The sequence below is a fragment of the Bacillus sp. BS98 genome, assembly GCF_008432245.1.
Lineage (GTDB): Bacteria > Bacillota > Bacilli > Bacillales > Bacillaceae_G > Bacillus_A > Bacillus_A toyonensis.
In genome coordinates this window covers 5,091,213-5,148,883 of sequence record NZ_CP043830.1, presented here as the reverse complement: position 1 = coordinate 5,148,883, position 57,671 = coordinate 5,091,213, and the positions used below count along the sequence as shown (strand labels likewise).

Here is a 57,671-nt window from a genome sequence, read left to right as displayed (position 1 = left end):
TTTAGCGTTAATGATCTTCTTACTTGGTTTAATTCCAGTAGCTGGGGTTATTATTTCGTTATTCCCGCTTTGTATGATTGCTTACAATATCGGCGGTATTATGTACGTTGTTTATATTTTAATTATCGTAACAGTTATTCATGCACTTGAAAGTTACGTATTGAATCCGAAGTTTATGTCCCAAAAAACAAATTTACCGATTTTCTATACGTTTATGGTATTAATATTCTCAGAGCACTTTTTAGGTGTGTGGGGACTTATTATCGGTATTCCGATCTTCATTTTCTTATTAGATGTTTTAGATGTAACGAGTGATGAAATGGAGAGGGATATTGAAAAAAATAGAGTGAAGTAAAGAAAAAGCATCGATATTCGATGCTTTTTCTTTTATAACATTATGTTTCTTATGCCATACTGTAAGAAGAATATAGAATAGGGGTGAAATAATGGCTGTAAATGAAAAGATAGAATTGGCTACATTTGCTGGCGGGTGCTTCTGGTGCATGGTTTCGCCATTTGAAGAGATGGAAGGTATTATAAAGGTTGTTTCTGGCTATACAGGTGGTCATAAAGAAGATCCAACCTATAAAGAAGTTTGTTCAGAAACGACGGGACATTATGAAGCGGTACAAATTACATTTGATGCAAATAAAATGCCGTATGAAGAGTTGCTTCAAATATATTGGAGACAAATTGATCCAACTGACGTCGGCGGACAATTCCATGACCGTGGACAGTCTTATGAAACAGTGATTTTTTATCATAATGAAGAACAACAGAAAAAGGCAGAGGCTTCAAAAGAAGAACTTGCGAAGAGTGAGCGATTTTCAAAGCCAATTGCGACAAAAATATTGCCAGCTGCTACATTTTATCCAGCTGAAGAATATCATCAAGGATATCATAAGAAAAATACATTCCGCTATGAGTTATATCGTAAAGGATCGGGACGAGATGCTTTTATTAAGCAACATTGGCCAAAGGATAATGCTCATTTAAAAGAAAAACTCAATGAGATGCAGTTTTATGTAACACAGGAAAACGGTACAGAACCACCATTTCGAAATGAGTATTGGAACCATAAAGAAGAAGGTCTTTATGTAGATATCGTTTCAGGCGAGCCATTGTTTACTTCTATAGATAAATTTGATAGTGGATGTGGCTGGCCGAGCTTTACGAAACCGGTGATGTCAGCTAGTGTGAAAGAAAAAATGGATGTTAGTCATAATATGACGCGCACGGAAGTGAGAAGTAAGGAAGGAGATTCACATCTTGGGCATGTATTTCCAGACGGCCCAGGACCAAATGGCCTTCGTTATTGTATAAATTCAGCAGCTCTTCGATTTATCCCAAAACGGGAGTTAGAGAAAGAAGGATATGGGGATTGCCTAATCTTGTTTGGAGATAAAAAATAACCTCGCTAATTGCGAGGTTATTTTTTTATTATTTTACTTTTTTCTTTTTAAACTTGCTTAATACTTCATAAACGATTGGAACGATAAGAAGTGTTAATAACGTTGAACTTGTTAATCCACCAATTACTGTTACACCAAGTCCTTTAGAAATTAAGCCGCTGCCTTCGAATCCTAATGCAAGCGGGATAAGAGCCCCGATTGTTGCAATTGCAGTCATTAAAATTGGACGAAGGCGTGTAGCACCAGCTTCTAGTAATGCTTCACGTGTGGATAAACCTTCATTTTCTTTATGAATAACACGGTCAATAAGCACGATGGCGTTTGTTACAACGATACCGATTAACATAAGCGCACCAATCATTGCAGATACACTTAACGTTTCACCAGAGATTAGTAAGGCAACGAGTGCACCAATGATTGTGAATGGTAGCGAGAATAAGATCGCAAATGGTGCAAGGGCACCACCAAATGTAACGACAAGAACGAAGTATACAATGGCAATCGCAGCTAACATCGCTAAGCCAAGTTGTTTGAATGATTCTTGAATATCCTTTGTAACGCCTCCCATAGAAACGTCTACACCAGAAGGAAGATCCATTTTATCTACTTCTTTTTGAACTGCAGCAGATGCTTTTGAAACGTCATCCGATGTTAATTTCGCACTAACTTCTGCATAAACGCGACCATCACGATGTTTTACTGTGTTAGAAGTTTCACCTTCTTTTACAGTCATCACATCTTTAACAGCAATTTCATTGCCAAGTGGTGTTGTAATTTTTCGATTTGTTAAATCATCGATTGTATCATAATTTTGTTTTTCAGCTTCTACATATACATTTACATCTTTACCGTCTTTTTTAATTGTTGTTAAAACAGGGCGATCATGTTGATTAGAAAGACCCATTCCAATTTGAGCGGCCGTTAGACCCATTTTACTTAGCTTTTCTTGATCTGCTACTAAAGTGTACTCTGCATATGTTTTTGCAATACTAGAGTCTATGTCTTTTAAATCTTTGTTTTTCTTCATGATATTTTGAAGATCTTTTACGACAGGCTTAATGTCTTCCGAGCTATCTCCGTAAACGTATAGTTTAATTTCATTACTACCGCCACTTGCTCCGAAATCTTGGTTTTTCCATTCGCCTTTTCCAGACATCTTTTGTAAATCTTTCACGACTTGTTCTTTTTCTTTTTCAAAGTTTTTCGTATCGTTATCATATTGAACGAAGAACATTGCTTGATTTGATTGACCAGGACTCATTGGGTTTTCGCCACCTAATGAGAATTGAATTGTTTTGACGTCTTTATTATTTTGGAAGTGCTTCTCAGCTTTCGTTGCAATTTTTTCAACGTCTTCTAATGTTTGACCTGGCTCTGGATTGTATGTTGTAATAATCATTTTTTCTTCTTCAGAAGGTAAGAAGCTTACACCGATAATCGGCACAAGTGCGAGACTACCAACTAATAGAAGGACAGCGATACTTGATGTAATGATTTTATGATTTAAAGCCCATGCAAGTATGCGTTTATAACCGTTTGCTAATTTACTTGGTTTCTCTTCATGATGTACTTCTTTTTCTCTCATGCTCTCTTTTTTAAATAAAGAATGAGCTAGCATTGGTACGATTGTAACTGCTACTAGTAACGATGCTAATAAAGCGAAGACGATAGTTAAGGCGAATGGTAAGAACATTTCACCAATCATACCTTTTACAAGTCCAAGAGGTAAGAATACAGCAATGGTTACAATAGTAGAAGACATAATTGGGACAAACATTTCCTTCGTAGCTTCACGAATTAAATCTTTTCCGCGTAGTTTCTCTTCTGATAACGACATTCTTCGGTAAATATTTTCAATAACAACAATTGAGTCATCGACAACGCGTCCGATAGCGACTGTCATTGCTCCAAGCGTCATAATGTTAAGCGTAATATCCATTTGCTTTATAACTAAAACAGCAATTAATAAAGAAAGTGGTATAGAAACGACAGAGATTAATGTTGTTCGGATATTTCGTAGGAACAACATAATAATAACAATCGCAAAGATAGCCCCGAAAATTGCTTTGCTAAGCATTGTTTCAACCGATTTCTCAATCGGTGCACCTTGGTCGAATGTTGAGATGATTTCTAAGTCTTTATATTTTTTCTCAAGGTCTTTTACTTTATCTTTCACTGCATTTACAACATCAACCGTATTTGCATCAGCAGCCTTCACAATTTGAATTCCAATGGCTTCTTTTCCATTCGTTCGAGAAATAGATTCTGCTTTCCCAACTTCTTTAATGTCAGCAATTTCGTCTAATGTAACTGTTGGAATTCCATTCATAGCGGCTGGATTCATTTGCGGCGTTTGTGCACCGGCTCCAGCATTTTGATTACCTTGAGCGCTAGGTGCTGAAGGTACAGCTGGGATTTTTAGCTCTTTTAATGCTTTAATTGTTGTAATATTTCCATCTACAATAACTGATTTTTCCGTGTCTTTAAATGTATATAAGCCAAGTGGTAAAGATACATCCGATCCTTTAATCACATTTTTTACAGTATCTTCACTTAAACCTAATTCTTTCATCTTATCTTTCTTGAAAACAAGTTGTACTTCATCTACTTGTTGACCTGAAATTTGAACAGATGCAACACCATCAAGTCCTTTTAATCCTGGAACAACATTTTTTTCTACATTTTCTGTTAACGTAGCTAAAGATTCATTTTTACTTGCTACACTTAACGAAATAACAGGAAAAGCATTAAAGTTTACTCGTGAAACTTTCGGATCTTTTACGCCTTCAGGAAGTTTTACATTCGTGAGAGCTTCTTTAATTTCTGTTTCGGCCTTTTCCATATTTTTATCAAAATCATACTCTACTTGAATAGAAGATGCGTTTTGAAAAGATGATGAACTAACAACGTTTACACCGCTTAAATTTTGCAATTGCTCTTCCATCGGTTTTGAAACTTTGTCAGCTACTTCTTCTGGTGTAGCACCAGGATAAACCGTAGTTACTGTTACAACAGGTGTTGTAATATCAGGAATTGTTTCCAGTTTCATATTAAGCCCAGAATATATCCCTGCAATGGTAACAATAATGGTTAGTAGCCAAACTGCGAACTTATTTTTTAATGAGAAATTGATGATTTTGTTCATGTTTGCGCTCCCTTTATATTGTATTGACCAACTGGTCAGTCTAATACATAATATAACTGACTGGTTGGTCAGTAGTCAATGAAAAGAGATGGTATAATAAAATCAAATTCGAGTTTATAATATGATGCGAGATTAAACGTAGGAGAGAAGATATGAAAGAAAAAGAGCGCTTAATTATAGAGATGGCTATGAAGTTATTTGCGACTAAGGGTGTAAATGCGACATCAGTGCAGGAAATTGTGACAGCTTGTGGTATATCTAAGGGAGCTTTTTATTTATACTTTAAATCGAAAGATGAGCTTTTATTAGCAACACTTCGATATTATTATGACAAGATTCAAAATAAAATGATGGATATTGAAAAAGAATCACTATTACCCCGTGAAAAATTTGAAAAACAATTGTGCTGTCAGTTTAATGATATACAAAAGCATAAGGAATTTATTATTATGCATGCGAGGGAAAATGCTATTCCATTTAATAAAGAAGTAGAAGAATTTATGATGAGGATGAAATTGGAATCTCATGCATTTTATCGAAATAGTTTGTTGTCTATTTATGGTGACAAGGTTATGCCGTATTTATTAGATTTAGTAATTATGGTAGAAGGGATCTGCCGTGGATATTTAGAATTAATTATTTTACAAGCGCCAGAAATTGATTTGTCCTATGTATCGGCTTTTATTTTAAAAAGGGTGGATCATTTAGTAGATGGACTTATAGAATCTTCGGAAGAACCTGTTTTACATGAAGAAAGACTTGGAGAGTTTCTTTGTAAATCAGAGCTTATTAAAGAACAAGTTAAGGAGCATTTTTTAAAAGAAATAATTATTTTTAAGCGTACATTAGCTGATCAATTAGAAGATGATGAATTACTTATTACGCTAGATGTTTTAGAGGCAGAAATGAGATTGCCAAATCCAAGGGTCCCAGTCATTCAAGGGATGTTGTCTAATTTAGATGTATACCCAAATTTAAAAGAGTTCCGTTTGAGACTTATGGGGTATTACAATATAAAAAGGTAACAATGATAGTTTTCATTGTTACCTTTTTTATTATGCATTCACTTTTTCTTTTTTCTGTGCAGCCTCTTCTTGTTCAATATTGATCGTTTCTTTCACGATATAAATCGGACGGTTTTTACTTTCGTCATAAATACGAGCAATATACTGACCGACGATTCCAAGACCAAGTAACTGAATACCGCTAAAGAATGTAATAGCAACCATAATGGATGCCCAACCTGTTTGAGTACCATCGCCGATGATTTTCACAGTAATTGTATAAAGCAAGACAATTATAGAAATGAGAACTGATAATAAGCCTAAAGACATAACAATTCGTAACGGTTTTGTCGAAAAGGCAATGATACCGTCTGATGCAAATTTAATCATTTTCTTTAATGGATATTTTGTTTCGCCAGCAAAACGCTCGTCACGTTCATATTCAACATACGTTTGGCGGAAGCCAACCCAAGACATCATACCGCGAATAAAGCGATTTCGTTCTGTCATTTGATTGAACACATCAGCAACTTTGCGATCGATGATTCGGAAATCACCTGTATCTTTTGGGATATCGATATCAGACATATAGTTTAAGAATTTATAGAAATATTTAGCAGTTAAAAGTTTAAACCAAGTTTCACCTTTACGTTGTTTACGTTTTGCATAAACAACTTCATATCCTTCTTCCCATTTGGCAATAAGCTCAGGAATAACTTCTGGTGGATCTTGTAAATCTGCATCTATAATTACAATAGCGTCACCTTTTGCAGCAGCAATACCCGCTGTAACAGCTACTTGGTGTCCGAAGTTACGTGCAAAATTAACAATTTTTGTACGGTAATCATTTGCTGCAATCTCAGATAAAATGTCCATTGTACGATCCGTACTGCCATCGTTTACAAAGACAAATTCATAATTAATATTATTTTGAAGCATAACGGACTTTAAACGATTATAACATTCCTGTGCTACTTCTTCCTCGAAGTACATAGGAACTACAACCGAAATTAATTTTTCCATGTTGTATCCTCCGTAGTTTTAATAAGTTGCTTAAGTTTAATTGGTAGCCTGTTCAGTTTGGTTGAATGTCCAAATTTTATTAAGGATAAAATTTATAACCATTCCAACACCAATTGCGAAGATTTGTGCAATAAATGCATTAAAGGTAAGTTTATCTACTAATATAAACAAACATAATGTATTAAAAGCCAATACAATTAAATTTACAGTTAGAAACTTAAAGAACATTGACGTGCTTTTATTATTAGGTTTAAACACCCAATTTTTATTCCAATAATAGCTATTGGCAACACCAATTAAATAGGCAATGGTATTCGCAACAAGATAGTTCATCCCGAGCTTTACTAATATCCCAAAACTAATAATTGTAATGAGTGTATTAAAGATTCCTACTAAACCAAACTTTAAGAGTTTTTCCATCATAGTATCCTCATTTTTATAGAATATATAAATAAAATAGGTGAACAGCGTTATTGTTTATATTTCACAATTACCAATTATAACATAGTTTGTATTAAGGTGTTATATGTTTTAAATGGATGTTATTTTGAAATTATAGAATAGTTTTTCTAATAATTAAGGAATTGTTATTTATAATTTGAATACTGCGTAATATAAAATCAAATATGGAAATTATGATTATATTAAGGTATAGTAGCAGGTAGTGTAATTCAAATATATTTTTTGAATGTGCGTCATTAATCAAAGAGTATAGAATGGATAGGAATAGACACTATAAAATTATATTTTGGGAAAATATAATTTTTTTTTTTATAAATAGTTTAAGGAGTGAGTTTTGGTGGAAAGGTTTTCAACAGGGTTATCAACTTTTTCTACGCGTGCTGTATATGGCATTTATAGTTTTTTCGTTGCTATATTAATTTTCGATTATTTCTCAAATACTGGAAAATATAATTATGTAATGATACTAGTCGGATTTTTATTTTTATGTACGATCGGAAACTTTATACTTAGAAAGGGATCGCTATATCTTGAAAGAGTAAACGAGAAAATATGTCTTTCGGCATTGTTAATTCTTTGTGTAATAGTTAAATCGGCATGGATTCTTACCTACAAGATTCATCCAATTGGTGATTATGCAACCTTTTTCTATACTGCAGAGGCGTTAGGACAAGATTTTGTTATTAGCAGTAGATATGTAGCGTTATTTCCACATATTTTTGGTTATGCTTCATTCTTAAGTATTTTTCTAAAAATATTCGGGTCAAGCTATATGATTCCACCTATTATTAATGTTGTTTTAACTACAATATCAATGGGATTAATATATTTTATAGCTAGAAAAATTGGTGGAGTGAGAACAGCTATAACAGCGAGTGTTTTATGGATTCTCTTGCCATCGCAAACAATTTATAATATGTTTGCAATTTCAGAACCGTTTTATTGTACAATATTGTTATTAACTTGGGCAATTATGTTAGTTATTCATGAGAAATTCCAAAATATAACTATTAAAAAGATTGTTGTGTACTCAATTCTATTAGCTGTATTACTTGCTTTAATGAATATGGTAAGGCCAATTGCAGCAGTACCAATTATAGCTTTAGCAATATGGATGTTTATTATAGATACAAAACATATCGGTAATAAAAAGATGCTTATTAACAAGATAACATATGTAGGTGTTATCGTTATTACATACTTAATGCTCTCTTCGGCAATAAATCATTATATAACATTACGTTTAGGTGAAGATATAGCATCAGTACCAGGGTACAATATTCATGTAGGATTTAATAAGGCGGCTTCAGGATCATGGAACCAAGCCGATTCAGACCTACTATTTTATTACAGTGATAAACCAGGATGGAGCGCAGACGATGCTCAAAAACAAATGCTCGAAGAAGCTAAAAAGAGGATAAAAAACGATAATATAGATTTCGGGAAACTATTTTATGATAAATTTATTATCTTTTTGGGTAACGATAGTCAAGCTGTCTCATATGCAGGGCCAGGACTAGATCATGAAGTACGATATAATATAATAACGAATGTTTTTTATTACTTTTTACTAGCTACTTCATTGTTCGGAGCATTATTAGCTATAAAAAACAAAAATAAATCTTCACTTTTCATTATTTGTTTATATACAATTGGGCTAACAATGGCACAAATGATAGTAGAAGTGGCACCGAGATATCATTATTCAGCTACAATACCTATGATACTTCTAGCTGCTTTTGGTATTAATTATATATACAACAAAAAAGAGATATAGATATAGTAAAAGGATAAATAAAAAAAGCAATTGTTTCAAAAGGGAGCATATGAAACCTTTTGGAAGCAATTGCTTTTTTATTTTTAAAATTTGAAGGATAAGAATTTACATGTGTTTGGAAGGACAGCTTATCGAGAAAAATAAATATCCCCTTGTATAAATGATATACTATGTAAGGGGATATTTATTAAGAATTAAGCTTTTTGCTGAGCCCATTCTTCTATATTCCAAACTTTTGTTACCCAATCTTCATAAAAGTCCGGTTCATGGCATACAAGTAGAATTGTTCCTTTATATGCTTTCATCGCCTTTTTTAGTTCCTCTTTTGCTGTAACATCAAGGTGGTTCGTCGGCTCGTCAAATAGTAACCAGTTGCTGTCTTCTCCCATTAGCTTACATAAACGAACCTTTGCTTGTTCACCACCGCTTAATTGGTTCAGTGGACGAGAAATATGTTCATTTTTCAAACCGCATTTTGCTAGCATTGCACGTACTTGGTGTTGGTCCATGCTAGGGAATGTATTCCAAACATCATCAATTGGTGTTATATTATCAGCTTTTACTTCTTGTTCGAAGTATGATGGATTTAAGAAGTCACCAAGACTTGTTTTTCCGCTTAATGGTTTGATCTTACCTAAAATTGTCTTTAATAGTGTTGACTTACCGACCCCATTACATCCAACGATTGCAATTTTTTCACCACGTTCGATTGTCATCGTTAATTTTGGTAATAACGGATGTGTATATCCAATCTCTACATTTTCTCCTTCAAAGACGAATCGGCTACTTGCGCGACTCTCTTTAAATGAGAATTCAGGTTTAATTGCTGTTTCAGGACGATCAATACGTTCCATACGATCGAGTTGTTTTTGACGACTCTTTGCACGACCTGTCGTTGAGTAGCGAGCCTTATTTTTCGCAATAAAATCTTCTTGTTTTTTAATAAATTCTTTTTGTTTTTCGTAAGCATTAATATGTTGGTTTTTATTAATTTCCGCAAGTTCTAGGAATTTTTCATATGTCGCTGTATAACGCGTCATTTTTGTAAACTCTAGATGGAAAATAATATCGACACATTTATTCATAAATTCCGTATCATGGGAAATTAATAGGAATGCATGTGGATATTCTTTTAAATAATTTGTTAACCAATGAATATGTTCAACGTCTAGATAGTTGGTAGGTTCATCTAATAGTAATACTTCTGGTTGTTCAAGTAGTAATTTTGCAAGTAACACTTTTGTACGTTGTCCACCACTTAATGCGGCAACATCACGATCTAAACCAATTGCGTCAATTCCAAGACCACGCGCTGCTTCCTCAATTTTCATATCTAATAAATAGAAACCTCCTGCTTCAAGAGCATCTTGTATTTCTGCCATTTGCTCAAGAAGCTCTTCTAATTCTTCAGGTGTAGCAGTTCCCATTTTTTCTGTAACTTCATTTAAAGCTTTTTCTTGTTCAAATAAAGGTAAAAACGCATCTGCTAATATGTCACGAATTGTGCGGCCAGGTGTTAAAATTGTATGTTGGTCTAAGTAACCATAATTTGTACCAGGTGTCCATTCAACTCGGCCTTCATCATGGATAAGTTGACCAGTAATTATATTCATAAATGTTGATTTACCAACACCGTTTGCTCCAACTAATCCAACGTGTTCTCCTGCGAGTAAGCGCATGGATACATCTTTAAATAATGTACGATCACCAAATGTATGGCCTAATTTTTCAACAGTTAATAAGCTCATAATGTCCTCCGTTCAATTCTAAATAGTGTCTTGAATCATGATACTAAATTCTTCGATATAATGCTATCATTTCAAAAATGTATATTTTTTCAAATAAGGAGTTGCATTATTTTGGAAAAAATATATAATATAATTGAACGGTGGTTAATTAAATCATGAGGTATAAAAAATGTCGCCAAGAAGAGCAGTCAAACAAGAGTTAACAAGAGAAATGATTATGAACGTAGCAAGAAATTTATTTGTACAACAAGGATATCAGCACACTTCCATGCGTAAAATTGCGGCGGAACTAGGGTATAGCCATGGTTCAATTTATTACCATTTTAAAAATAAAGCCGAACTTTTTTATGCGATGGTAGAACAAGACTTTCAATTGTTAAATGAAAAGTTAGATGAAATTAGTAAAAGAAACTTATCTCGAGAAGAGCAGTTAAAAGCAGTTTTATTTGGTTTTATAGAGTTTGGTTTGAAAAATCAAAGTCATTATGAAATTATGTTTTTAATTAAAAACGATGAGTTAAAGGAATGTTTGGCAGACGGCCCAAATGTTAGTTATGAAAAATTTGCAAAGGTTGTTTTTTCTTTATGTAATAAAAAAATAGATACAATGACGATATGGTCTGTCTTTTTATCATTACATGGGTTTGTCGCACATTATTGCGGAAGTGGGCAAACATTTGAAGAATTAAAGGGGCTTGCTCAAGTGCATGTAGAGTTTATTTCAAAATCGCTTCTAATGTAGGTGATTTTCTTTTTGTTATTAATTGAACAGTGGTTAATTAATTGGAGGGGGAACTTATGATGAGAAAAGCGTTAGTACTGGGAGCATCAGGAGCAATGGGTTATGCGATTACAAAGGAGTTATGTAATAGAGGGATTGATGTAGTTGCCTTTGCAAGAAATAAGGAGAAGTTGGAGAATTTATTTCAAGGAGAGGAACATATACAAACAGTAGCAGGAGATGTATTTGTAAAAGAGGATATAATAGATGCTGCGAAAGGTGTAGATGTTATATTCCATGCTGTAAATATCCCATATTCAGATTGGGAAAAGAAGCAACATAAACTATTAAGAAACATATTGGAAGTAGCAAAAGAGAGTGATAGTAAGTTAGGGATCGTTGATAATATTTATGCATATGGAAGGCAAAATCAAAGGCTGGTTAAAGAAGATGCTGAAAAGAATCCTCATACGAAGAAGGGGAAAATACGATTACAACTTGAAGCGATGGCAAAGCAGAGTAGCGTCAAAATGTTTATTGCTCATTTTCCTGATTTTTACGGTCCAAATGCGGAAAGCACACTTGTTCATCATACTTTACATGGCGTACTTGCAAATAAAGTGTCTAGCTTTGTTGGAGATAAGAGAATTGCACGCGAGTATATTTTTACGCCAGATGGTGCAAAAGCGATGGTTGAATTAGCGTTATGTGAGGAGGCTTATGGACAACAGTGGAACATACCAGGTTGCGGTGTCATTACCGGAGAAGAGATGATGCAATATATACGTGAATTGACGGGATATACAAAACAAGTTATGACCGTAAAAAGAGGAATAATAAAGTTAATGGGTTTATTTGATAAGCAGATGAAAGAATATGTAGAAATGCTCTATTTGACAGAAAAACCGGTTGTATTAAGTGGAGAAAAATATGAAATGCTCATTGGGAAAGTACCTAAAACATCTTATCGCGAAGGATTAGAGGAAACAATCTTATCTATGCAAAAGAAATAAAAGGTGTAACCATTTCATAGAAATGGTTACACCTTTTTCATATGAGTTTATTTTAAATATCCACGAATAATCCCGCGTAAACGATTTGCATGGAATTTACGTTTATCATTAGAAATATTTTGTGTCATACGGAATGTGGCAGCAGCAACAGCACGTAAGAAATAAGGGAATCCATAATGTAAGCGAATCACTCTGCCAAAACCACCAGCATAAGAAATGGCACGTTTTAATGATTGTTCATTTATAACTTCTTCTTTTACAGGATGGTATACGAACAGATCTTTTCTAAATAAACCAGTGTGGTCTTTTTTCATACCGCGTAGAACAAAGTCGGTTTCTTCACCAGCTCCATAAATCGTTCCAGAGCCAACACCTAAATCCTCGTCGAATGTACCTACATCTTGTACAAATTGTTTTGTAAAGAATAGTGTAAAAGAGGGACCTAAAAATCCATATTTGTTATTAAGAATAATGTCTGTATTAGGTGCAAGTATTAAAGAACCAGTTCCTTCAACATTAGTAGTGTTTGTTGATATAAACTGAACATCGTTATTAGAGTTGAAAGTTTCTAATATACTTTCTAAAACATTTGTTTCATAAATACAATCGTCATCTGGAAAAGCGATGATATCGCCATCCGCTACTTTTAATCCAGTATTTCGAGCTCTAGATAACCCTTTAATAGGTGTATAAATGTAGTTAATAGAAAATTTTTCTTTATATTCATCAAAGAGATCCGAGATTGGAGTATCATTTTGATCTACTACGATGAGTTCAAAGTTTTGGTAAGTTTGTTTTTCAAGTGATTTTAGTAAGTCAAGAATATCATCACGTCTGCCACAAGTAGCCATGATTAAAGAGAATTTCAATTTTAACAGCTCCTTTAAGAATTACGTTTAAGCTTTTTTAAATCGTGCTTGTATTTTTTCTATTAGAGTAAAGAGAATTTCATCCTTTGTTAAGAAAAGGATAAGAGCATATGTTAATCCGCATGCTACCATGACTAGGAGAACTTGTAGTATTTGCCCAGATACGAACATACGAATAACGAATGCTATTGGTACAAATGTTAGTGAATAAAATAGATATTTAAGTTTTTGCATATCAAATAATGTATAATTCACTTTTAATTTCTTTTTAACATAAATATATTCAAGTACAATTAATAAACTGTTAGCAATTGTAGTTGTGAAAATTGCTGTCGCTGGTGTAAGCACATGGAAGAATATTAGTGCAATATTGGATGCTAGGTTAATAAACCCGCAAATGAATAAAAAGCGTACTAAAATACCTTCCTTCTTTTTAACATAAATAATTTGATTCGATAAAATAGATTCAATACCAACTGTAATCATATAGAAAGCGAACACAATTAATGTATTACCAGCCCCAGCAAATTCTGATCCACCATAAATGACAACAGCTCCGTGAGCAATGAGCATTAAACCAATTGCGGCGGGAAATAGGGTAATAAAATACACCTTTGAAATTTTGTTTAACAAAGATTCATACTCACTTTCAGATGCATTTCCTGATAAGTAAGAAAGCCGTGGAATCGTTACTTGTACAACGCTTAACATAAGTGTATTAATAATGGTCATAATTTGAAAAGCCATAACGTAGTAAGCGACCTCTGCTTTTCCGGCGTATTCACCTAACACAAGACGATCTAATTGTGTATATAAAATATTAGCATTTGAAAAAATGACGACTAATAGCAACGGTTTTAAATGCGGGATAATGGTTAAGTTAGAAAAATCAAACTTTACTTGGCGTTTCACATATACAAAGCTAATAGAATGATTTAAAAATGTTGATAGTGCTAATAAACCTGCGAATGTTTTATAATCATCCACTCCATGAACTAGGCAGAAAAGCAGTACAACATAAATTAGTCGAACAATAACTGTTTTTTTAGTGATGAAGTCATAATTTTCATACGCTTCATTGAACCATTCCACATAAAATAGATTGGAAATAAAATTGAAGCCAAAAATAAGAAGAACAGGAAATAAGCTTTCATTTCCATATCCAATATAACTAAAGGTTAAAAAAGCACATAAAGCTAAAAGGCTAGTTGTAACATTAATTACATAGAGACTTGTGAATAATTGAGAAACTTTCTTTTTATCATTTTTAATTAAGCTAACTTCACGTAAGCCATATTGATATACACCAAAAACCGCGAATATGAAAAAGTAATTAAAAATAGTTTCAGCAAAGTTAACGGTTCCCATCGAATTGGCTCCTAGCATGCGGTATGCGTATGGACCAACTAAGATTGGAAGTATAATGTTAAACGTATTGAGTAGTATTTTATAAAAAATATTTGAAACAATAGACTTTTGCATAGTTTCACCTTTCCATTAAAGTAATACAATTTAATTAAAATGCGTTTTATATTAAAGTTTTTAAGTAGGGATAATTACTTCAACTAAAATGAAATTGTTTTTAGTTGGTAAAGAATAATGATCGTTCTTTATTGTATTTTGATATAGTAAAAAACAAGGCGTTTTCTACACAACTTGCAAATTTTTAAATTAGTTTGCTGACCGCCCGTATAAGTGTACCTTACATAAACTTTGTAAAGCAACTATTCCTCGATTAGAAGCGAGTTATAAATAGAACTTTATACACTAGAAAAAGTTAATATTGAAATAGCCTAGCCAAGATATGTATAAAAATATTACATAGTATTTGTGAAAAGACGTAGAGATTGTATGAGAGACTTGAACTGTTTATAAAGAAATGAGCGAATACAAGTTAGTTATCCGCTCAGAAGGTATTTTCGATATTGAAATTTTATACACTCCAAGGCTTATTTAAAGTTAATACCTCAGCCATTTCTTTGCTTTTTAAACGTCCTTTTTTTCGGGTCTCAGCACGTTCGGAACCAGTTTTATGCAACCAATGTTCTTCCTCAGTTTCTGGTAATACTTGAGGTACAGAAGAAGGTTTGCCATCTTGTAATGCTACGAATGTAATAAAGCAAGTAGCGGCGATACGGCGTTCGCCCTCTAATAAATTTTCTGCAATTATTTTTACGAAGACTTCCATAGATGATTTACCAGTATAGCAAACAAATGCCTCATAACAAACAGAGTCAGCTTGATGAATAGGTGTTAAAAAATCAACAGAATCAATGGATGCTGTCACACAATGCTTGCGACTATGCCTTGCTGCTGCAATAGAAGCAATACTATCAATTTCAGCCAATAATTTGCCACCAAATAATGTTTGATGGTTGTTTAAATCATTTGGAAAAACACGTGTTGTTTTAATTGCTTTTGATTCTCTCATAAATTTCTTTTCCATATATTCAGCCCCTAGTGTACATTTTCAATCAGAGTGACATGTTCTTTATGACATAAAAGGAAGGTTAGTTCCTATTTGATTTTACCGGGTATTTAAACAAGTAAAATGTATGAGTAGAGGAGTAATAATACTTTTGAAAGTATATTCATGTAACTGAAAGAAAATTTATTTTGTCTAAAGTGTAGTGTAAAAGAGGATTCGCTTACATTGCAAGTGAAAAAGTAATGACTATATATTTGTCATAGAAATTCCCTATCAGCCGTGTACCTATTCATGATAGAATCGTTTTGTTATGAATGGAGATAGAGGTGCAATGGACATATGAATCATATACAAACAAATTTTTCGTCTTTTTTCAGTAAAATAATGATTGGTGCGATGCTCGCATTTTTTGTTTATAGTTGTTGGTCAGCGTTTGAAATAAGTAAGCAATTTTTTGGAGGAAGTACAACGAGTGTAACAATCGTATTGGCAATTTTCGTCATCCTCATATTGTTAGTGGCATCAATTTTACAATATCGTTTTACAGATAAACAATTTTTTATTTTTCTTATGAGCGTATCTATAGTTGTGAGAGTTAGTATGGTTTTAATTGTAGATGTTCCGATTATCGGTGATATGAAAGCGATGTATGAGTCTGCAAAGCAGATTGCAATTGGCAATAATATAGAGAATATAACACAGTTACCCTTTATCATTTATGAATCGATAGTTATTCGTATATTTGGTGATACGGCATTTGTTTTACAGTTATTTAATATTTTGTTCTGTACAGGAACTGCGTTTTTAATTTATCGTATTGCCGCTATGGTTTTTGGGGAAGAATGTGGTCGCGTTGCGTCCGTATTTTACGCTGTATATATTCCAAATATATTTATGAGTTCCTTATTAGCGCCTGAATCGCTCGCAATATGCTTATTTTATTTTGCTTGTTACATACTTTTATATAAAGGATTAGATCATCCTTATATGTGGGTGCTTTCAGCGGTTTTATTTGCATTTAGCAATATGCTGTTCCCAATGGGGTTATTTCTTCCTATTTTTATTGCGGTATATGTGTTGTTAATTGAATTGTTTCAATCCGCAACGAAACAAAAAATACTATTAAAGATGATAGGGATGCTTATTCTATTTTATAGTGTTCATTTTGGCGTGAGTTACGGAATTAAGACGATGGGAATGTCACAATATACGATTTCGAATGAGACGTATGTTCAATCGGTTTTAATCGGTAAAAATCAAAAAGAGGAAAAAATACCGGGAAATCAAACTGTAATAGAACATATTGATCAAAAGTTAAAAGAGATTGAGAGTGAAAGATTTAAACTGCTAAAACCAGTAATGAATCAGTTTACAGATGAGGGGATAAATTCTATCCTATTCAAATGTGAAAAGCTGATATATATAGCAATAACATTATTCATGGCTATAGCTTTATTACATTTTCTTATTAAGAAACAAAAGAATGAAGGATACATGTTGTTCTTATTGTTGATTAGCGGATATGTATTGCTAAAAATCTTTCAAGTAGATATGGCATACTATAATATTATTATGCCAGCATTGTTTATTTTACAAAGCTTTGGTGTCTATATGAGTTATATATATTGTCAAAAAATATTTTTTAGAAAATAAAAAGAATCCAAAATGGATTCTTTTTATTGTTAGATGATGAAAAATCGTTATTAATATAAGTTTCGCCTTATCGGTTTAGTTCTAGTTGTAGACTATCAGCTGTTAGAGCCATTTTTGAAGAATCGTCTTGAATGCCCTTCATTACTTGCGAAATAGCTTCTAATTCATTTTCAATTTTTTTATTCTGTTCTTTCGAATTAGACATATCTTTTACGATTTCATGGAAGTATTGATCTGTCGCGTACATACTATCAGTTCCTTCAGATACGAGAGAACTAATTTGTTTTACAGAAGAAGAAACATGAATAATCTGTTCATTTGTTTTTTCAACGAGTTTTGTAACGTTGGAGATAGATTCTTTCGTTTGCTCTGATAATTTTCGGATTTCTCCAGCTACAACAGAAAAACCTTTGCCAAACTCTCCAGCACGTGCAGATTCAATAGCAGCGTTTAGTGCTAGTAAATTTGTTTGCTCTGCAATTGATTTAACGATATCTATGATTTCGTTAATTTTGTTGGAAATATTGAGAAGTTCATGAGTATCTGTAATGATAGTTTCCATATTTGTTTGAATGTATCCCATTCGTTTGTTTTGCTGATTTAATTGTTCTTTACCTTTATTAGCTTTTTCTTCTGATGTTGTTGCTAATGATGTACCGGTTTTGGCAATCTCTACAATAGTTTCGGATTTAGCAGTTAACTTTTGAATAGAAGAGCTTGTTTTTTCAGATACAGCTGCTAGTTCATTTGCAATATGTGTAATTGTCATAGCCGTTATTTCTTTTTCTTTTTCATGTTCTTTTTGAATTTGTTCATACTCAGATTCATAAGCTGCAAGAACAAGCTCTTGTTCAAGTGTGAATAATTTGTTTATTACATTTATAGAATATGAAAAATCATCGATTATTGTAATCTTTGTTTGTAAAATCTTTATGATGGAACGGAATAATTCTTGATAGGCAGCCGTATACCATTTTCTATGTAAGCCAATTTGAACATGTCTTTTGGCAATTCTGACACGTTGTTCAATAAAATCTTCGTGCATATCTCCACTGAATAATTCTTTAATATGTGTTTTTAAAGTTTGTTTTAGTTTTGGAATAGAGCTGTAACGTTCAATAATAGTAATTAAATTAGGTTGTTTTGTAATATTGGCATAGAATTTTTCTGTAATCCAATCTATTTCCTCATAAATAAAGGGCTGTAGTACTTTTACAATTTGTAAATCTTCCTTTGAAATATGTAGCATATCCATTTGAATCCTTAATTCGGAATTAGCAGGTACGTTAAAGGTTATTTGTTGTTCCTTACTTAATTCAATTATACTGGTGTTTGTTTTATGAGTATGTTTTTTAAAAACCCCAAGCATCGTTCTTCCCCCTGTTTGTGAAGCGTTTTCATTTTTGTTTCTAATATAATTATATATTTTTATATTCAATTACTCTATATCTGTGTATAGAATAGTATATAAATTAAGAGAATTCTATGTAGAATTCTCTTAATGACCTTTATTAATTTTAGCATGTGTTTTAAAGAAAACAGGGAAATGTACATTATATATTACAGTGACGACACGAATAATGAATGTTACTAATAAACAAACATAGAAAGCTAATACGTGCGCCCCCATTGCATGTGTGATTAAGAAGCTAATTGCTCCTAATATAGAAGCGATTGCGTAAATTTCTTTTCGGAATACGTAAGGGATATCTTGGGCGCATATATCACGCAAAATACCGCCTCCAATCCCCGTAATGACTCCCATTGAAACAACTAAAAATGAGGCATCAACATGATGTGACATTGCCGCATTTGCACCAATGGCTGTAAAAACACCTAAGCCAACAGCATCAGAAAGCATAATAACGACTTGAAGTTTATTGATACGCTCAAAAAACATACAAGTAAATAGTGCTGATAATACGCTTACGAAAAAGTAAATAGGTTTTACAAATGCGACAGGAGGCAGGTTACCGATCATAATATCACGAATAATACCGCCGCCGAGCGCAGTAGCTACAGCTAAACAAAGGACACCGAATAAATCTAAATCTTTTTTTAAACCAACTAATGTACCAGAAATAGCAGCGGCGATAATGCCAAGAAACGTAAATATGTCGATTAATAACATGGCTGTAATCCCTTCCTCCTAAAGATGTTCCAGAGAAAAAATATACACTAAAGTTATGTAAATAACAATGCATTTTCGTTACATGTAGAAAAAAAGAAAAAATAAGGAAGGAAAGCGTTTGAAAATGCAAATTTACTTTTTTTATGAGGTAAGGTTGGATAGAAATGTGAGACGTTTAATTAAAAAATATATGTTATAATACATATTTGAGATGAGAAAAATAATAATAATTGTATAGAGTGAATTTAGGTATAAGTTATGGAGGTTCTAGATGTTAAGGGAAAATAGTACAAGTAATAAATTTGAAAATTTTCTATTAATCTTTATTTTGTTGCAACCCATTTTAGATTTGCTTACAGCATTTTGTATAATGGTTTTAAAAATTGATACGACTATTGGAGTTATTACACGTTTATTCGTTATGCTTCTAGGTGGAATATATATTTTAATTCAAACAAAGAAGAGAGAGAGTATAAAATATATATCGTATATAATTCTAGTTGGAATTGTTTTCACTATTGGGTTAATAAATAATAAATTTACAAAGAACCCTATGGTGTTTACAGAAGAAGTTAAGTTTATAGCAAAAGCTTTATATCCGTTTGTTATGCTTACTTGTTATGTGTTTGTTTTTAAATCTTTAAAAGAAAAAAGACATTCAAAAATGCTTGAATATATTACGTATGCATCGTTAATCATAGGAATAGTAATGGTAGTTTCGATTGCAACGGGAACAGATTACAATAGTTATACGTGGTTGAAATTAGGGTCTCGTGGTTGGTTTTATGCAGGTAACGAGCTAGGATCTATTTTAGCCATCATGTGCCCAATTGTTATTTTGTATTCAATTGAAAAAACAAAAAGTATAGGTAAAGTATATTATTGGATTCCTTCAGTTTTAGTTGTCTATTCACTATTTGCAATTGGAACGAAAGTTGGTGTAGGAGCCATCTTTGTGGCAATGGCTATTGCAGTTGTTATGTGCTTTATCCAGGCATTTACACAGCGTAAAGATGGAAAGAAAAATGTCTATTTATTAAATGGTTTTATTGCAATGACTGTTTTTGTAGGCATAATGGCATATACACCTTTTTCGCCATTCATGAAAAATATGGGATTCCATTTCCAATTTATTGAACAGCAACAGAGTGCGAAAAATGAAGAGAGAAAGAAAGAGGAAGCGAAAGAGCATAAACCTCCAGTGACAGAGAAAGAAAAGGAACAAGAAAAAGAAAGAGAGAAAGAAAAAGAGAAAGAAAAAGTAGCTGAGAAAAAGGAAGAAACTCAAGCTATTATTTTTAGTGGGCGTCAAATATTCGAGCAAATGTATAAAGATTTTTATAAGGAAGCCCCAATGTCTCAAAAATTATTAGGTATGGGGTATGCTGGTAACTATAAAGCAGATCCGAAATTAATTGAACGTGATTTTCATGATTGGTTCTATTCATTCGGAATTATAGGATTTATTTTACTGGTAGTTCCGTTCGTATACTTTGGTATTAAATTCATCGCATGTGTATTTACTAAGTTTAAACAAATATTTACAGTGAGGTACGCAATGGTAATTGCAGCAATCCTGTTAGGGTTAGGTATCTCATTTATCGCTGGACATATTTTAATGGCACCTGGAGTAAGTTTTTACTTAGTATTACTCATGGCATATTTAATAGTTGACTTGGAAATTGAATGATAGAAAAATAAAAGCTAGCATATGTTAGCTTTTATTTTTGTTATAGTAAATAAAAATAAAAATGGAGGATGTAAGAAATGAAAGTGTTGCATATTAATGCTGGTGCAGAAGAAGGTGGGGGGAAAACACATATTATTTCACTCTTATCTCAGTTTCCACAGAAAGAAGTGGAATTAATGGTATTTGAAGAAGGGGCGATTGCTAGAGAAGCGAGGAACCTTGGTATTCAAGTACATGTTTTTACTCAGTCATCTCGGTACGACCTATCAATTCTTTCAAAAATAAAATCATTTATTAATGAAAATCAATTTGACATTGTGCATACACATGGCGCACGAGCGAATTTCTACCTCTCCCTCTTGAAAAAAGGTATAAAAGCGAAATGGATAATGACCGTTCATAGTGATCCAACCTTAGATTTTATGAAGGGGGGATTAAAAGGATGGGTATTTACGAAATTAAATTTACGTTCTTTCAAGAAGGTAGATTTGTTTTTTGCAATTACGGAAAACTTTAAGGAAAATATAATAAAGCTTGGGGTATCAGAAGAGAAAATTTGTACAATTTATAATGGAATTGAGTATGATAATATTCCAGCAAAGGCTTATGATAAGAGTGAATTTGGTATCGATGAAGGAGTATTTACAGCGATCCAAGTAGCTCGTCTTCATCCTGTTAAAGGACATAGTATTTTATTTGAAGCGTTACAAAAAATTAAAATCCAAAATATAAAGATACTTTTGCTTGGTGATGGACCTATAGAAGCAGAATTAAAAGCGATGGTGAAACAAAAAAATTTAGAGGATAAGGTGGTTTTTCTAGGTTTTCGTACAGATTCAAAAGAATTATATGCATCTGCACACATTAATTTGTTAACTTCTTATAGTGAAAGTTTCCCTCTTGTTTTATTAGAAGCAGCTAATCAACGCTTAACATCTATTGCAACAAATGTGGGGGATATGAGAAAGCTAATAGTTGATGATACATATGGATGGATTGTACCGATTGGTGATGCAGATTCGTTAGCAAAATCATTAGAAAATGCTTATGAAAAGTGGTTGAATGGGGAATTAGAAGAGATGGGAAATCGTTTATATGATTACGCATCTACTCATTTCTCGCTAAAGAATTTGTATGAAGATACTCGTAGTGCATATAAAAAACTTTTATTGAAATAGAGAGGATATTTAATTATGGCAGTACAAACAGTTGATATTCTAGGCGTTCCTTTCTCTACAATGACAATGGATGAAACAGTCCAATATTTAAAGGAACAACTAGAATCGGAGCAAAATGATACCTTTCAGGTAGTAACAGCGAATCCTGAAATTGTTATGTGTGCAAAAAAGGATGAAAAGTTCCATAAAACATTATTACATACAGATTTAATTACACCTGATGGTATTGGGGTTGTAAAAGCAAGTGGTATGCTTGGTACACCTGTAAAAGAGCGTGTAGCAGGTTTTGATTTAATGTGTAATTTGTTTGCGAAGTTATCAGAAGAGAATAAACCAGTATCCGTTTTCTTATTAGGAGCAAAACCACATGTTGTACAAGCTGCAGCGGATCATTTAAAGAAGACATATTCAGCTGTATCTATTGTTGGTACGCAAGATGGGTATTTTAAGCAAGAAGAAGAAGAGAATATCGTTTCTCGTATTCAAGAAGCAAAACCAGATCTACTACTTGTTGCACTTGGTTTCCCAAGACAAGAGAACTTTATCCAAAACAATAAGCATCGTTTAGAAACGAAAATGGCTGTTGGAGTAGGTGGAAGTTTAGACGTATGGGCGGGAGAGGTAAAACGCGCACCAAAGTGGATTCAAGCGATTCATTTAGAGTGGTTTTACAGGTTATGTAGTAATCCAACACGCTGGCGTCGTCAGTTAGTATTAGCGGAATTTTTAAAAGAAGTAATGCGTTCAAAAAAGTAGCGAAATCTCGCTACTTTTTTTTGTTGATTTTTGATAAATATTTTAAATTTTGGGAATGATGAAGGAGAATTTTTTACACGAAAGTATTTTACTTATGTAATTCACACATGTAAAATGATGTGTAAAGACACCTGTGTGAGGAGGACTTCTTGTGGGCAAGGTAAAAGAAATTTCGAAGCGAAAGCTACTTGGCATAGCGGGGCTTGGATGGCTATTTGATGCAATGGATGTTGGAATGCTTTCATTTGTAATGGTGGCACTCCAAAAAGATTGGGGATTAAGTACGCAAGAAATGGGATGGATAGGTAGTATTAATTCAATTGGTATGGCAGTAGGAGCGCTCCTTTTTGGGATACTATCGGATAAAATAGGCCGAAAATCAGTCTTTATTATTACATTATTACTATTTTCTATCGGTAGTGGTTTAACTGCTTTAACGACGACACTCGCGATGTTCCTCGTTTTAAGATTTTTAATTGGTATGGGGCTTGGCGGTGAGCTTCCGGTTGCCTCTACACTAGTATCAGAGAGTGTTGAAGCACATGAACGAGGTAAAATAGTTGTGCTATTAGAAAGTTTTTGGGCAGGTGGCTGGCTAATTGCAGCTCTTATCTCATATTTCGTTATTCCGAAATATGGTTGGGAAGTTGCGATGGTGTTGAGTGCGGTTCCGGCACTATATGCTTTATATTTAAGATGGAATTTACCAGATTCTCCGAGATTTGAAAGGGTCGAGAAAAGACCGTCTGTTATCGAAAATATAAAGTCAGTTTGGTCTGGAGAATATCGTAAAGCTACAATTATGTTATGGATTTTATGGTTTTGTGTTGTCTTTTCCTATTATGGAATGTTCCTTTGGTTACCTAGTGTAATGGTATTAAAAGGATTTAGTTTAATAAAAAGTTTCCAGTACGTACTTATTATGACATTAGCTCAACTTCCAGGGTATTTCACAGCCGCTTGGTTTATTGAACGTCTTGGGCGAAAGTTTGTTTTAGTTACGTATTTAATCGGTACAGCGTGCAGTGCCTACTTGTTTGGAGTTGCAGATTCATTAACAGTTTTAATCGTGGCAGGCATGTTACTATCCTTCTTTAATTTAGGTGCCTGGGGGGCATTATACGCTTATACACCTGAACAGTATCCGACAGCTATTCGTGGTACAGGTGCAGGAATGGCGGCCGCATTTGGCCGTATTGGTGGTATTATTGGCCCGTTATTAGTAGGCTATTTAGTTGCTGCACAAGCTTCACTTTCGCTAATATTTACGATCTTCTGTGGATCAATTTTAATTGGAGCATTTGCTGTAGTTATACTTGGGCAAGAAACGAAGCAACGAGAATTAGCGTAAAAGGAAAGGGGGGACCGAGGTGGTTTCCTTTTTTCTGTTTTTTTAGATAAATAATGGTATAGTAAGAAAAAGGGATTGTTTCTTATTAAAGAGAATGTATACAACAGGACATACGGACAAAGGAATTAGGTGGTTGGATAAATGAAAATTTTACTTATCATGGAAGAGGCAGAAGAGCGAAGGAAATTAGTTGAGAACTTTACTGAGAATATTCGAAATATAGAATGTTTTGAAGCGAATACAGGAACAGAATCTTTGTTAATAATGAAAAAACATACACCAGATTTTGTTTTTTTAAGTTCGCAATTAATAGATGGTACTGGTTTTGAATATGCGAGTTTATTACGAGAAGTAAATTGCTATACGAAATTTATTTTTATGGGTGAGGATATAGAAGAATCCATTACAGCATTTCGTTTTCAAGCATTTTATTATTTATTACGACCATTTCGTGAAGAAGATTTACAATTTCTTTTATATAGAATGGGTAAAGAGCAAGGAGAGAGAGCAAAGAGTTATTTGCGAAAACTACCGATAGAAGGTCAAGAGGGAATTAGATATGTTTTCCCAGAAGATATTGTATATGTGAGTAAAAATAAGGAGAATAAGACGGTTTCAATTTATACAACAAATAATCAGTATATTTCAACATATACACTTCAGGAATTGGAAAATAAACTAAATGTATATGATTTTTTACGTGTGCATAAAAGCTATTTAATTAATATGTCATATGTACAAGAACTGAAACCATATTATAACGGCACGTATAATTTATATTTAGACAGGTATGATGAGCAACCGATTCCAGTCAGCCGTAATTATGTAAAGCGCCTTCGAAATAAAATTGAATTATAGTAGGTAATGAGAGTATTTTAACATGATAAACTAAAAATCCTTCATGATAAGGAGGATTCAACTTAAATATTCAGAAAATTTAGTACAATCTCCACTAAGAAGTAGTATTGGGGGGATTGTATGTGAAGACGTTGAAGTCGATTTTACTTTGGGGGGTTATTACGGCAGTAGGAGCAGGTGCTTTTGGTGTAATAGCTTTATCACAAGGTGAAACTATTAATGCTGTGTGGCTCTTAGTAGCTGCAGTATGTGTGTATGCAGTTGCTTATCGATTTTATAGTAGATTTATAGCGAGAAAGGTTTTTGATTTAGATAATAATCGGCAAACGCCAGCCCATACATTGAATGATGGAAAAGATTATGTGCCGACAAATAAGTGGGTATTATTCGGGCATCACTTTGCAGCAATTGCTGGGGCAGGGCCTTTAGTAGGACCTATTTTGGCAGCACAGATGGGATATTTACCAGGGACAATTTGGATTATTGTCGGGGTAGTGGTCGCTGGAGCTGTACAAGATTTTGTAATTTTATTTGCTTCGATGAGACGTAATGGTAAATCGTTAGGTGAAATGATTAAAGATGAGATAGGCCCTGTGACTGGGCTCATTGCCATGATAGGTATTTTAGGCATTATGATTATTTTATTAGCAGTATTAGCATTAGTTGTAGTAAAGGCACTTATCGGAAGCCCTTGGGGAATGTTTACGATAGCGGCAACGATTCCTATCGCTATTTTAATGGGAGTATACATGCGCTACATTAGACCTGGCCGGGTTGGTGAAGGATCGGTAATTGGTATTATTCTACTTATTCTATCTCTTATTGGAGGTCAGTATGTAGCTGAAAACCCAACGCTTGCAAGTATGTTTACGTTTAGTGGTGAAACAATTGCTATTATGCTTATCGTATATGGATTTATTGCATCGGCATTACCAGTTTGGATGCTTTTGGCACCGCGTGATTATTTAAGTACATTTTTAAAAGTAGGGACAATTGTTGGATTGGCAATCGGTATTTTAATTGTAGCACCAGATTTACAAATGCCAGCAGTTTCAAAATTTATCGATGGAACAGGCCCTGTTTTCTCAGGTAACTTATTCCCGTTCTTATTTATTACGATTGCCTGTGGGGCGGTGTCTGGATTCCATGCGCTTGTTTCATCTGGTACGACGCCAAAAATGATTGAGCAAGAGGGGCATGCACAGCCAATCGGTTATGGAGCAATGTTGATGGAGTCGTTTGTAGCAGCGATGGCTATGATTGCGGCTTGTGTATTAACACCAGGAACTTATTTTGCAATTAACAGTCCGGCAGCACTTATCGGTACGGATGTATCTCAGGCGGCCCAAGTTATTTCTTCATGGGGATTTGCTATTACACCAAATGAATTAAAAGATCTTGCTGTAAACGTTGGAGAACAAACGATTTTATCACGTACAGGTGGCGCACCAACGTTAGCGATAGGTATGGCATATATTTTCTCACAAGTAATAGGTGGGACCGCAATGATGGCATTTTGGTATCATTTTGCCATTCTTTTTGAAGCACTATTTATTTTAACAACGATTGATGCAGGAACGCGTGTCGGTCGCTTTATGATTCAAGATATTTTAGGACATGTATATAAGCCGTTTGCGAAAACAGATTCTACATTAGCGAATGTAATAGCTACAACGTTATGTGTATTAGGTTGGGGATATTTCTTATACCAAGGAGTAATAGATCCACTTGGTGGAATTAATACATTATGGCCATTGTTCGGTATTGCAAACCAAATGTTAGCGGGTATTGCATTATTACTTGGGACGACAATTTTATTCAAAATGGGGAAAAAGGTGTATGTTTGGGTGACACTTATCCCGACTGTCGGATTGTTAATTGTAACAATGACAGCTGGTTATCAAAAGCTATTTCATGAAAATCCAAAAATAGGATTTCTATCTCATGCAAAGGTGTTTCAGGGAGCATTAGATGAGGGGAAAGTGTTAGCTCCAGCTAAAAATGTCGCTCAAATGAAACAAATTATTTTCAATGATTATATCGATGCTGCACTTTGTGGAATTTTTATGATAGTTGTAATCGCCGTATTAATTTCTGCAATTCGAATTTGGATTCAAGTATTAAGAAATAAGCCGATGCCGTTAAAAGAGGCACCATATATTCCTAGGGATGAAAGTGAGTCGAGGAATTATGCTTAAAAAACTACGGCAAGTATGGGGTAAAAGGAAACAGTTTATTAGTTTACTTGTAGGGGTACCAAGTTATGAAGCATATGTGGAGCATATGAAAAAGCATCATCCAGAAGAAGAGATTGTATGTCAGAAGCAATTTTTCGCTGAGGCGCAAGAAGCTAGATTTAATGCGAAAGGCGGCAAGATATCACGTTGTTGTTAATAAAAAAGGGACGAATCTTCGTCCTTTTTTATTTTTTGCTGTTTCACGTGGAACAGCAAAAATAAATAAAAAGCTTTGGGAATTATAGGGAGTTCGTATACAATAAAGTAAGGAAAGGGATAGACGAAAAAGTAGGGAGATTATTTTATGTTAAGGGATTTATTTGTAAACACAACAATCATTCTTTCCTTTATCTTTATTGGAGGTCAGCTTTTAAGAGATAGTCCATTAAAAGAAGGATTCTCTTTCTGGCAGAAATGTGTAGTAGGTATTTTTACTGGAATATTAGGTATATTACTAATGCATTTTGGTGTACATATTGAAGATATTATGTTGGATCTACGCTATCTAGCTGTTATTTTAGCAATTATAGTTGGAGGCCCGATAGCTAGTAGTATAACAGTTATTATGATTTTAATTACAAGGATAGTTTTTACTGAGTACTCTTTAGCCTCTGAATTGGCTTGCTATACAATTGTATTAAGTGGAATTGGTGTTATCTTTATTGCAAGAATGCAAATTTCCATTATGTTAAAGTTGATATGGTTACACGTATACTGCCTTTCTATTTTAGTAGTACCGATGTATATATTATTTAACGATATATCTGTAGTTGTACTGTATTTAATTTCAAGTATTACTACAGGCTACATAACATTCGTAAGTGCAAACTATGTTTTACAATCCAATGAGCTATTTCAAACGATGAAGCAATACGCAACGATAGACGCATTGACAGGTTTAGGAAACGTAAGGCAGTTTGATCTAGAGATGAATCATCATATTGGTAATAAACACATGGAAAATGATTCACTTTGTTTACTACTTATAGATACTGATCACTTTAAGTATGTAAATGATACGTATGGGCATCCTGCAGGAGACGAAGTGTTAAAACAAATAGGGTGTATTTTAAGAGGGATTTCAACATTTCCGGATTTGGTTTTTCGAAAGGGTGGAGAGGAATTTGCACTTTTGATACCGCAGAGGGGACTATCTTATGGTATTCATCTTGGGGAACAAATCCGTATAGCTGTTGAAAAACATTCATTTCAATTGTTAGATGGAACGAAAATAAAAATCACAGTGTCGGTAGGGATTTCAGAGTATAAAGGATCACAGGAACAGCTTATTCAAGCGGCTGATGACGCGTTATATTACTCAAAAAGAAATGGTAGAAATCAGGTCAATTCTGCATCTTAAAGGTAAGATGACCAGAAGATGTAAAGTTTATTAAAAAAACACCCACAGAGGGAACGTATTAGCTCTGCGGGTGTTTTTATTTATACGCTAGACAAGCTCTTTCGGTGCAACGAATTTACGATATGCACCATGATGAGTTGGTCCTACGTATTCGTTAATCTTGAATGAGTAACGAATAGCAGCTGTGATAAATTCTTTAGCAGTTTTTACTGCTTCTTTCACAGATTTTCCTTTTGCAAGTTCTGCTGTAATTGCAGCAGAATATGTACAACCAGCGCCGTGTGTGTTTGTAGTATCAATTTTTTCTGATTCTAGAAGATCGAATGTTTCTCCGTCATATAGGACGTCGATTGCAGTTTCTGTACCTAGTTTACTACCGCCTTTAATTAGGACGTATTTAGCACCTAAAGCGTGGATTTTCTTCGCTGCTTCTTTCATGTCCTCAAGGGAATTAATTTTCACGCCGCTTAATTGGTAAGCCTCAAATAAGTTTGGTGTTACAACTAATGCTTTTGGAACTAAAACGTCACGTAAGCAATCATTCGTTTCAGGATGTAATGCTTCATCTGCGCCTTTACATACCATAACAGGATCAACTACTACGTTTTTGAAATTATGCTTTTCAATTGTTTCTGCAACCATTTCAATAATTTCTACTGATCCAAGCATACCCGTTTTTAAAGCATCTACGCCAACACCTTCAATTGTTGTTTCTAATTGTGGTTTTAATGTAGAAGCTGGGATTGGGAATACGTTATGTGCCCAACCGTTATGTGGATCCATCGTTACGATCGTCGTAAGAGATGTCATTCCATATACGCCAAGTTCTTGGAATGTTTTTAAATCTGCTTGTATACCAGCACCGCCACTTGTATCAGAACCAGCGATAGTAAGTGCTTTATTTAATGTCATTATGAAATCCCCCTCAAGTGATATAATGAAAACTATGTTTTCACCATTATATCAATGTTACGAATAAGTACAAAGTGAAAAGTAGATGATTTACTTTAGAGGCGATTTAAAATCTTGTATGTAGGAGATTGAGCATGTTTCGAGATAATCGTACAAATGAATTAGTTATATTAAAAGAAATTGCAGAAACACTAAATACATCAAATGATACATATCATGTATTGCAAGCGGTGCTAGAAAAATTGCTAAGTGTAACAGGTTTGACGACAGGATGGATCTTTCTTGCGGATGAAAATGGGAAGTATACGAAGTTGATCGATTACCAGTTACCAGAGGCACTGACATATGAAAACAAACGCCCGATGTGTGAAGGTGAATGTTGGTGTTTACGTGGATTTGTAGATGGGAAATTAGAACGAGCTGTTAACATTATTGAATGTAAAAGAATTAATAATGCAATTGAATACAATTGGGGAGATACAGAAGGAATTCTTCATCATGCTACAGTTCCTTTAAAAGCAGGAGGAGAAAAGTTTGGCTTATTAAATGTAGCGAGTCCAGGTAAAACACATTTTTCAGAAGAAGAATTAGTATTGCTCCAATCCGTTGCTTTCCAAATTGGGACGGCTTTAAAACGAACGAAATTATATGAAAATGAAAAACGAAGAGCACATTATTATGTGAAATTGGAACGTTTTATTCAAGATTTAAAAACAATTCATAGGTTTAATGTATTACCTGAAAAAGTTGTAAATCACGTAGGTGAAGTATTTCAATGGAATCAAGTGGCGTTTTTTATTAGAGAAGAAAAAGAATTATCTTTGCGAGCGTCTTTTAGTCAGGAAGAGTTACAAGAAGATGTAAAAGAAGCGGCAAAGAAGGCGCTAGTAAAAGGTGAATCGGTTCTTTTAAAACGTCAAATTGGTCATAATGTACATCTAAATGGAGCTGTTATTGCTACGCCAATACATATTCAAAGCCATGTATTTGGTGTTTTATGTGTAAGTTTAAATAATGGAGAATTTGATGTGAATACAATAGATGTAATCCAAGCGCTATCGAATCATATTTCGTTAATAATAGAGAATTTAAGATTAAACGAGCAGCGTCGTGAACTTGTACGAATGGAAGAAAGAAATCGATTAGCAAGAGATTTACATGATTCTGTTTCACAGAAATTATTTTCATTAACCTTTATGACAAAAGGTGCTGAGGCAGTTTTAAAAGGTCAAAACGAAAAAGTGGATCGATCTTTGCATGACATGCGTGAACTAGCGCAAGGGGCATTAAAAGAAATGAGGACATTAATTTGGCAGCTTCGTCCGGCAGGATTAGAAAAAGGATTATTACCTGCTCTAAAGCAGTACGGTGAAAACTTAGGATTGAAAATTAGGGAGCAAGTTACCGGTGTTCGTGACTTACCTCGTGTGGTAGAAGAGGCATTATGGCGCATTGGACAAGAAGCGTTAAACAATGTAAGTAAGCATGCAGGTGTAAAAGAAGCGACGGTTTATTTTACAGTGACTGAGAAAAATGTATCATTAGAAATAGTTGATCAAGGAAATGGCTTTGTAGAAAAAGATATAAAAGAGAAAAAATCACTCGGTATGACTACGATGCGTGAAAGAGTAGAATTAGTTAGTGGAACAATTAAAGTTGTAAGTAGCAAGAAACGAACGAGCGTAAAAGTAAATGTACCATTATGATGTGAAAATGAGGGAAGTTTGTGAAAATAAAAGTATTGTTAGTTGATGATCATACAGTCGTTTTAAAAGGGTTAGCATTTTTCTTGAGTACACAGGAAGATTTAGAGTTAGTTGGAGAAGCAAATAATGGGAAAGAAGCATTAGTGAAAGTAGGAGAAACAAATCCTGATGTTGTACTAATGGATTTATATATGCCTGAAATGGATGGCGTTGAGGCGACAGCTTGTATAAAAAATGAATATCCAGATGTGAAAGTAATCGTATTAACTAGCTTTTCTGATCAGGCACATGTTTTACCGGCATTAAAAGCAGGAGCAAGTGGTTATATTTTAAAAGATGTAGAACCGGATCAACTTGTTGAAGCTATTAGAAGCGCATATAAAGGTAATATTCAATTACATCCCGATATTGCGAGCGCCCTTATCTCTCAAACATTGCCTCAAGAAGAGAGAGCAGAGGAACATTTCGTTCATGTAGATGTATTGACAGCAAGAGAAAACGAAGTGTTACAACTATTAGCAAAAGGGATGAGCAATAAAGAAATTGCCTCTGTTTTAGTTATTACAGAAAAAACGGTTAAAGCACATGTAAGTAGTATTTTGAGTAAATTAAACTTATCTGATCGCACGCAGGCAGCATTATATGCAGTGAAAAATGGGATTGTATAAGACGAAAGTCGTAAGACCTAGTTCGCCTTTAGGAGGTGGACTTTTTTTATGGAAAAATACGTCTATGTGAGGACGAAATTGTCTTGATATAAAGATAAAATATGTTTGTAAGCAACAAAACAACAATTACAAGGGATACCTTTTTTAAAAACATATAACAACGTAAGAGTGAGTATTAGGAGGAAGAAATAATGGCAACAGTTTTATTCGTAAAAGCAAACAATCGTCCAGCGGAACAAGCAGTTAGTGTGAAATTATATGAGGCATTTTTAGCAAACTATAAAGAAGCACATCCAAATGATACAGTAGTAGAACTTGATTTATATAAAGAAGAATTACCATATGTAGGCGTAGACATGATTAATGGTACATTCAAAGCAGGTAAAGGATTTGATTTAACGGAAGAGGAAGCAAAGGCAGTAGCAGTTGCTGATAAGTACTTAAATCAATTTTTAGAAGCTGATAAAGTTGTTTTCGGTTTCCCATTATGGAACTTAACGATTCCAGCAGTATTGCACACGTATATTGATTATTTAAACCGTGCTGGTAAAACGTTTAAATATACACCAGAAGGTCCAGTTGGACTTATTGGAGATAAAAAAATCGCATTATTAAACGCACGCGGTGGCGTATATTCTGAAGGTCCAGCGACTGAAGTAGAAATGGCTGTTAAATATGTAGCAAGTATGATGGGCTTCTTCGGTGCAACAAACATGGAAACAGTGGTTATTGAAGGACATAACCAATTCCCAGATAAAGCAGAAGAAATCATTACTGCGGGTCTTGAAGAAGCAGCTAAAGTAGCAAGCAAATTTTAATTGAAATTATAATCGCCACTCAAAGAAACAGCATTAACATAAACGTTAATGCTGTTTCTTTATATTTTTAACTCATCAGCAAGTTTTTCTAATTGACTTCGATCTTGTATATAATATGTTCGGCCTTCTTTTTTTAAATAATTTTGCTGGCAAAACTGGTTTAATACGTATAAAAGGTGACGATAACTGACGTTTAAGTATTCTGAGGCTTCGGTATGTTTTTCGGTATAGCAATTATTTTGTTCTGTTAATAGAATAAACGCCGCTAATCGATTTTCGAACGGATAACTATTGTTTTTTGCATAACTTTCTGTTCGGGCAATTGTTTTTTCGCCAATGAATTTGCATAGTTTCTGTAAAAAGGTAGCATCTTGCAATAAAAGATGCTGACAATCTTTAAGAGGAAGTGCTAAGCAAATACAATCATCGATTACCTCAACTGCTTTAGTAAAGGATTCTACACCAATTAATCCTAATTCTCCAATGAACGAAGGTGCTTGAATAAAGTTAATTAATGAAACCTTTCCGTTTTTGTGACTCATATATATTTTTGCTTTCCCAGAAATTAAATAATAAAGATAAGGGAAATCAACCCCTTCAGTACATATCTTTTCTTTCTTTTGAAAGGAATGTAGCTCAGCATACGGTAAGACATCAAAAGAAAAAAGAGTGTGGAGATTGTAAGTTTGCATGTAATGAGAAATTTCTTCGTTGTTTTTGCTGACTTTCATATTTTCACCTCATATTTAGTATGAGATATCGCCTATTATTTTTACAAGAAAGAATGATACGATTTACTTAAATTTGTTTTTGTAGAAAAGAGAGTGTGAGGGGTTTATGAAAAAATATAAAACATTGTTGTTTGATGTAGATGATACACTGTTAGATTTCCAGAAGACGGAGAAAGTGGCATTACGTATGCTTTTTGAGGAGAAAGGGATTCCTCTAACTAGTGAGGTTGAAGCGCGTTATAAAAAAGTTAATAAAGGTCTTTGGGATGTTTTTGAAAAAGGCGAAATCAACCGCGATGAAGTTGTAAATACACGGTTTTCCATTTTATTCAAAGAGTACGGGGAAGAAGTAGATGGGATATTATTCGAAAATAATTACCGTAGCTACTTAGAAGAAGGAAATCAACTCATACAAGGTGCATTTGAATTTATAAATCAAATTCAAAATGAGTATGATTTATATATAGTGACAAACGGCGTTTCTAAGACGCAAGATAAACGTTTACGCAATGCAGGGTTACATTCATTGTTTAAAGGTATTTTTGTTTCTGAAGATACAGGTTTTCAAAAGCCGATGAAAGAGTATTTTGATTATGTTTTTGAACGGATTCCTAACTTTGCTTCTGAGGAAGGGCTTATTATTGGGGATTCATTAAGCGCCGATATTAAAGGTGGATATGTAGCGGGAATTGATACTTGTTGGTTTAATCCAGAAAAGAAATTAAATGATAGCGAGATTGTGCCAACATATGAAGTGCATAGTTTTGAAGATTTATACGCTCTATTGAAGCGGCATGTGTAACAAAAATAGGCAGTGGAATTTTTGTCCCTACTGCCTACTTTTATTAATTTGTAGTTTCGTTCCGTTTAGGAAGCGGAAATGCATTACCAATCGCTGCTGCCCCGAGCATTGGTAATAGTAAATTAAGCGGGAAAAACATAAGTAATAGCAAAGTTATAGCTATTGGCTTTCGTAACGCATAGCTCGAAATCGCTGTCGTTACGATGGCCACAGATGCTACTGGATCTATAGGAAGAATAGAAGCTATAGCGTATCCAATACTTGACCCTGAAAATATAATTGGGAAAATATGTCCACCACGCCACCCCGTATTTAAACAAACGGCAGTAATGCATAGCTTTAAAACTCCTGAAAGAAGTAGTATCCAAAAGGATAAATGCCCCCATTCAACAACTAATTCTTTTAATTGATGTTCCCCTGAAAATAATGTGTACGGAAGAAAAGTGCCTACAATTCCTAATAAAATACCACCGATAATTCCAAGTGTAATTTTGTACTTTGTAAAAGGATGAATTAACTTCTCTAATATGAATTCTAATTTGAAGTAAAAGAAACCAATTATAGCACCAATACTAGCAAGCGGGAGAAATGCGATCCATTCATTGAAAGAAAGTGAACCTTCTCCAAAATCAACAATAAAGGATCCTCGATTATCGAGTTTACTCAGTAGTAAATAAACAGAAAAACCTGCAAAAGTAGTAGTTAAGTATACTATTGCTTTTTTTCCTTTAGAAAATTCGTTAATTTGCTCACTCTCATTTTCATTTGGGGCCAAGTAACCGAATAATGGTGCATTAAAAATGACACTTAAAGTAGCACCAATTCCAACCTCTGTTAGTTCATTCATTCCCTTTAAAGCAAATTTAAAGCGATCACCAACCCATGTGCAAAGTCCGCCAATAATTCCAACAAGTGCGGCTTCTGGACCGAGACTAGCCCCAAATATTAAGACAATAATCGCAGTTAAAGTAGCTTGATGGACAAAACGGTATTCAATCCTACCTGTTTTTTTATATTCATCCATAACCTCTGGCATAAGACGTGGATATGTACCAAAGTATTTTTGTGATAAACCAACAAGAATCCCGCCGATTGTGGTTACGCAAAGGGTGTAATAAGGGGGGGAAGAGAAAACGCTAGGTAAATAACCCCAAATAAAATGGATCCCGATATTTATCGTAACTAAAAATAGCCAGACTGTAGCGCCTACTATGGATCCTAGAAGAATGCCATATAAGACGATTATATAATGCATGTCTTTTGTATTTGTCATGTTATACCTCCGTTATGCAAGTTTTAGTAGGAAAAGGTTGCAGATGTTAGTGTGAAATGGATTGAATATGTATAGTATCTTTTTGAGAGGATTGCTTATTCAACATGTAGGGCGATTTTTTGAATTTATAGTTTAAGTTACTTATTTAATTTTATAGATTGATTTGAGTTTTTTAAAGGTCTTTTTTGAAATAGAATGGAATATATTTCTTTTGTTGCTTTCTATAAAAACTGTTAACGTTTATTTTAGAACATTCGGAAAAATCGATTGACATTAGGAAATTATTGCTATAAAATCAACGGTAATTGCATAGTCTTATCAAGAAAAGGTGGAGGGACAGGCCCGATGAAACCTTGGCAACAGCCGTATAACGGAATTGTGCCAAATCCTGCAGGTAATAATCCTGAGAGATAAGAAAGAGCCTTTAGAGCGTGTTTTCAAACTGCTCCTTTCTTATTTTCAGGAAAGGGGCAGTTTTTTATTTTGTATAAAAGAAAGGAGAATGAGAGATGGGAGAATCATGGGGAAAAGGAACGATTTGTGTGCAAGGTGGCTATACACCAAAGAATGGTGAACCACGTGTTTTGCCGCTTTATCAAAGTACAACGTATAAATACGATACGTCGGATGATTTAGCAGCACTATTTAATTTAGAGGCAGAAGGATATATATATACGCGTATTGGCAATCCTACTCTAGCTGCATTCGAGCAGAAGTTATCAGATTTAGAAGGCGGTGTAGGAGCGGTTGCAACAGCTTCTGGGCAGGCAGCCATTATGCTAGCAGTTTTAAATATTTGTAGTAGTGGAGATCATCTTCTTTGTTCTTCAACAGTTTACGGGGGGACGTTTAATTTATTTGGAGTAAGTTTACGTAAGCTTGGCATTGATGTTACGTTCTTTAATCCAAATTTAGCAGCAGATGAAATTGTGGCACTTGCTAATGATAAGACGAAACTCATCTATGCAGAATCGTTAGGAAATCCAGCAATGAACGTTTTAAATTTCAAAGAATTTTCAGATGCAGCCAAGGAGCTGGAAGTACCTTTTATCGTTGATAACACATTAGCGACTCCTTATTTATGCCAAGCGTTCGAACATGGAGCAAATATTATTGTTCATTCTACGACGAAATATATTGATGGGCATGCAAGCTCTTTAGGTGGCATTGTAATTGACGGAGGAAATTTTGATTGGACAAAAGGGAAATATCCTGAGCTTGTTGAACCAGATCCAAGTTATCACGGCGTAAGCTATGTTCAAAACTTCGGGGCAGCAGCTTATATTGTGAAAGCACGTGTTCAGCTGTTAAGAGACTATGGAAATTGTATGAGCCCATTCAATGCGTATATTAGCAATATAGGCTTAGAAACACTGCATTTACGAATGGAGCGTCATAGCGAAAATGCTCTCGCAGTTGCCAAGTGGCTTGCTAACCATGAACGTATTGAATGGGTGAATTATCCGGGGTTAGATAGTAATGAAAATTACTCGTTAGCACAAAAGTATTTGAAAAAAGGTGCTAGTGGAGTTTTAATTTTCGGTATTAAAGGTGGATTAGAAGCAGCAAAAGAATTTATCGCAAATGTAAAACTAGCGACTCTCGTAACGCATGTAGCTGATGCAAGAACTTGTGTTATACATCCTGCTAGTACGACGCATAGACAATTAAGTGCTGAAGATCAGCGTTTAGCTGGTGTTACATCTGATTTAATTCGTTTATCGGTTGGTATAGAAGATGTTTCTGATATTATTGCAGATTTAGAAGCGGCATTAGTCGGAGGCAAACAACATGCCGATCATAATTGATAAAGACTTACCAGCTCGTAAAGTATTGCAAAAAGAAAATATTTTTGTAATGACGAAGGAACGAGCAGAAACACAAGATATTCGGGCATTGAAAATTGCTATATTAAATTTAATGCCAACGAAGCAAGACACAGAGGCACAATTACTTCGATTAATTGGAAATACACCGTTGCAATTAGATGTTCATTTGCTTCATATGGAATCACATCTGTCTCGTAATGTAGCGCAGGACCATTTAACAAGCTTTTATAAAACGTTTCGTGATATTGAAAATGAAAAATTTGATGGGCTCATTATTACAGGAGCACCAGTTGAAACTCTTTCTTTTGAAGAAGTAGATTATTGGGAAGAGCTTAAACGTATTATGGAGTATTCAAAAACGAATGTAACATCCACGCTTCATATTTGCTGGGGGGCACAGGCTGGTTTGTATCATCATTACGGCGTTCCGAAGTATCCCCTTAAGGAAAAAATGTTCGGCGTATTTGAACATGAAGTCTGTGAGCAACATGTGAAACTGTTACAGGGGTTTGATGAGTTGTTTTTTGCCCCGCATTCCCGTCATACAGAAGTACGAGAGAGTGATATTAGAGGGGTGAAAGAATTAACGTTGTTAGCAAACTCTGAAGAAGCTGGTGTTCACCTTGTTATTGGGCAAGAAGGAAGGCAAGTTTTCGCCCTCGGACATAGTGAATATAGTTGTGAGACGTTAAAACAAGAATATGAACGAGATCGTGACAAAGGGTTAAATATTGACGTGCCAAAAAATTATTTTAAACATAATAATCCAGATGAAAAGCCGCTTGTTAGGTGGAGGAGTCATGGGAATTTATTATTCTCTAATTGGTTGAATTATTACGTGTATCAAGAAACCCCTTATGTATTGTAAAAAAAGATTGTGTAACACGTGGCAACGTTTTCTTTGTAAGGATTACTCTTTATTTTTCCGAATGTTCAAAATACATTGTTTTTCAGATTTTTTACTCATATAATTTCATCTAAACACAATTTTTGAGGGGTGGACAGTATTATGAAAGAAATTCAGGTTGGTCTATTAGGTCTTGGGACAGTTGGTAGCGGTGTAGTTCGTATTATTACAGATCATCAAGAGCGACTTATACACCAAGTAGGTTGTCCAGTGAAGGTAACGAAAGTATTGGTGCAAAACATTGAGAAAGAGAGAGAGGTAGAGGTACCTTCTACTCTATTAACACAAAATGCAAATGAAATTTTAGATAATCCAAATATTGATGTTGTCATCGAAGTGATGGGTGGCATTGATGATGCAAAGGCATATATTTTACAAGCTTTACAAAGTGGGAAGCACGTTGTGACTGCAAATAAAGATTTAATGGCGTTACACGGAGCGGAACTATTAGCAGTAGCAAAGGATAATAAGGCTGATTTGTTTTATGAAGCAAGTGTAGCTGGAGGAATCCCGATTTTGCGAAGCATCGTAGAAGGACTTTCTTCAGATCTTATTACGAAAGTAATGGGAATTGTAAATGGAACGACAAATTTTATTTTGACGAAAATGTCAGATGAAGGGAGAGCATATAACGACGTGTTAAAAGAAGCCCAACAACTTGGATTTGCAGAAGCAGATCCAACATCAGATGTAGAAGGTTTAGACGCGGCAAGAAAAATGACGATTTTAGCTACTCTCGGTTTCTCTACAAACGTAGAGCTTGGAGATGTGAAAGTAAAAGGAATTACTTCTATTACAGAAGAAGATATTGAATATAGTAAGAGCTTAGGTTATACAATTAAATTAATTGGTCTTGCAAAGAGAGATGGCGAAAAATTAGAGGTTACAGTTGAACCGACTTTACTTCCCAATACACATCCTCTTGCGGCAGTGCAAAATGAATATAATGCTGTGTATGTGTACGGTGAAGCGGTAGGAGAAACGATGTTTTATGGGCCGGGAGCAGGAAGCTTACCGACAGCAACAGCGGTTGTTTCGGATTTGGTTGCTGTGATGCAAAATATTAGACTAGGGGTAACAGGAAATAGTGCTGTAGTCCCGCAATATCAAAAAGTATTAAAAGAGCCAGACGAAATTGTCGTGAAAAAGTTTTTAAGACTGCATGTAAAAGATGAAATTGGTGTATTTGCAAAAATTACTTCATTGTTCTCTGAGCGCGGAGTTAGCTTTGAGAAAATTATTCAAATGCCGCTTGAAGAGAAAGGGAAAGCAGAAATTGTAATTGTAACGCATCGTGCTTCTCTTGCGGATTACGAGTACATTCTACATACATTGCAAGGGTATGAAGAAATTGATTGCGTGAAAGCAAATTATCGAATTGAAGGGGATGCTAAGTAGTATCTCTTATCATAAAGTGAAACGGGGTGTCCATCCTAAGTTGATCATTAGTCTTCACCAATCGGGCATTTAGGGGAAGTTATCTCCCGCCTAACTTCTTTGCCTTTGCTGGACTTTGAGGTGGAAGTTTTACTGCCCACAAATAACGGGATAAAATAAAAAAGAGCCTATTAAGCAGCTTGCTTAATAGGCTCTTTTTTATTTAAAATCTGCGTACCAATTTGAATAAATGCTTGAATGATCCAACCTGTTGTAAAGGATAAGATAATTGTTCCAAAATAGATGGGTCCATCTAATAAGAAGCTTAATGTTAAAAATAGAAAAGCCAATGAAATCTCTGTTTTTCTAAACGTCCATTTTCTCTTCTCAGCAACTGTTAAAACGAAAGCTTCTTGAGGTGCTGCGCAAAGGTTTGTTGAGACATAAAGGCCAATGCCAGCTCCGACAAATAGATTTCCACAAATAAGTGTTATATATTTTGGAAGAGAGCGGATAGCGTCCATAATAATTGTAATGGAACCAATCCAGTCAACAAAAAGAGAAATAAGAATCATCGTTACAATTGTGCCGATTGTAATTTGTTTTTTATTCCAAAAGAGTACGATAAGTGTAAAAGCAAAGTTAATCATGAAAATCCAAAAACCAATACTTATCCCGAAATTTTGATATAGTGCAATAAAGAAGGAATCGTAAGGGCTAAGTCCAAAGGAAGTAATTGTCGTCATCATATTAATACCGATGGCAAGAATGAGTAAACCGCCAATGAAAAATATATATTCTAATTTGAATCGAAGCATAGTTGCATATCCTTTCTAAATGTATTTGCTAGGAAAGGATATATTGTGGAAAGCTTACCAGGTCAAGTGAAAATTTTTGAGGGGAAGGGGAAAATGAGATGACGAATATAAGAAAGATTGCTGAACTTGCCGGGGTATCGGTTTCAACCGTTTCGCGTGTACTAAATAATCATCCATACGTGAATGAACAGAAACGAAAAGAAATTTTAGCGATTATAGAGGAATTGAATTATACGCAAAATGTGAACGCGATTCATTTAGTGAAAGGAAAAACGAATGTAATTGGCGTTTTATTGCCACACGTAAATGATCAATATTATAGTGCTATTATTGAGGGGATATCAAAAGAAACGGCAAAGAATAATTATAATATGATGCTTTGCCAGACAAATTACAGCGAAGAAAGAGAACTAGAAATTTTACATATGTTAAAAATGAAAAAGCTTGATGGGGTTATTATATGTTCCCGTGCCAATAGTAAGGAGAAACTTGAAGAATATACGAAATTCGGCCCGATTGTTATGTGTGAAGAAATAGATTCGAAATGCATTTCAAGTGTGCATATTGATTACTACAAAGTATTTTCGCATGGGATGAAAAGCTTAATAGATGTCGGTCATACACGTATTGGATATTGCATTGGAAGAAGTAATAGCATTAATAGCCAAAGACGAAAAAAGGCGTATGCAGATTCGCTTCAACAGAGTACCGTAACACCGTTAGAGACTTGGAAATTTGAAGAGTGTTTTACGGTGGAAGATGGACGTAACGTAATTAGAGAATGGGCTCGTATGTCTGTAAAACCGACGGCGTTTCTTGTATCTTGTAATCATATTGCAGCGGGAATGGTAACAGAAGCAAAAAAACAAGGAATTCGAATTCCAGAAGATATGACGATTATCGGATGTGACGATCAAGAGGTAGCAGATATATTAGGTATAACAACAATTTCCCATCCTAGTAAAAATGTCGGGATAAAAGCGTTTGAATTATTATATGAAAAGATTAATGCAGAGAAATTAGATGTGAAACATATAGAGTTATTACCAAAGTTAGTAAATAGAGAAACAACGTGATAGGGAAGGTGTGAAAATCGCTTTTCAAAATTTCGTTTGGTATAATTATGGACAATCTAAGAGGGCTAAAAGGGGTTTTGACATGAGATCAAAAGTAGTAAAAGTAATCCTACTCATTACAATTGCATCTTTTTGTTTATTTGCATATGGCTTTGTTTCAGGTGTAAATGATGTATTAAATCCGAAAGCTTCAAGTTTAATTAAGAAAACGGATGTAGTAGCAAAAGAGAAAAAGAAAACGGGAACATTGCAAGTCGTTAGTTTAGGTGATTCGTTAACGCGCGGCGTCGGTGATAAAGAAGGCATTGGCTATATTGGACGAATGAAAGAAGATTTAAAAAAAGATTATAAGCAAAAGGTTGCACTAACTAACTTGGCAGTGAGTGGTGCGAAAATGCCTGATTTATTAAAACAAATTGAAAGCAGCGGTGCTCAATATTCAATTAAGCAAGCAGATGTGATCGTTTTAACAATTGGCGGAAATGATTTATTTCCAGGCTGGGAATCGCTTGGAAAGATAGATTTAGAAACATACCGTCCTGATACGGAAACGTTCCAAAATGAAGCTAAGAAAATTATAGAACAAATTCGTAAGTTAAATACAGATAGCCCTATTTTTTGGCTAGGTTTATATAATCCTTTTGAAGATGTAGAAGATTTAAAAGGGTCTTCAAACATTGTTGTGGATTGGAACGCTTCTTTAGAGAAGTTAGCGTTAAATGATAAAAATGTATATATTACACCGACATTTGATTTATTCCAAAACCGTGGAAAAGATTTATTATACTCTGATCATTTTCACCCGAATGAAGTAGGGTACACATATATGGCAGAACGATTAGTTCAAAATGTTGTGAGTAAGTTAAAACTAGAACAAGGAGGGGTAAAATGACGACGATACTTTCCGTGCGAGACTTGAAGAAGGTAATTGGAAAGAAGACTCTTGTAGAGAATATTTCCTTTGATGTAAAGCAAGGAGAAGTGTTCGGGTTCCTAGGACCGAATGGTGCTGGAAAGACGACTACCATTCGAATGTTAGTCGGATTGATTAAGGCGACAGAAGGTACGATTTCTATCGGTGGTTATTCAATTAAGGAAAATTTCAGAGAAGCGATGCGTCAAATTGGGAGTATCGTTGAAAACCCAGAACTGTATACATATTTAACAGGATGGGAAAATTTAAAGCAATTTGCTCGTATGTTAGGTGATATATCAGATGAACGTATTATTGAAATTGCTCAAATGGTTCATTTGGATGAAAGAATTCATGACAAGGTAAAAACGTACTCACTCGGTATGAAACAGCGCCTTGGAATTGCGCAGGCGCTCCTTGGGAATCCGAAGTTGCTCATATTAGATGAGCCAACGAATGGTTTAGATCCAGCCGGGATTAGAGAACTTAGAGAATTTATACATACGCTTGTGAAAGAAGAAAATATGAGCGTGTTTATTTCAAGTCACTTGCTAAGTGAAGTACAAATGATATGTGATCGTGTTGCAATTATTCATAAAGGAAAAATGATAACAGTTGCCAAGGTTGAAGAGTTAATTAAAACAGCAAGTGATCGTGTAGAATGGATTGTTACACCAATTTCTAAGGCGAAAGATATGCTAGAAGCGGCCGAGGAAGTAAGAGAAGTGAGTGTAGAAGGCGAGCGATTACTATGCCGCATGGATATTGCATCTATAAGTAGTTGGAATAAACACTTTGTAGAAAATGAGATAGATGTGCATAGCGTTAAGGAGCTTGTATTTACGCTAGAAGATTTATTTATTGAACTCACAAGGGGTGAGCAGCATGCGTGAATTTGCGAATCTAGTTTTAAATGAATCAGAAAAGATTTACCGTAAGAAACGTATTTTTGTTGTCATGCTTATTTTAGCAATCTTGATCCCGCTTTTTGTGTATGCGCAGTATCGTGAAATAGAAACGACACAAAAAAGACTCGGTACAAAGGATTGGAAAGTTTCATTACAACAGCAAATTGTTGATTCCCAGAACCGGTTGAACAATTCTAGGTTGCCAGAAGAATGGCGTGATTGGTTAAAAGTAAGAGTTGAGCAACAACAATATTATTTAGATCATGATATTAACCCGATGGCACCGGGTGCACCGACTTTTGTCAGAGCATTTATTGAACAAGGAATTACATTGTTTATTCCGCTTCTCGTGATGATTGTCGCTATTGATATCGTTTCGGGAGAACGAAGTGATGGGACGATGAAGATGTTACTTACGCGGCCGATTCGGCGCTGGAAAATACTACTTAGTAAATACGTGACGATGTTATTTTTCATTTCGCTCATACTGTTTCTTGTAGGTTTGTTTGCTTACATATTATCAGGGCTTGTATTTGGGTACTCGGGATGGAATTTACCTGTTTTAACTGGATTTGTCATTGATAAGGAAACGTTAAATACGAATTTTGTACATCTTATTCCGCAGTGGCAATATATTTTAATGGCGTACGGATTAGCTTGGTTTGTTGCTATCGTTGTCGGAACTATATCGTTTATGGTTTCTGTTTTAATTCGCAATACACCAGCTGGTATGGGTGTTATGTTAGCTGCATTAATTGCAGGTGGTATTTTAAGTTCATTTGCAACGTCTTGGGAAGGCGCAAAATATATTTTTAGTGTGAACCTATCATTAACGGATTATTTATCAGGAAAATTACCTGCATTACAAGGTTTATCGATGGGATTTTCTTTGATGAATTTAACTGTTTGGGCAGTTGTTTCCCTTATTATTTCGTTCATAGTATTTACAAAACAGGATATGTTGAATTAATTAGACAGGAAGTGACAGTATGGAAAATGTTTTAAAAAATGATTGGGGGCCGTTATTGGCACCAGAATTTGAGAAAGAATATTATCGCGAATTGGCTAATTTTTTGAAAGAAGAATACAGTACACATGTTGTTTATCCAAAGATAGAAGATATTTTTAACGCTCTAGAGTATACAAGTTATGAAAATACAAAGGTCGTTATTTTAGGACAAGATCCATACCATGGACCGGATCAAGCGCATGGTTTAAGCTTTTCTGTGCAACCCGGTATTAAAACGCCACCGTCGTTGTTAAATATGTATAAAGAACTTCGAGATGAATATGGGTATGACATTCCAAATAACGGTTATTTAGTAAAGTGGGCAGAGCAAGGAGTTTTATTATTAAATACTGTATTAACAGTTCGGCAAGGTGAAGCAAATTCTCATAAAGGAAAAGGATGGGAGTATTTCACTGATCGTGTAATTGAGCTATTAAATGAACGTGAAAAACCAGTTATTTTCATATTGTGGGGACGCCATGCACAGGCGAAGAAGAAGTTAATTACGAATCCAAATCATCATATTATCGAATCTGTACATCCAAGCCCATTGTCAGCAAGACGTGGTTTCTTTGGAAGTAAGCCGTACTCTAAAGTAAATACGATTTTAGCTAATATGGATGAGAGAGAAATTGATTGGGAAATTCCAAATTTGTAAAGTGAAACTTTAATCAGTGGGGTTTTGTTCACCCCCTACTGATTATCAGCCCTCACCAATCGGGGTAAATAGAAAAGGTAGTTAACAGTCGTTAACTACCTTTTTATTATCATTGTTGCTCGTTCTTTAATTTTGCATCTAGTACAAAAGTACCAAATGGGATAACTGATGAAACGAATGCCCCAAGTGCCCATAAAATTGATTTACGGTGTACGATTGTTACTTGAATGACTGCAAAGATGAATAGAATAAATAGAACACCATGAGCCATGCCTGTAATTTTAACAGCTGTTGCAAATCCTGCGAAGTATTTCAATGGCATTGCTACAAATAATAGTAATAGGAAAGAAATCCCTTCAACTAGTCCAATTGCTCTTAATCGTCCGATTGGTGTAGATAACATGTACAGTAGCCTCCTTTAACGTATGCTTGTTTATAGTAAATTTGTATTCTTTTTCAAAATAAAATAGTCTATTTTGTTTCATTATATACAAAAAGAAAGTTTACACTACGAGAATAGTGCAAAGTTCAAAATATAGTCACAAAAGCACGAGAATTTAAATAAAAACCTATTTGAAGTGTTTGACTTCAAATAGGTTTTATGAATGAAAATATTAAATAAGTACTTCTGTTTTTAAAACGAATTTCTCTACAACTTTTGCAACGCCATCGTTCATATTTGTATCTGTTACATAGTTTGCAATTTCTTTAATATCATCTGGCGCATTACCCATTGCAACGCCAAGACCTGCGAATTCAATCATCGCTTGGTCGTTATAGCTGTCGCCCATTGCGATAACTTCTTCGCGTTTAATACCAAGTTTTTGGATGAGTTGGTTTAGGCTTGTTCCTTTTGTAACACCATATTCAGTAAATTCTAAGAAGAATGGTTTTGAACGCATCACGCTTAATTGGCCTTCTAGTTGTTTTTGTAGTTTCTTTTCAACTTCAACAAGACGTTCAGCCTCTTTATTCATTAATACTTTTACTACCGGCTCTTTAACTGCGGCTTTAAAGTCATCTACTACAACAATTGGCATACCAGTAATATCGCCCTCAATTTCAGTATAAGGGTTATTTTCTTCCGTTACGATATCATCGCCCATATAAGTATGAATCCATACATCTTCAGTTTTACTAATTTCAAATAGGTTGTGAACGATTTCAGGAGATAGCGTACTACTAAAGATTTCTTCGTTTGTTTTACAGTTAATAATTTTTGCACCATTAAAAGATAGAATGAAACTGCCGTATTCTTCTAAACGAAGTTCTTTGGCTACATTGCGCATACCAAACGTTGGACGTCCAGAAGCAAGTACAACCTTTACCCCTTGCTCTTGTGCAGTCATTAAAGCTTCTTTCGTACGAGGTGAAATAGTATGGTCATCACGTAATAAAGTATCATCTAAATCTAAAACAATCATTTTATAAGTCATATAGAAAATTCCTTTCTTTAATTGAAATCAAAATACATGTTCATGAAGATGTTGAGGAATAATAGTAAGACATCAAACCTCTTTGAAAAGAAGTAGATAAATTATTATGAGTGTGTTGCTCATAATATTGGTTAATAATCATTGGGGATGAATAAAACCCCAATGATTAAAGTTTGATTTTATCGTAACAACTCTAAAGGTAGAGTGCAATAATGTAAGTTTTCCAATTTACGATAGTTGTTTTGCTGTGGAACGAGAAAATAGTATTTCTAGCAAGATTGCCATTACAGATCCAAGAACGAGACCGTTACTTAAAAAAGATGCTAGAAATGGTGGAAGTGTGGAATATGCTCCTGCTGGAACAAACATAACCCCGACTCCTGTAAAGATGGAAAGACCGGCTACTTTAAATAATCGTTCTTTATCCTGGACAGTTTCGTATTCTCGAAAGGCGAGGCCAATCATGCTTGCGAATACAGGATAAATAGCGGCATAACCAACTGCAACTGGGATTGCTGCAAAGAATGAAGTGATCTTTGGGAATATACTAACGGCAATAATAAAGCTTGATCCTAATATAAATGGAAGGCGTTTATAAATATTAGTCGTTGCAATAAATCCTGCTGATCCAGAAATAGCAACAGGTCCAATAGCTGAAAATAGACCGCCTAGCAATTGATTTATTCCCGTTATAATGCCAGCTTGTTTAAAGCGATCTGGAGCTGCATCTGTTTCGTATTTAGAAACAACCTTTTGTACAACACGAATACTTGCTAACATATTTGTTAGAAGTAATAGTGTAACGAAAATGACTGTAATTGCCATGTTCCATTCAACGCGAGGCATTCCGAAAACGAATAGAGATGGAAGCCGGATTATGTCTGTTACAGGTGTTACAGGATTAGATAATCCGAAGCATGCAAATAAAATCCAGCCGCAGACAATACTGAAGAGAACGGAATATTGTCCAATAATAGGTAGCTTCATAACGAAAAAGGATAGTAAAATAACAATGAGTGAAAGAATAAATACTTTTGGTTGTACTTCTGTATGTTGTCCATCAAGACCAAACATTCCTTTTAAGAAGGAGCCACTGAGTTGCGTGACAAGAAGAAATAAATATGTTCCAATAACTGTCGGTGTAAAGTAGCGAACTAGTTTATCAATGAGTCCAAAAACGCTAAGAATAATGCAAATAATACCGCTTAATAAGAAAGCATATTGAAGAACTTTAAGTGTCTCATTGCTTGATCCAAATAATATGACGCCTAAACTTGCGTAAAGGGAGAAAATTCCCCACCAAAGGCCAGCAGGACCTTCTTGAATAGGAAGTTTATGCCCAAATATAGCTTGCAAGAGACCAGCAAAGCCTAGAACAAATAATGTTCTTTGTATGAATGCGATAGCTTCAGCGCCATCAAGACCATAACTAGTTGCGACACTAATTGGTACAATAAGGCTTCCTGCTAAAATAAATAGTGCCCATTGTAAGGCGGAAAGAAATGTCTTCATTATATCAACCTCTTTCATAGATTCCGTATCTAGTATATACGTATTTTATTTCCACTGGCAAAGATTGTAGATAGAGAAAAGAGTTGAAACACGATATGAATGCACGTAAGCAATTATGGATAGCTGTTGTATGTATGACCTTTGTTGTAATTTTAGGAACACTAGGATTTATGACAATTGAAGAGATTAGTTTGTTTCAAGCATTTTGGATGACGATGATTACTGTATTGACTGTTGGATACGGAGATGCCGTTCCTGTAACGCAAGCAGGGAAAGTATTTGCGCTCCTTATTATTCCTGTTGGTGTTGGTATTGTTACATATGCAATTGGAGTAGTGGCAGCTATAATTATTGAAGGGAATTTATTTCATGCAGTGCGGAGGAAGAAGATGGATAAACAAATAGCACAGTTACAAAATCACATTATAGTATGTGGTTGCGGTAGAGTGGGGCTTCAAGTTGTACATGAATTGCAAGAAAAGAAAATTCCATTTGTTGTTGTCGATAAAGATGAAAGCATATTAGAGAAGGAAAAGCTTTTGTATATACATGGAGATGCGACGGAGGATCAAGTTTTACATCATGCTGGAATTTCAAAAGCGGCTGGTTTAGTTGCTATTGTTGCAAATGATGCTGAAAATGTATTTATTACATTAACGGCAAGAGGATTAAACGATGCAATTAAAATTGTAGCAAGAGCGGAAAAGCAAGAAACCGAAGAAAAATTAAGGCGTGCTGGTGCAAATAAGGTTATTAATCCATCTAGTATGGCAGGAATTCATATTGCAAAAGGTATTGCGAATCCGCTAACAGTTCATTATATTGATACAGTACTGTATGGAATAGAGCAATCATTTGTAATTGAAGAAATTTCAGTCGGAAACGATTCTATCTTAGTCAATAAATCGTTACTAGAGAGTGATGTGAGAAATCAATTTGATGTAACAATTTTAGCGATTTTGAGAAGTGGGGATATTATACATAATCCGACGGGGCAGGAAAAATTGCAAGAACATGATATGATAATAGTATTTGGTTCAGTAGAGAAGCTGGGGCAATTTGAGAAAGAACTACAAAGTACGAGGTGATAAGGAATGCAAATATCGAGCGATAAGATTTTAAATAAAATGGCGAATGAAATTGCAAAGGCAAAAAGTAGTGAAGGACAAAAATCAAAAGATCATTTATTAGTTGTGCGTGCTTTATGCGATTTACTATTAGATGAACAGGTTGAATCTTCTACGTATAGAGAGCCGCAAATTCAATCGCAAGTAATTAGATCGCAGCCTATAACAACAGTTCAACCAGTTCAACCAGTTATACCGGTTTCTGGAGAACCTGTGTATATAAAAGAAGAAGGGGCAAATGGTAATTCTTTATTTGATTTTTAAGGATTAAATCGTTTGGCTTATATGAAAAAATTGCTTATGATAAAAGTAAAAAAGGGGAATTAAGATGAAAATTTTCTTTTTACTAGGTTGTATTGCAGCGGGGCTATCTGTTGCGTTAGGAGCCTTTGGGGCACATGGTTTAGAAAATAAAATTTCTGCGAAAATGTTAGAAGTTTGGAAAACAGGCGTTACATATCAAATGTTTCATGCAGGTGGACTATTCGTAGTTGCTCTATTGATGGATAAGATTCAATCATCACTTTTAACTACTGCTGGTTGGCTTATGGTAGCTGGGATTATTATGTTCTCAGGTAGTCTTTACGCACTAAGTACGACAGGTATTAAGTTCTTTGGTCCAATTACACCTCTTGGTGGTGTAGCGTTTATTGTGGCGTGGATTTTAGTAGGAACTGCAGTAGTAAAAGGGTTATAAAAAAACAAAAGCTGGCATTTGCCAGCTTTTTTTTATGGTCTCGGAGCATAAGTTGCTTGTTGACTAGGTAAATACGTAATCTCTTCTGGGAATTCTACATAATCTAAGTAGATCATTAATAGTAAAAAACGTTTCCCTGATTGTGGTTCACTAATAACGATATGATCACGTCCGGCCGCTTCGATAATCCCTGTATAAGATTGTGTACCGAGCGAGCTACCACGCTCATAAGTCATTACAACTGTAGCTTGCTTTCCTTTATTTAAGCGAAGAATGTTTTCAATGTATGATTGCTCGAGCGGTAACATCCCTTGAGAAACTGCAAGTTGAGCCTGAGCAGCTTGTTGTTGCATTGCTTGCTGTTGTTGCTGTTGCTGCGCGGTCATTTGTTGCGGTTGTACGTAAGTGCCTGATGGTTGATAAAAACCTGTTCCATAGTACGGGTTTTGTTGCTGTGCCATTCAAAAATCCCTCCTCATTTTCATTCCCTAATATACGCTTGGACAGTCTCCGGCAGATGGCTGGAAGAAGCAGTGCTTTTTAAAGCGACCAGAATTTTGTTGGTCATACCAAGTTGGCGGACAAGGACCTTCAGGCCTAAAAAACCATAAGGCAAAGTTAGCGGGCCAAAAACGTTGTCCTTGAATGGTCCGTCTTGCTAATGCGATATCTTGCTCCCTCGCTCGCTGATAAAAATATCCTTTTTGAGTTGCCTCAAAACCACCAGGATTTTGATAAACCATTTGACGTAAATTACGTATCCTTTTAAAATCTAAACAATTTCCACGGACACGATTTACCCCAACGTTTCCGACCATTAGCATTCCTTGTTGCCCTTCTCCTTCGGCTTCAGCACGCATCAGTCTAGCTAATAACTTTACATCTTCTTCGTTATAAGCAATAACACCCATTATGTGTCACCTCTCTTTGTGGAATACCTTTTGGAAAGAGGTTTATCCCGCATTAATGGGCAGTAAGACTCCCACCTTGAAATTTGGCTGGAGCAAAGAAGGTGGGTGGGAGATCAAACTGCCCCTAAACGCTCGATTGGTGAAGGCTAATAATCAGTGGGGGATGAACAAAACCCCCACTGATTAAAGTTTCACTTTATCTCTAGATGAAGTGTGGAACAATTACTAGTTCATACGTATGAGGAAAAGGACTCAGATATGACAACCAAACGAAGTTTTACATTGAGAGAGGAAAATAAAAAAGCTAGCGTGTGCTAGCTTTTTATCATTAAAATATTTTGGACCATAAGTTTGAGAAGAAATCACCAACGGAACGCATTGTTAATACGAACCAATTTGCTTTTTCTACTTCTTCTGTCGTTTTTGCAGCAACCTTCATGCTCTTATTTCCATCTAAGAAACCATATTTATCAGTTGATTCTAAAACGATGGAACCCACCTTTGTATCTTTCTTAATAGGAGCAATTAAATGTCCATCTTCAGCGAGTGACTTATCTGCTTCAGTAGAAATTTTGTAAGGTGACTTGTCACCCTTTTTCGCAATTACTGTTATTTCTTTTTCAGGTGCAACAGTTACTTGATCTGCTTTCCCTTTTACTACAGAGATTGTATTATTTTTATCAATTTTCAGCTTTTGTTTTTCGAAGCTATTAAATCCATATTCAATTAATGCACGAGATTCTGTGAAACGTTCGTCCATTGATTTTGTCTTAATAATAACGGAAATAAGACGTAAATCACCACGTTTTGCTGTAATAGTGAATCCATATCCAGCCGTATCAGAACTTCCTGTTTTCAAACCATCTGACCCTTCATAAGCGAAAGCAGCACCTGGTAACATCCAGTTCCAGTTTTCCATACGAATTGGCTTCGGATGATTATCCGGGAAGTTTCTAAATCTTTGTTTTGTATCCTCTAGCATTTCTGGATACTTTGTAATAATTGTTTTTGAAAGAATACCCATATCGCGAGCTGACATGGAGTTTTCTCCATTCGGATCAGTTCCTTCAGGATGTTTCCCTTTTAAATCAGCGTTATTTAACCCAGTAGCGTTTACAAATTTATATTTCTTTAACCCTAGTTTTTTTGCATGGTCATTTGCAAGATTTAAGAAGTTTTTTTCGCTTCCTGCAAGAAGTTCTGCTAAAGCAATACTAGATCCATTCGCAGAGAAGATAACGATAGAATGATATAATTCTTTTACAGTATATTGACGTCCTTTTTCAAACGGTACGTTAGAGAATTCGTTATTACGAGAGACTTCATAAGCATAATCAGAAATATTTACTTTTGTATCCCAAGTAATTTTCCCTTCTTTAATTGCCTCTAAAACAGCATAAACAACAATTAATTTTGACATACTAGCGATAGCTAGTAATTCATCTGGATTTTGCTCATGCAGTATTTTTCCTGTATCTGCATCAAATAGAAGTGCAGCGGCTGCCTCAATATGTATTTTTTCTTCCGCATGGGATGTTGTTACTACTAAGGAAGAAATTGACAATAAAAGCAATAGTAAAATAGACAAGATTTTCTTCATATAGATTATCACCTTCGCATCGGTATTTAGCATATAGCTCGTATCATTTTAGCATAATTTTATATATAAAAAGGTTACAATTTTACAAGAAATTTGAAAAGAATTTGTCGATTTTTGTTCAAATTTGCGGAGAAAAGAAGTTTTTTGAGGAGAAATATAGAGGATAATAAAAAAAGGAACGAAATTCGTTCCTTTTTCACTATTTATATGTGTAAAAATTTTTCTACTTTTTCGTTCGGTAAAATGTTTCCAACGAAAAATGTTCCGAATTCACCATAACGAGCACTTACTTCATCGAAGCGCATTTCATATATAAGTTTCTTAAATTGAAGAACATCATCAGCGAATAATGTTACGCCCCACTCGAAATCGTCGAATCCGACTGATCCTGAAATAACTTGGCGTACTTTACCTGCGTACTGTCGACCAATTTTACTATGACTGTACATCATTTTTTTACGTTCTTCCATAGGAAGCATGTACCAGTTGTCATCACCTTGGCGACGCTTGTCCATTGGATAGAAGCAAATATGATTTGCTTTTGGTAATTCAGGATATAAGCGAGCTAAAATTTGTGGGTTTTGGTATGGATCTTCATCAGCTGGAAGATAGTTGCTTAGTTCAACAACAGATACGTAAGAATATGCAGGAACCATATATTCAGCTAATGTTGTTTTATTTAATTCTGTTTCAATTTCATTTAATTCTTCCATTGTTGGACGTAAAATCATAAGCATAATATCAGCTTTTTGACCAACAACTGTATACATTGCGTGACTACCTTTTTTTGCAGTAGCTACTTCGTTCCATTTTTCAACGACATTTAAAAATTCAGACACAGCTTGTCCGCGTTCGTCGCTAGATAATGTTTTCCATGCAGCCCAATCAATAGAACGTAAATCATGTAGACAATACCAGCCATCTAACGTTGTTGTTGCTTCACTCATTCTATTCACCTCAGTTAATGATAGTTTTACACGTTAACTATAGCATATATAGTTTTAAAATCATCTATATAAAGTTCTGGCACATAAAATTGTCACATTTATATTTATTAGAAATCGGGAGAAAATAAGGCTTAAGTAGGACATATTTTTCGGCTGAATTTTATGAAAATATAATCATTTTCATTTTATCTATTTTTTGGGAGCTATAAGTTTAAAATATAGAGGAAAAGCAGTATTCTTAAAGATAGAGTTTTTTAACATATGTAGGAGGGTTTATTCGTGAGCAACTTATTTACAACAGTAAAAGAAAAAGTTCAAGGAAAAGGCATTTCTATCGTACTTCCTGAAGGAACTGATGAAAGAATTTTAGGCGCTGCAGAGCGTTTAGCAAAAGAAGAGTTAGTAAAACCAATTTTAGTTGGTAATAAAGAAGAAATTAGCGCAAAAGCTGCTAGCATGAATTTAACATTAGCAGGCGTTGATATTTATGACCCAGCTACATACGAAGAAATGGATGCAATGGTAGCATCTTTCGTTGAACGCCGTAAAGGTAAAGCAACTGAAGAAGACGCTCGTAAAATCCTTAAAGACGAAAACTACTTCGGTACAATGCTTGTATACATGGGCAAAGCACATGGTTTAGTAAGTGGTGCAGCTCACTCTACAGCTGATACAGTTCGTCCAGCACTTCAAATTATTAAAACAAAACCAGGCGTTACAAAAACTTCTGGCGTATTCATCATGGTACGCGAAGAAGAGAAATATGTATTCGCTGATTGCGCAATTAACATTGCACCAAACAGTCAAGATTTAGCTGAAATTGGTATTGAAAGTGCGAAAACTGCTGAACTATTTGGCATTGACCCACGCGTTGCTATGTTAAGCTTCTCTACAAAAGGTTCTGCGAAATCTCCAGAAACAGAAAAAGTTGTAGAAGCAACTCGCATTGCAAAAGAAATGGCTCCAGAATTAACTTTAGATGGAGAATTCCAATTCGATGCTGCATTCGTACCATCTGTAGCTGAGAAAAAAGCTCCAGGTTCTACAATTAAAGGTGATGCTAACGTATTCGTATTCCCAAGCTTAGAAGCTGGTAATATTGGCTACAAAATCGCTCAACGCTTAGGTAACTTCGAAGCAGTAGGACCGATCTTACAAGGTTTAAACATGCCTGTAAATGATCTATCTCGTGGATGTAACGAAGAAGAAGTATACAAGTTAGCTTTAATTACAGCAGCTCAAGCACTTTAATTCTATAATGAATTGCTATGAAAAATGACCACCCTTAGGGTGGTCATTTTTATTTTTCTAAGCCAAGTGCTTTATTATTACGATCAATAATACGCTGTAAATTCGTCTCATATAAAGGAACTTCATCTACTGTTAATTGAGATGGTGTTAACTTTGGAGCGAATTGCTGTAATGTTTTTAAAAGACGCATCATTAAATCTTGTACTGTAATTGTTTCACCAAGTAATTCTGAGAGTGAGGCCATTGTACTCGGTACAATTTCGGGATACGTGAAGCGTGTTTCTTCTCCTTGAATTGCTACATTGTAAAAGTCGCGAACAAGCGCAGCGCGTTCCGATCCGCTTCCTGTAGCACATAAGTAAATTTGTACAGCAACCCCACCGCGAATACGGCGCTGAGAAATACCTGCGAATTTTTGGTCGCGAATACTTAAATCATAGCTACCAGGACAATAAGAACCAACAATTTCTTTTGCCTCGATTATAACGTCGTAATCTTTTAACATTTCCTTAATTAAATGCCACATTGTATCGTATCCCAGATCAATATCGATACCTTTTTCTGTTTCTTGGAATAAAAGTGATACGTTTAACACACCTTCATCAAGTACGACCGCAAGTCCACCGGAATTACGAACGATAACATTGAAGTTGTTTTCTTTTAAAAAGGAAATACCTTCTTCTAAGTGTGGTAGGCGTGAATCTTGAATGCCGAGAACGATTGTATTGTGATGAACCCAAGAACGCATTGTTGCAGCGGATGCGCCATTCCCAATACTTGTGCATAATGTGTCATCCATTGCGAATGATTGCAAGGCATGGAATGTCGGTCCTAAACTAGACTGATCTACAATACGCCACTCTGGCTGAGATAAAATTGAACGGGAATTGCTCATATAACTAACCCCTTATCTTTAAAATGACAATCTCTATTATAGCAAAAAATGATGAAAGGAGTTTTCCCATATATAAAGAGAGATTTTAAAGTAAAAGAAGCGTGTGTGCTTGAAGTGAAATAATAAAAAGGATGCATTGCATGCATCCTTTTTATTCTGCAATTTTTTCTAAATTACCGTTTCGATCCATTCGGAAAGAAGTTTGCGAACGTTCCTCATCATCCATTACTGCTAATTTACGAGCGCGGTTCATAATATTCATAAGTGTTTCGTAATCCTCTTGTACAGTATGAGATTGTTGTTCTAATTTTTCTAGTTTCTTTTCTAGTTCTTCATTTCGCAAGATTTGTGATTTAATTTCTTGTTTCAATCTCGTATTCTCGTTTTCAAGACCGGTTACTTTTATATTTGAAGATCCAACAGTTTGTAAAAAGTAAATAACATCTTGCATTGTGATAGAGCTTTTTACAGCAGGGATAGTAGGCTCTTGATATAGACTAGCTTCTTTATATTGTACAGTTGTTTCCTCTTGTACTAGTTCTTCATAATCAGTTATCGCTCCTGAAGCTGGTGGTGTATAAAGTAAACGTTTTTTCGCTTGTTCACCGCTCGCAGCACGCATTTTATCTTTACGATGTTTTTTTGCTAGTTGAAGAGCCTGCTCATAACTATAGCGAACAACGGCATTCCAGCGGAAACCACAAGCAGCGGATGTGCGATTTAACTGATCTCCTACCTCCTCAAATGCATTTAATTGCGTACTTCCTTCTCTAACATGGCGAAGTACCGTTTCAGCAAGTAATAAATCATCCTCGTCTGTCCAAGCATCTTGTCTTACTTTCATAGATTCAACTCCCTTTCTTTTTATGAACTTCCTATTTTTATAATGGGCAAAAAAATGTGCTTTTATACAAAGCTTTTAAAAATATGGTAGATTTCGATGAAAGGAATAAAGTGAAACTTTAATCAGTGAAAGTTTTTTCCGTCTCCCGCTGATTATTAGGGGTTTTTACGGGCAGTGGATTTTCTACCTAACTCTCTCTCATTCGCCGAATTTTAAGGCGGAAGTCTTACTGCCCGCAAACAGCGGGATAAATTTTGCCAAGAATGATGGAAGCTTCTGTAGGAGAGCATAAAAATATGTAGCTTTATATGAAGGAAAGAGCGTCGCAAGGAAACTTGCAACGAGCTTAAAAGAGCGGTAAAATACCATTTAGTGTTTATTTTTAAATGTACTTGAGAAAAGTTTAAAATAGAGGAAGTGTTATATAATGGGAAACGAATTTCGTGTGTGCGATGATTGTCAGGCAACGAACGTTAAAACGTTAATTCCGAAGTTAAAAAAAGTAGATTCATGTGCAACGATTGAAGTTGCATGCCAGTCTTACTGTGGTCCTGGTCGTAAAAAATCATTCGCATTTGTAAATAATCGTCCAGTTGCAGCTCCAACAGAAGATGAATTAATTGTAAAAATTGAAGCAAAGTTAAATAAGTAAGAAAAAGAAGAGTGAACAGACTACTCTTCTTTTTTTATACCCATAAGAAGAATGAGTTATTCTATGGAAGCTTAATTGGTTATTACTGATAGTCAGTGACAGATGGACATCAACTGTTCATTACATTGTCAATTTATATGAATTTGTATTTCGAAATAATGGTTGACAGCCTTTTGAAGCGGTGGGTAGAATAGAAAGTGTCTGATTCTGATAATCATTATCAAGAATAAGCCAATTCACCTATTTTTTTATTACTATTTGAGAATAAATTTCATTTTATTAAATATATGTTGTTGGTTAGGATGGTTGAGGGATGGAAGCGAGCGCAAGGAGTGTAGAACAACAAGATGAGAGTGTTAAAGAGATTAAGAGCAGGCCGCTCATCGCTTCTATTATTTTAGTAGCGGGTACAATTTTGTTAGCTTTAAGCATGGCAGTTTCTATTTCGTTTGGCGCGGCAGATATTAGTTTAAAGACTGTATGGCAAGCTGTGTTTCAGTTTGACGGATCTATTACGCATCATAACGTAATTCAAGAACTTCGCATGCCTAGAGCAATAGGGGGCGTAGTTGCAGGTG

General features: G+C 34.9%; 55 protein-coding genes and 1 riboswitch (2 of these 56 cut by a window edge). Of the genes, 33 read left to right on the top strand and 22 right to left on the bottom strand.

Going from position 1 to position 57,671, the window contains the following annotated elements; genetic code table 11:
• Positions 1-355, top strand: partial view of an AI-2E family transporter gene (locus tag F0362_RS26800; protein WP_001166022.1) — the end only. 689 nt of this gene lie to the left of the window's left edge; 355 of the gene's 1,044 nt are visible here — the last part of the coding sequence; its start codon lies beyond the left edge, outside the window; the stop codon is at positions 353-355.
• A gap of 91 nt (positions 356-446) precedes the next feature.
• The gene (gene msrB / locus F0362_RS26795; protein WP_079519761.1) at positions 447-1,412 is read left to right on the top strand and encodes a peptide-methionine (R)-S-oxide reductase MsrB; all 966 of its coding nucleotides are present in this window, start codon (positions 447-449) and stop codon (positions 1,410-1,412) included.
• Between the two features lie 28 nt (positions 1,413-1,440).
• Here msrB and F0362_RS26790 read toward each other — a convergent pair whose 3' ends face one another.
• Entirely contained in the window at positions 1,441-4,557 is a 3,117-nt protein-coding gene (locus F0362_RS26790) for an efflux RND transporter permease subunit (RefSeq protein ID WP_001033538.1), read from the bottom strand.
• A 152-nt stretch (positions 4,558-4,709) separates the two neighbouring features.
• Here F0362_RS26790 and F0362_RS26785 point away from each other — a divergent pair, with 152 nt between their 5' ends.
• Complete coding sequence (locus F0362_RS26785; protein ID WP_079519759.1) at positions 4,710-5,582, top strand: TetR/AcrR family transcriptional regulator; 873 nt, start codon at positions 4,710-4,712, stop codon at positions 5,580-5,582.
• A gap of 30 nt (positions 5,583-5,612) precedes the next feature.
• Here the strand turns inward: F0362_RS26785 and F0362_RS26780 are convergent, their stop codons facing one another.
• Together F0362_RS26780 and F0362_RS26775 are read right to left on the bottom strand one after the other, a co-directional pair.
• Positions 5,613-6,584: a glycosyltransferase family 2 protein gene (locus F0362_RS26780; RefSeq protein ID WP_000413116.1), complete on the bottom strand. Its 972-nt coding sequence runs from the start codon at positions 6,582-6,584 to the stop codon at positions 5,613-5,615.
• A gap of 36 nt (positions 6,585-6,620) precedes the next feature.
• A complete protein-coding gene (locus tag F0362_RS26775) occupies positions 6,621-7,004 on the bottom strand; it encodes a GtrA family protein (RefSeq protein WP_000413274.1) in 384 nt (127 codons plus the stop codon).
• 379 nt (positions 7,005-7,383) lie between these two features.
• On the opposite strand from F0362_RS26775, the gene F0362_RS26770 reads away from it, so the two are divergent.
• Positions 7,384-8,823, top strand: a complete 1,440-nt coding sequence (locus F0362_RS26770; protein ID WP_000439393.1) for a glycosyltransferase family 39 protein — start codon at positions 7,384-7,386, stop codon at positions 8,821-8,823.
• Positions 8,824-9,017: 194 nt separating this feature from the next.
• On the opposite strand, the gene F0362_RS26765 is transcribed toward F0362_RS26770, so the two are convergent.
• Entirely contained in the window at positions 9,018-10,571 is a 1,554-nt protein-coding gene (locus F0362_RS26765; protein WP_000055387.1) for an ABC-F family ATP-binding cassette domain-containing protein, read from the bottom strand.
• Between the two features lie 169 nt (positions 10,572-10,740).
• Here F0362_RS26765 and F0362_RS26760 point away from each other — a divergent pair, with 169 nt between their 5' ends.
• The gene (locus F0362_RS26760) at positions 10,741-11,313 is read left to right on the top strand and encodes a TetR/AcrR family transcriptional regulator (RefSeq protein ID WP_079519757.1); all 573 of its coding nucleotides are present in this window, start codon (positions 10,741-10,743) and stop codon (positions 11,311-11,313) included.
• Between the two features lie 56 nt (positions 11,314-11,369).
• Positions 11,370-12,305, top strand: a complete 936-nt coding sequence (locus F0362_RS26755; RefSeq protein ID WP_002046064.1) for an SDR family NAD(P)-dependent oxidoreductase — start codon at positions 11,370-11,372, stop codon at positions 12,303-12,305.
• Between the two features lie 47 nt (positions 12,306-12,352).
• Here F0362_RS26755 and F0362_RS26750 read toward each other — a convergent pair whose 3' ends face one another.
• The 3 genes from F0362_RS26750 to F0362_RS26740 all read right to left on the bottom strand — a co-directional run bounded on the left by F0362_RS26750 (position 12,353) and on the right by F0362_RS26740 (position 15,620).
• Positions 12,353-13,174, bottom strand: coding sequence for a glycosyltransferase family 2 protein (locus F0362_RS26750; protein ID WP_000672689.1), 822 nt, complete (start codon positions 13,172-13,174; stop codon positions 12,353-12,355).
• 27 nt (positions 13,175-13,201) lie between these two features.
• Positions 13,202-14,656: an oligosaccharide flippase family protein gene (locus F0362_RS26745; RefSeq protein WP_002040054.1), complete on the bottom strand. Its 1,455-nt coding sequence runs from the start codon at positions 14,654-14,656 to the stop codon at positions 13,202-13,204.
• 451 nt (positions 14,657-15,107) lie between these two features.
• Positions 15,108-15,620, bottom strand: a complete 513-nt coding sequence (locus F0362_RS26740; RefSeq protein WP_000412115.1) for an acyl-CoA thioesterase — start codon at positions 15,618-15,620, stop codon at positions 15,108-15,110.
• Positions 15,621-15,941: 321 nt separating this feature from the next.
• Between F0362_RS26740 and F0362_RS26735 the strand changes: the two genes are divergently transcribed.
• A complete protein-coding gene (locus tag F0362_RS26735; RefSeq protein ID WP_079519753.1) occupies positions 15,942-17,255 on the top strand; it encodes an ArnT family glycosyltransferase in 1,314 nt (437 codons plus the stop codon).
• Positions 17,256-17,322: 67 nt separating this feature from the next.
• Here the strand turns inward: F0362_RS26735 and F0362_RS26730 are convergent, their stop codons facing one another.
• Positions 17,323-18,624 (bottom strand): globin-coupled sensor protein, encoded by a 1,302-nt coding sequence (locus tag F0362_RS26730; protein WP_000901861.1) that lies wholly within the window; start codon positions 18,622-18,624, stop codon positions 17,323-17,325.
• A gap of 129 nt (positions 18,625-18,753) precedes the next feature.
• Positions 18,754-19,386 (bottom strand): trimeric intracellular cation channel family protein, encoded by a 633-nt coding sequence (locus F0362_RS26725; protein ID WP_000924369.1) that lies wholly within the window; start codon positions 19,384-19,386, stop codon positions 18,754-18,756.
• A 271-nt stretch (positions 19,387-19,657) separates the two neighbouring features.
• On the opposite strand from F0362_RS26725, the gene F0362_RS26720 reads away from it, so the two are divergent.
• From F0362_RS26720 to F0362_RS26680, 8 genes are all read left to right on the top strand, one after another.
• Positions 19,658-21,076 carry an O-antigen ligase family protein gene (locus F0362_RS26720; RefSeq protein WP_000943143.1) on the top strand — a complete coding sequence of 473 codons (1,419 nt, stop codon included), beginning with the start codon at positions 19,658-19,660 and terminating at the stop codon, positions 21,074-21,076.
• A gap of 77 nt (positions 21,077-21,153) precedes the next feature.
• Positions 21,154-22,254: a glycosyltransferase family 4 protein gene (locus tag F0362_RS26715; RefSeq protein WP_000865929.1), complete on the top strand. Its 1,101-nt coding sequence runs from the start codon at positions 21,154-21,156 to the stop codon at positions 22,252-22,254.
• A gap of 15 nt (positions 22,255-22,269) precedes the next feature.
• The gene (locus F0362_RS26710; protein ID WP_149890049.1) at positions 22,270-23,010 is read left to right on the top strand and encodes a WecB/TagA/CpsF family glycosyltransferase; all 741 of its coding nucleotides are present in this window, start codon (positions 22,270-22,272) and stop codon (positions 23,008-23,010) included.
• A gap of 151 nt (positions 23,011-23,161) precedes the next feature.
• Entirely contained in the window at positions 23,162-24,361 is a 1,200-nt protein-coding gene (locus F0362_RS26700; protein ID WP_000521088.1) for an MFS transporter, read from the top strand.
• Between the two features lie 141 nt (positions 24,362-24,502).
• The gene (locus F0362_RS26695) at positions 24,503-25,219 is read left to right on the top strand and encodes a LytR/AlgR family response regulator transcription factor (protein WP_000698261.1); all 717 of its coding nucleotides are present in this window, start codon (positions 24,503-24,505) and stop codon (positions 25,217-25,219) included.
• 122 nt (positions 25,220-25,341) lie between these two features.
• Complete coding sequence (gene cstA, locus F0362_RS26690) at positions 25,342-27,417, top strand: carbon starvation protein CstA (RefSeq protein WP_000854304.1); 2,076 nt, start codon at positions 25,342-25,344, stop codon at positions 27,415-27,417.
• Positions 27,410-27,613 (top strand): YbdD/YjiX family protein, encoded by a 204-nt coding sequence (locus F0362_RS26685; protein WP_000914411.1) that lies wholly within the window; start codon positions 27,410-27,412, stop codon positions 27,611-27,613. The genes cstA and F0362_RS26685 overlap by 8 nt, the downstream gene beginning before the upstream one ends.
• A 147-nt stretch (positions 27,614-27,760) precedes the next feature.
• Positions 27,761-28,816 (top strand): diguanylate cyclase, encoded by a 1,056-nt coding sequence (locus F0362_RS26680; protein WP_000942913.1) that lies wholly within the window; start codon positions 27,761-27,763, stop codon positions 28,814-28,816.
• Positions 28,817-28,903: 87 nt separating this feature from the next.
• Here F0362_RS26680 and pdxK read toward each other — a convergent pair whose 3' ends face one another.
• Positions 28,904-29,728, bottom strand: coding sequence for a pyridoxine/pyridoxal/pyridoxamine kinase (gene pdxK, locus F0362_RS26675; RefSeq protein ID WP_000174255.1), 825 nt, complete (start codon positions 29,726-29,728; stop codon positions 28,904-28,906).
• A gap of 134 nt (positions 29,729-29,862) precedes the next feature.
• Here pdxK and F0362_RS26670 point away from each other — a divergent pair, with 134 nt between their 5' ends.
• The 3 genes from F0362_RS26670 (at position 29,863) to F0362_RS26660 (ending at position 32,920) form a co-directional block, all read left to right on the top strand.
• Positions 29,863-31,434, top strand: coding sequence for a GAF domain-containing sensor histidine kinase (locus F0362_RS26670; RefSeq protein WP_000488134.1), 1,572 nt, complete (start codon positions 29,863-29,865; stop codon positions 31,432-31,434).
• 20 nt (positions 31,435-31,454) lie between these two features.
• Positions 31,455-32,102: a response regulator gene (locus F0362_RS26665; RefSeq protein ID WP_000695807.1), complete on the top strand. Its 648-nt coding sequence runs from the start codon at positions 31,455-31,457 to the stop codon at positions 32,100-32,102.
• 191 nt (positions 32,103-32,293) lie between these two features.
• Positions 32,294-32,920 carry an FMN-dependent NADH-azoreductase gene (locus F0362_RS26660; RefSeq protein ID WP_000246728.1) on the top strand — a complete coding sequence of 209 codons (627 nt, stop codon included), beginning with the start codon at positions 32,294-32,296 and terminating at the stop codon, positions 32,918-32,920.
• Between the two features lie 59 nt (positions 32,921-32,979).
• Here F0362_RS26660 and F0362_RS26655 read toward each other — a convergent pair whose 3' ends face one another.
• A complete protein-coding gene (locus F0362_RS26655; protein WP_000868705.1) occupies positions 32,980-33,651 on the bottom strand; it encodes a transcriptional regulator YeiL in 672 nt (223 codons plus the stop codon).
• A gap of 106 nt (positions 33,652-33,757) precedes the next feature.
• On the opposite strand from F0362_RS26655, the gene F0362_RS26650 reads away from it, so the two are divergent.
• Positions 33,758-34,453 carry a YjjG family noncanonical pyrimidine nucleotidase gene (locus F0362_RS26650; RefSeq protein ID WP_000760209.1) on the top strand — a complete coding sequence of 232 codons (696 nt, stop codon included), beginning with the start codon at positions 33,758-33,760 and terminating at the stop codon, positions 34,451-34,453.
• A gap of 43 nt (positions 34,454-34,496) precedes the next feature.
• Here F0362_RS26650 and F0362_RS26645 read toward each other — a convergent pair whose 3' ends face one another.
• Complete coding sequence (locus F0362_RS26645; RefSeq protein WP_000185592.1) at positions 34,497-35,726, bottom strand: chloride channel protein; 1,230 nt, start codon at positions 35,724-35,726, stop codon at positions 34,497-34,499.
• Positions 35,727-36,038: 312 nt separating this feature from the next.
• Positions 36,039-36,143, top strand: a riboswitch (SAM riboswitch).
• A gap of 92 nt (positions 36,144-36,235) precedes the next feature.
• Between F0362_RS26645 and F0362_RS26640 the strand changes: the two genes are divergently transcribed.
• The 3 genes from F0362_RS26640 to F0362_RS26630 all read left to right on the top strand — a co-directional run bounded on the left by F0362_RS26640 (position 36,236) and on the right by F0362_RS26630 (position 39,860).
• Positions 36,236-37,534: a bifunctional O-acetylhomoserine aminocarboxypropyltransferase/cysteine synthase gene (locus tag F0362_RS26640; protein ID WP_000504768.1), complete on the top strand. Its 1,299-nt coding sequence runs from the start codon at positions 36,236-36,238 to the stop codon at positions 37,532-37,534.
• Positions 37,518-38,423 (top strand): homoserine O-acetyltransferase MetA, encoded by a 906-nt coding sequence (gene metA / locus F0362_RS26635; RefSeq protein WP_001121528.1) that lies wholly within the window; start codon positions 37,518-37,520, stop codon positions 38,421-38,423. Before F0362_RS26640 ends, metA begins: the two co-directional genes overlap by 17 nt.
• A 141-nt stretch (positions 38,424-38,564) precedes the next feature.
• The gene (locus F0362_RS26630; RefSeq protein WP_000659113.1) at positions 38,565-39,860 is read left to right on the top strand and encodes a homoserine dehydrogenase; all 1,296 of its coding nucleotides are present in this window, start codon (positions 38,565-38,567) and stop codon (positions 39,858-39,860) included.
• A gap of 170 nt (positions 39,861-40,030) precedes the next feature.
• On the opposite strand, the gene F0362_RS26625 is transcribed toward F0362_RS26630, so the two are convergent.
• Positions 40,031-40,657 carry a YczE/YyaS/YitT family protein gene (locus F0362_RS26625; protein WP_000943407.1) on the bottom strand — a complete coding sequence of 209 codons (627 nt, stop codon included), beginning with the start codon at positions 40,655-40,657 and terminating at the stop codon, positions 40,031-40,033.
• Positions 40,658-40,755: 98 nt separating this feature from the next.
• Here F0362_RS26625 and F0362_RS26620 point away from each other — a divergent pair, with 98 nt between their 5' ends.
• Genes F0362_RS26620 through F0362_RS26600 form a run of 5 tightly spaced genes read left to right on the top strand, consistent with a single transcriptional unit; the run spans position 40,756 to position 45,221 of the window.
• Positions 40,756-41,733: a LacI family DNA-binding transcriptional regulator gene (locus F0362_RS26620; protein WP_000181952.1), complete on the top strand. Its 978-nt coding sequence runs from the start codon at positions 40,756-40,758 to the stop codon at positions 41,731-41,733.
• A 10-nt stretch (positions 41,734-41,743) separates the two neighbouring features.
• A complete protein-coding gene (locus F0362_RS26615; RefSeq protein ID WP_002109204.1) occupies positions 41,744-42,625 on the top strand; it encodes an SGNH/GDSL hydrolase family protein in 882 nt (293 codons plus the stop codon).
• Entirely contained in the window at positions 42,622-43,539 is a 918-nt protein-coding gene (locus tag F0362_RS26610) for an ABC transporter ATP-binding protein (protein WP_000207726.1), read from the top strand. Before F0362_RS26615 ends, F0362_RS26610 begins: the two co-directional genes overlap by 4 nt.
• A complete protein-coding gene (locus F0362_RS26605; RefSeq protein WP_001206471.1) occupies positions 43,532-44,524 on the top strand; it encodes an ABC transporter permease subunit in 993 nt (330 codons plus the stop codon). Before F0362_RS26610 ends, F0362_RS26605 begins: the two co-directional genes overlap by 8 nt.
• Before the next feature lie 19 nt (positions 44,525-44,543).
• A complete protein-coding gene (locus F0362_RS26600) occupies positions 44,544-45,221 on the top strand; it encodes a uracil-DNA glycosylase (protein ID WP_000432532.1) in 678 nt (225 codons plus the stop codon).
• Between the two features lie 109 nt (positions 45,222-45,330).
• Here the strand turns inward: F0362_RS26600 and F0362_RS26595 are convergent, their stop codons facing one another.
• The 3 genes from F0362_RS26595 to F0362_RS26585 all read right to left on the bottom strand — a co-directional run bounded on the left by F0362_RS26595 (position 45,331) and on the right by F0362_RS26585 (position 48,169).
• Positions 45,331-45,624: a DUF3817 domain-containing protein gene (locus tag F0362_RS26595; RefSeq protein ID WP_000953396.1), complete on the bottom strand. Its 294-nt coding sequence runs from the start codon at positions 45,622-45,624 to the stop codon at positions 45,331-45,333.
• Between the two features lie 211 nt (positions 45,625-45,835).
• On the bottom strand, positions 45,836-46,657 hold the full coding sequence (locus F0362_RS26590; RefSeq protein WP_000221386.1) for a Cof-type HAD-IIB family hydrolase: 822 nt from the start codon (positions 46,655-46,657) through the stop codon (positions 45,836-45,838).
• A gap of 228 nt (positions 46,658-46,885) precedes the next feature.
• The gene (locus tag F0362_RS26585; protein WP_000847016.1) at positions 46,886-48,169 is read right to left on the bottom strand and encodes a purine/pyrimidine permease; all 1,284 of its coding nucleotides are present in this window, start codon (positions 48,167-48,169) and stop codon (positions 46,886-46,888) included.
• Between the two features lie 95 nt (positions 48,170-48,264).
• On the opposite strand from F0362_RS26585, the gene F0362_RS26580 reads away from it, so the two are divergent.
• The 3 genes from F0362_RS26580 to F0362_RS26570 all read left to right on the top strand — a co-directional run bounded on the left by F0362_RS26580 (position 48,265) and on the right by F0362_RS26570 (position 49,993).
• Positions 48,265-49,257 carry a potassium channel family protein gene (locus F0362_RS26580; protein WP_000994012.1) on the top strand — a complete coding sequence of 331 codons (993 nt, stop codon included), beginning with the start codon at positions 48,265-48,267 and terminating at the stop codon, positions 49,255-49,257.
• 6 nt (positions 49,258-49,263) lie between these two features.
• Positions 49,264-49,560, top strand: a complete 297-nt coding sequence (locus tag F0362_RS26575) for a YwdI family protein (RefSeq protein WP_001167342.1) — start codon at positions 49,264-49,266, stop codon at positions 49,558-49,560.
• Positions 49,561-49,624: 64 nt separating this feature from the next.
• A complete protein-coding gene (locus F0362_RS26570) occupies positions 49,625-49,993 on the top strand; it encodes a DUF423 domain-containing protein (RefSeq protein ID WP_000688311.1) in 369 nt (122 codons plus the stop codon).
• A 32-nt stretch (positions 49,994-50,025) separates the two neighbouring features.
• On the opposite strand, the gene gerQ is transcribed toward F0362_RS26570, so the two are convergent.
• From gerQ to hemQ, 4 genes are all read right to left on the bottom strand, one after another.
• Positions 50,026-50,454 (bottom strand): spore coat protein GerQ, encoded by a 429-nt coding sequence (gerQ, locus tag F0362_RS26565; RefSeq protein WP_000068641.1) that lies wholly within the window; start codon positions 50,452-50,454, stop codon positions 50,026-50,028.
• Between the two features lie 27 nt (positions 50,455-50,481).
• Positions 50,482-50,904 carry a cell wall hydrolase CwlJ gene (gene cwlJ / locus F0362_RS26560; RefSeq protein ID WP_000538166.1) on the bottom strand — a complete coding sequence of 141 codons (423 nt, stop codon included), beginning with the start codon at positions 50,902-50,904 and terminating at the stop codon, positions 50,482-50,484.
• Between the two features lie 328 nt (positions 50,905-51,232).
• Positions 51,233-52,504 carry a serine hydrolase gene (locus tag F0362_RS26550; RefSeq protein ID WP_000722859.1) on the bottom strand — a complete coding sequence of 424 codons (1,272 nt, stop codon included), beginning with the start codon at positions 52,502-52,504 and terminating at the stop codon, positions 51,233-51,235.
• 203 nt (positions 52,505-52,707) lie between these two features.
• Positions 52,708-53,451 carry a hydrogen peroxide-dependent heme synthase gene (gene hemQ / locus F0362_RS26545; protein WP_001287596.1) on the bottom strand — a complete coding sequence of 248 codons (744 nt, stop codon included), beginning with the start codon at positions 53,449-53,451 and terminating at the stop codon, positions 52,708-52,710.
• A gap of 279 nt (positions 53,452-53,730) precedes the next feature.
• Between hemQ and pta the strand changes: the two genes are divergently transcribed.
• Positions 53,731-54,702: a phosphate acetyltransferase gene (gene pta, locus F0362_RS26540; RefSeq protein ID WP_000067215.1), complete on the top strand. Its 972-nt coding sequence runs from the start codon at positions 53,731-53,733 to the stop codon at positions 54,700-54,702.
• A 49-nt stretch (positions 54,703-54,751) separates the two neighbouring features.
• Here pta and F0362_RS26535 read toward each other — a convergent pair whose 3' ends face one another.
• The gene (locus tag F0362_RS26535; protein WP_000071937.1) at positions 54,752-55,597 is read right to left on the bottom strand and encodes an octanoyl-[GcvH]:protein N-octanoyltransferase; all 846 of its coding nucleotides are present in this window, start codon (positions 55,595-55,597) and stop codon (positions 54,752-54,754) included.
• A gap of 151 nt (positions 55,598-55,748) precedes the next feature.
• The gene (locus F0362_RS26530) at positions 55,749-56,441 is read right to left on the bottom strand and encodes an RsfA family transcriptional regulator (protein ID WP_000868366.1); all 693 of its coding nucleotides are present in this window, start codon (positions 56,439-56,441) and stop codon (positions 55,749-55,751) included.
• A gap of 427 nt (positions 56,442-56,868) precedes the next feature.
• Here F0362_RS26530 and F0362_RS26525 point away from each other — a divergent pair, with 427 nt between their 5' ends.
• Entirely contained in the window at positions 56,869-57,093 is a 225-nt protein-coding gene (locus F0362_RS26525; RefSeq protein WP_000526075.1) for a YuzB family protein, read from the top strand.
• Between the two features lie 313 nt (positions 57,094-57,406).
• Positions 57,407-57,671, top strand: partial view of a FecCD family ABC transporter permease gene (locus tag F0362_RS26520; RefSeq protein WP_000388290.1) — the beginning only. It continues 791 nt past the right edge of the window; only the first 265 of its 1,056 coding nucleotides appear in the window; the start codon lies at positions 57,407-57,409; its stop codon lies off the right edge, out of view.

Excerpts from the sequence above, each read along its gene's own strand:
- msrB (WP_079519761.1), top strand. The coding sequence starts at position 447 with ATGGCTGTAAATGAAAAGATAGAATTGGCTACATTTGCTGGCGGGTGC.
- F0362_RS26790 (WP_001033538.1), bottom strand. The coding sequence starts at position 4,557 with ATGAACAAAATCATCAATTTCTCATTAAAAAATAAGTTCGCAGTTTGG.
- F0362_RS26785 (WP_079519759.1), top strand. The coding sequence starts at position 4,710 with ATGAAAGAAAAAGAGCGCTTAATTATAGAGATGGCTATGAAGTTATTT.
- F0362_RS26780 (WP_000413116.1), bottom strand. The coding sequence starts at position 6,584 with ATGGAAAAATTAATTTCGGTTGTAGTTCCTATGTACTTCGAGGAAGAA.
- F0362_RS26775 (WP_000413274.1), bottom strand. The coding sequence starts at position 7,004 with ATGGAAAAACTCTTAAAGTTTGGTTTAGTAGGAATCTTTAATACACTC.
- F0362_RS26765 (WP_000055387.1), bottom strand. The coding sequence starts at position 10,571 with ATGAGCTTATTAACTGTTGAAAAATTAGGCCATACATTTGGTGATCGT.
- F0362_RS26760 (WP_079519757.1), top strand. The coding sequence starts at position 10,741 with ATGTCGCCAAGAAGAGCAGTCAAACAAGAGTTAACAAGAGAAATGATT.
- F0362_RS26755 (WP_002046064.1), top strand. The coding sequence starts at position 11,370 with ATGATGAGAAAAGCGTTAGTACTGGGAGCATCAGGAGCAATGGGTTAT.
- F0362_RS26745 (WP_002040054.1), bottom strand. The coding sequence starts at position 14,656 with ATGCAAAAGTCTATTGTTTCAAATATTTTTTATAAAATACTACTCAAT.
- F0362_RS26740 (WP_000412115.1), bottom strand. The coding sequence starts at position 15,620 with ATGGAAAAGAAATTTATGAGAGAATCAAAAGCAATTAAAACAACACGT.
- F0362_RS26735 (WP_079519753.1), top strand. The coding sequence starts at position 15,942 with ATGAATCATATACAAACAAATTTTTCGTCTTTTTTCAGTAAAATAATG.
- F0362_RS26730 (WP_000901861.1), bottom strand. The coding sequence starts at position 18,624 with ATGCTTGGGGTTTTTAAAAAACATACTCATAAAACAAACACCAGTATA.
- F0362_RS26725 (WP_000924369.1), bottom strand. The coding sequence starts at position 19,386 with ATGTTATTAATCGACATATTTACGTTTCTTGGCATTATCGCCGCTGCT.
- F0362_RS26720 (WP_000943143.1), top strand. The coding sequence starts at position 19,658 with ATGTTAAGGGAAAATAGTACAAGTAATAAATTTGAAAATTTTCTATTA.
- F0362_RS26715 (WP_000865929.1), top strand. The coding sequence starts at position 21,154 with ATGAAAGTGTTGCATATTAATGCTGGTGCAGAAGAAGGTGGGGGGAAA.
- F0362_RS26710 (WP_149890049.1), top strand. The coding sequence starts at position 22,270 with ATGGCAGTACAAACAGTTGATATTCTAGGCGTTCCTTTCTCTACAATG.
- F0362_RS26695 (WP_000698261.1), top strand. The coding sequence starts at position 24,503 with ATGAAAATTTTACTTATCATGGAAGAGGCAGAAGAGCGAAGGAAATTA.
- F0362_RS26685 (WP_000914411.1), top strand. The coding sequence starts at position 27,410 with ATGCTTAAAAAACTACGGCAAGTATGGGGTAAAAGGAAACAGTTTATT.
- F0362_RS26680 (WP_000942913.1), top strand. The coding sequence starts at position 27,761 with ATGTTAAGGGATTTATTTGTAAACACAACAATCATTCTTTCCTTTATC.
- pdxK (WP_000174255.1), bottom strand. The coding sequence starts at position 29,728 with ATGACATTAAATAAAGCACTTACTATCGCTGGTTCTGATACAAGTGGC.
- F0362_RS26670 (WP_000488134.1), top strand. The coding sequence starts at position 29,863 with ATGTTTCGAGATAATCGTACAAATGAATTAGTTATATTAAAAGAAATT.
- F0362_RS26660 (WP_000246728.1), top strand. The coding sequence starts at position 32,294 with ATGGCAACAGTTTTATTCGTAAAAGCAAACAATCGTCCAGCGGAACAA.
- F0362_RS26655 (WP_000868705.1), bottom strand. The coding sequence starts at position 33,651 with ATGAAAGTCAGCAAAAACAACGAAGAAATTTCTCATTACATGCAAACT.
- F0362_RS26650 (WP_000760209.1), top strand. The coding sequence starts at position 33,758 with ATGAAAAAATATAAAACATTGTTGTTTGATGTAGATGATACACTGTTA.
- F0362_RS26645 (WP_000185592.1), bottom strand. The coding sequence starts at position 35,726 with ATGACAAATACAAAAGACATGCATTATATAATCGTCTTATATGGCATT.
- F0362_RS26640 (WP_000504768.1), top strand. The coding sequence starts at position 36,236 with ATGGGAGAATCATGGGGAAAAGGAACGATTTGTGTGCAAGGTGGCTAT.
- metA (WP_001121528.1), top strand. The coding sequence starts at position 37,518 with ATGCCGATCATAATTGATAAAGACTTACCAGCTCGTAAAGTATTGCAA.
- F0362_RS26630 (WP_000659113.1), top strand. The coding sequence starts at position 38,565 with ATGAAAGAAATTCAGGTTGGTCTATTAGGTCTTGGGACAGTTGGTAGC.
- F0362_RS26625 (WP_000943407.1), bottom strand. The coding sequence starts at position 40,657 with ATGCTTCGATTCAAATTAGAATATATATTTTTCATTGGCGGTTTACTC.
- F0362_RS26620 (WP_000181952.1), top strand. The coding sequence starts at position 40,756 with ATGACGAATATAAGAAAGATTGCTGAACTTGCCGGGGTATCGGTTTCA.
- F0362_RS26610 (WP_000207726.1), top strand. The coding sequence starts at position 42,622 with ATGACGACGATACTTTCCGTGCGAGACTTGAAGAAGGTAATTGGAAAG.
- F0362_RS26605 (WP_001206471.1), top strand. The coding sequence starts at position 43,532 with ATGCGTGAATTTGCGAATCTAGTTTTAAATGAATCAGAAAAGATTTAC.
- F0362_RS26600 (WP_000432532.1), top strand. The coding sequence starts at position 44,544 with ATGGAAAATGTTTTAAAAAATGATTGGGGGCCGTTATTGGCACCAGAA.
- F0362_RS26595 (WP_000953396.1), bottom strand. The coding sequence starts at position 45,624 with ATGTTATCTACACCAATCGGACGATTAAGAGCAATTGGACTAGTTGAA.
- F0362_RS26590 (WP_000221386.1), bottom strand. The coding sequence starts at position 46,657 with ATGACTTATAAAATGATTGTTTTAGATTTAGATGATACTTTATTACGT.
- F0362_RS26585 (WP_000847016.1), bottom strand. The coding sequence starts at position 48,169 with ATGAAGACATTTCTTTCCGCCTTACAATGGGCACTATTTATTTTAGCA.
- F0362_RS26580 (WP_000994012.1), top strand. The coding sequence starts at position 48,265 with ATGAATGCACGTAAGCAATTATGGATAGCTGTTGTATGTATGACCTTT.
- F0362_RS26575 (WP_001167342.1), top strand. The coding sequence starts at position 49,264 with ATGCAAATATCGAGCGATAAGATTTTAAATAAAATGGCGAATGAAATT.
- F0362_RS26570 (WP_000688311.1), top strand. The coding sequence starts at position 49,625 with ATGAAAATTTTCTTTTTACTAGGTTGTATTGCAGCGGGGCTATCTGTT.
- gerQ (WP_000068641.1), bottom strand. The coding sequence starts at position 50,454 with ATGGCACAGCAACAAAACCCGTACTATGGAACAGGTTTTTATCAACCA.
- cwlJ (WP_000538166.1), bottom strand. The coding sequence starts at position 50,904 with ATGGGTGTTATTGCTTATAACGAAGAAGATGTAAAGTTATTAGCTAGA.
- F0362_RS26550 (WP_000722859.1), bottom strand. The coding sequence starts at position 52,504 with ATGAAGAAAATCTTGTCTATTTTACTATTGCTTTTATTGTCAATTTCT.
- hemQ (WP_001287596.1), bottom strand. The coding sequence starts at position 53,451 with ATGAGTGAAGCAACAACAACGTTAGATGGCTGGTATTGTCTACATGAT.
- F0362_RS26535 (WP_000071937.1), bottom strand. The coding sequence starts at position 55,597 with ATGAGCAATTCCCGTTCAATTTTATCTCAGCCAGAGTGGCGTATTGTA.
- F0362_RS26530 (WP_000868366.1), bottom strand. The coding sequence starts at position 56,441 with ATGAAAGTAAGACAAGATGCTTGGACAGACGAGGATGATTTATTACTT.
- F0362_RS26525 (WP_000526075.1), top strand. The coding sequence starts at position 56,869 with ATGGGAAACGAATTTCGTGTGTGCGATGATTGTCAGGCAACGAACGTT.